The following is a 54,244-nucleotide window of genomic DNA, read 5'->3' as shown; positions in this document are numbered from 1 at the left end:
CATCAGGCAATCGTCCGGGCGGAAGGCGAAGTCCGTGTAGGGCACGGCGCCCGCCGTGGTGGCGAGGACGAGCCGGATCCCGGCCTCGGCCCGCCACGCCGCGAAGGCCGCGAAGGAGCGGTGCCGGGTGATCGCCACGTGGTCGAGGTAGTCCAGGCCCGAGCGGCGCAGGTGGCGGTCCGAGACATCGAAGCCCGCGGGCTCCACGATCTCCACCGCCAGCCCGAGGCAGGCGGCCATGCGCAGCATCGTGCCGGTGTTCTGCGGGATATCGGGCTGGTAGAGGGCGAGGCGGAGCATGGCGCCGGCCTTGTGCGGGGCGGAAGGCCCCGCCGTCAAAGGCCCCCGGCGCCGACGCGCAGCCGGCAAACCGCCGGGCCGGCCCCCGCCGGGGCCGAGACCGCGCGGAACTTAAGCCCCGCCAGAACCTTGAGGCGGCGCGACCCCCCTGTGCGGCCCCCGTCTGAAAGACCTGCTCCGATGCGCACCCCGCTCCTCGCCTCGGCCCTCCTGCTGGCCGGCCTCGCCACCGCTTCGGCGCAGACCGACGGCGCCAGATCGGACGGCGCCAAGCCGGACGGCGGCGCCGCCGCGACCCCGGTCCCCGGCCAGCCCGCCACCATGGCCGACAGCCTGCGCCCGACCTTCGTGGCCCAGGCCCCCGACGACATGGTCGCCAGCAAGCTGATCGGCTCCAGCGTCGTCAACGGCGCCAACGAGACGATCGGGCAGATCGCCGACTTCGTCCTCGACCAGAAGGGGGCCGTGAAGGCCTGGATCATCGGGGTCGGCGGCTTCCTGGGGATCGGCTCGAAATACGTCGCGGTCGACCCGTCCGTGCTCAAGCTCGACCGCACCGACGGCAAGACCCTCCAGGCGCGGATCGACACGACCAAGGACCAGCTCCGGGCGGCGCCGGAATACGTCTATCTCGGCAAGGAGCCGCCGAAGGGCGCCGCCCCGGCGAGCCCCGCGGGGGAGCCGGCCTCGAAGCCGTAGCGGTCGCGCCGGCGCGGCGCCGATCGGTCGGCCGGCGGCACCGCGCCGGCTTGCCTCCGCGCGCCGTTGTGTGCTGTGCCGGCCTCCCCGGAGGTCGGAACCCGTCCCATGCGCCGCGCCCTCGTCCCGCTCCTCGCCTTCTGCCTCGGCCTCATCGGCCTGACCGGGGCGGCGGTGTTCGCGTTCCTGCCCGACAAGGCACCGGTGGGCGTGCCGAGCGTCGGCGGCCCGTTCACGCTGGTGAACCAGGATGGACGCACCGTCACCGAGCGCGACTTCGCCGGCGCGACGCACCTCGTGTTCTTCGGCTTCACCCACTGCCCGGACGTCTGCCCGACCACCCTGCAGCAGATCTCCGACGTGCTCGCCGCCCTGGGGTCGAAGGGCAAGACGATGCGGGTCGCCTTCGTCACGGTGGATCCCGAGCGGGACGATCCGGCGAGCCTCAAGACCTACCTGTCGAGCTTCGACCCGCGCATCACCGGCCTCACCGGCACGCCCGAGCAGGTCACCGCCACCGAGAAGGCGTACCGGGCCTATGCCCGCAAGGTGCCCGCCAAGGACGGCGACTACACGATGGAGCACACCGCCCTGGTGTACATCATGGACGCGCAGAACCGCTTCCTCGGCGCCCTCGACCTGACCCGGCCGGCCGACGAGGTCGCCGCGCAGCTCGCCAAGAAGATCTGACCGCCGGCCGGTCCGGCCGCACGCCCGTCAGAGCGTCATCCCGGCGTGGAAGCGGTCGGGGGAGAGCGGCAGCAGGAACTGCACGCCGAAGCCGCCCTCGAAGTAGCGCACCAGCCGGCCCGGCGTGCTGCCCACCGTGACGGCGGCGCCGAGGGGCAGCGGCACCGGGCAGGAGATCGCCACGCCCGACATCGAGATGTCGATGAGGCGCGCCCGGATCTCGCGACCGCCCTCGACGCGCAGGACCACCGCCGTGTTGGTCGGCACGAGGCGCTCGTGCGAGCGTCCCTCCGGCAGCCCCAGCATCTCCCGGTTCGCCAGCCAGGTGAGCTGGGAGGCGAGCTTGTCCCGCTTGCGCGACGTGGCGTTGAGCTGGACCGCGAACCCGTCCGGGCAGGTGCGCGCGACGACGCCCTCGATGCGGCCGATATGCTCCAGGTAGAGCACCACGCGCTCGCCGACCGCGCCCTTGACCGCGCAGGTCAGCCGCACGCCGCCCGGCGACATGTCCACGGTCTGGCAGGGATATTCCCGGCGATCGGCCAGCATGTAGCGGCCGAGCACGGCGACCCGCACGCGCTGGTGGCGGCGCTGGTCGGCGGCACCGCGCGCCGGCTCGGCGGCGAGGCCGCGCAGATCAGTTCCAGCGGTGGCCTCGACCGCGATCATTCCGAGATTGGTCCTGCGCCGGAGAATGGCCGGTGCAGACTAGGCACGGACAGTTACGAAACCCTTTTTTCCTGCTCCGGGATCGATCGGCCTTGTAGAAACATCCATTGTCGAGCCCTGCCGCGTCGTGCGCGATCGACTTGTGCGCCGAAGCTTTCCTCGGGTGCGCGCGCCGATTCGATCGAACTGGCCGTCCCGGACCGGGCGTAACCTTGGACGAATACGGTTCTCAGGCACGCCCGCCGGCGTGGACGAGGAGGTGGCCGTGGCGCACCGGCCCGGGGTAGCCCGCGCTCGTGCGCACGGCGGTGCGGGCGGGCGGGACCGGCTCGGTCCGGCGGCTGGGCAGGATGCGCAGGGAGGTGGTCTCCGCCTCCACCAGCGGGCGCAGGCCGAGCCAGTGCGGCGCGCCGTCGAGGCTGAGGGTGCCGAGGGCGCGGACCTGCGTCCGGCCGCGGTGGCGCAGGGGCAGGAGCAGGAGTTCGAGATCCGCCGCCTCGCCGGCCGCGTTGGTGCCGCGCAGGCCCGCGACGACGCCCAGCGTGTCGCTGGCCACGATCTCGACGATCCGCCAGGGATCCGTCGCCCGGGAGCCCCACAGCTTGGCGAAGGGCTCGCCCTTCAGCTCGCGGCCGTACAGGGCGCAGACCCGGGTCCCCGCGAGCCGGATGCTCGCGGAGCGGCTCGGCATGTCGAGTTCCAGGATCAGGCTGTCGGCGAGGAGGTGCCGGATCTCGCCCGGCTCGATCTCGGCGCGTTCCGGCGCGGCCCGTTCTCCGCGCAGGCGCTCCCAGTAGGCGTGGAGCATGCGGCTGGTGGGATGCTTCATCGGTGTCCCGATTCTCAACGCCTGTGGTTCATCCCCGGATCATTCTGGCACATCCGCGGGGGTGTGACCGGCCGATCCGGGCGTTCACCGCGTCCGGGCGCACGGGCCGTGCCGGCTCCCGCACCCGCGCGCCGCCGGTCCCGCCGGCGCCGCGCGGGGCGGGGGGTAGCGCGTCGTGGCCGGCGACACAATCGTCGCACCCCGCCGGGCGCGCCGCGGCCGTCCGGGACGGATCCGGGGTGGAGACGGGGCGGTGCGCGATACGGACCGCGATCCGACCGGTATTTGCGAGCTTCAATACGTCGCCGGGGCTTGCCCGATCGCGCCGCGCCCCGACATGGTGCGGCGATGGACGCCTCCCCCGATTTCCCGCGGCAGAGCCGCGTGCCCGTGTTCAACATGCCGGGCATCGTCACCGCGTCGATCGGGCTGCTCCTGGCGATCCAGGCGGTGCGCGAGTTCCTTCTGCCGGACACCTGGGACATCCGCCTCGTCCTCGACCTCGCGCTGGTCCCGGCGCGCTGGACCCTCTGGTTCGATCCCGGCCGGGCCTCCGAGGTGATCCGCGCCGCCGCCGATCCGGGCGATCCCGGCCTGGAGGCGGCCCGCGAGGCCTTCGCCCGCTACATCGTGGGCGAGCACGCCCTCCAGCCCTGGACGCTCGTCACCTACGGGCTGCTGCACGGCTCGTGGATGCACGTGATCTTCAACAGCGTCTGGCTCGCGGCCTTCGGCGCGCCGGTGGCGCGCCGCTGCGGCGCCCTGCGCTGGTGCGGGCTCGCGCTGGCCGGCACGGCGGCCGGCGGACTTCTCCACATCCTGATCGATCCGCTGAGCGCGGGGCCGCTGGTCGGCGCCTCGGCGGGGATCTCGGCCCTGATGGCCGCCGCCGCGCGCTTCGTGTTCCAGCCGCCGGTCTCGGGCTACGGCGCGCCGGCCTGGCAGGTGCCGCCGCCCCGTCCCGCCGAGACGATCCCGGAGCTGCTGCGTAACCGGACCGCGGTGTCGTTCCTGGTGATCTGGCTGCTGACCAACCTGCTCTTCGGCCTCGTCAGCGTGCCGCTCGTCGGCGAGAACGCCGCCATCGCCTGGGACGCCCATCTCGGCGGCTTCATCGCGGGCTTCTTCCTGTTCCCCCTGGTGGATCCCCGAGAGCCGCGCCGGCACTGAGTCCCTGCCATCGACGCCCGGCACCTTGCCATCCGGCCGGATCGATCACACACTCGCCACAATGTGAACGAGCCGGGCCAACCCGGCCGAGAACGCCATCAGGGCGCCGCGGGCTGACGGCGCACCGGCCGCGTCACACAGGGAGAGAGCCATGACCGTCGCACGCATCCTCGCCGAGAAGGGCAGCTCCGTCGTCACCGTGAGCCCCGACAAGACCCTCGATGAGGTGATCCAGATCCTCGCCGACAAGCGGATCGGCGCCCTCGTGGTCGCCCAGGCCGACGGGACGGTGGCGGGCATCATCTCCGAGCGGGACATCATGCGGGCGCTCGCCCGGCACGGGGGCTCGGCCTTCGACGCGCCGGTCTCGGCCCACATGACCACCGCGGTCACCACCTGCGGCCGGACCACCACGATCGAGGAGGTCATGACCCTCATGACCGACGGGCGCTTCCGCCACGTGCCGGTCTGCGAGGACGGGCGGCTGATCGGCCTAGTCTCGATCGGCGACGTGGTGGCGCGCAAGATCGCCACCGTCGAGGCCGAGCACCAGGCCCTGCGCGACTACATCACGATGGCGTAGGGGCGCCGGCACCGCGCGTTTCTCTCGCCCTCCGCCCCCGGGCCGCGCCGATTCAGGGCAGGCCGCTGCGGCGCGACGCGCTCCCTCTCCTGTGCGGGAGAGGGGACCCGAGCCCCTTCGTCGACGGGCGAGCAGGCCGACATCGCGAGCCCGTATCGCCCGCGGTCCGCCTCACGCCTTCACGGGATCGAGCGTGACGTGCCAGAGGTCGGTGTCGGCCGCGTCCTTGAGGGTCACCGTCATCTGCTCGGTGGCGCCGTCCACCGCCACGTGGCCGAAGAACTGGTAGCCGGCGGCCGGCGACAGGTTCACCTGCCCCTTGTCGGGCGCCTTCACGTAGCGCAGTTGCGGCCCGAAGGTGTTGTCCAGCGCGTTCGGCCCGAAGGTGCCGGCGTGCAGCGGCCCGGAGACGAACTCCCAGAACGGCTCGAAATCCTGGAACTGCGCCTTGTCGGGGTCGTAGTAGTGGGCGGCCGTGTAGTGCACGTCGGCCGTGAGCCAGACCGTGTTGCGGATCCCCGCGCTCTTGATGAAGCGTAGCAGGTCGGCGATCTCCAGCTCGCGCCCCAGCGGCGGTCCGTCGCCCTGCGCCACCGCCTCCGAGCCGAAATTGCGGTCGGTGTCGTAGGTCACCACGAGGCCGAGCGGCATATCGGCGGCGATCACCTTCCAGGTCGCGCGGGACTCGAGCAGCGCCCGCTTCAGCCACGCGATCTGCTGCGGCCCGAGGAAGTAGGACTCTGGCCCGTATTCCGTCTGCCGGTTCTCGCCGTTCGGGCCCCGGTAGGAGCGCATGTCGAGCATGAACACGTCGACCAGCGGGCCGTAGCCGATCTTGCGGTAGACCCGGCCGGGCTCCGACGGCTCGAAGCGCATCGGCATGTACTCGTGGAAGGCCTTGGCCGCGCGCAGCTGCAGCGCCAGCACGTTCGGGTCGGCGTACTTCTTCTTCAGGTGCTCGGCCCGGGTCAGCGGCTCCCCCGGCCACCAGTTGTTGGTGACCTCGTGGTCGTCCCACTGGGCCAGGATCGGCACGGCGGCGTTCATCGCCAGCACGTTCCGGTCGGTGAGGTTGTACTTGTGCCGGCCCCGGAACTCCGCGAGCGTCTCGGCCGGCTTGGCCACCTCCTCGGTCACCCGGTTGCGCCACAGGCTGCCGTCGGGGAGCTTCACCTCGGACTGGATCGGCCCGTCGGCGTAGATCGTGTCGCCGGAATGGATGAAGAAGTCCGGCCGGTTCTTCAGGATGGCGGAATAGATCGTCATGCCGCCGCGGGCCTCGTCGATGCCCCAGCCCTGGCCCGCCGTGTCGCCCGACCAGCAGAACGACACCGAGCGCCGGTCCGCCGGCGCGGTCCGGAACCGCCCGACCTGGGCCGGCCCGACGATGGTCGGCGCGGCGACGTCCTCCAGGCGGACCCGGTAGAACACGTCCTGGCCAGCCGGTAGCCCGGTCAGCGCCACCTTCACGGTGCCGTCGGTCTCCGGCAGGGCGTCGGCGAAGACGCCGCCGCGGATGTCGGCGAAGCTCTCGGTGGTCGCCCACTCGACGATCGCCCGGGCCGGCCGGTCGGACCGGGCCCAGACCACCGCCGAGTCGGTGCCGACGTCGCCGGACTGGAGGCCGTGGGTCAGGAGCGGCCGGTCGGCGGCGCGGCTCAGGCCGGGCCGTCCGAGGCCCGTGGCCAGCCCGACGAGGCCGGCGCCTCCGGACAGCAGGATCTGACGGCGACTCGTATACATTGGAGGTCCTCCAGCATGCAGGGCGCCCATCGCAGGCGGCCACGACAGCCGGATGACGGCCTCCTCCGGAGGGAGCGCGCCCGGAACCCCTCAGGCCCGCGCGGCCGCGCCCTCCAGCACGGCCCGGATCCGGGGCAGGGCGGCGCGAGCGGCGCGGTGCCCGAGGGCGATGCCCTCCGCGGCCCGGTGGAAGTCGAACAGCCCGAAGGCCGCCAGATCCGGGCCGATGGCCACGTCCGGCGGGTCGCGCTCCAGCCGGGCCCGCGAGATCCGGTCCTGGGTGGTGTTGAACGCGTCGAGCACCACCCGCGCGATGCCCGGCACGGAGATTTCGGGCTCGGGTCGGTCGAAGCCCGGCAGGCGCCCGCGCACGACCTGCAGGAAGCCCCGGCGCGGCGGGGCCGGGTGCGGCGCCTCGCGCAAAACCGGTCCGCCGGTGTCGCCGTTGAGGTTCACGCAGATGACGAGGTCGGCCCCGAGCGCCCGGGCGAGCGCCACCGGCACCGGGTTGACCAGGGTCCCGTCCATCAGCACGCGGCCGTCATGGGCCACCGGCGGGAACAGGCCGGGGATCGCGTAGGAGGCGCGCACCGCGTCCACCGCCGGGCCCTCGGTCAGGCTGACCTCGTGGCCGGTCCCGTACTCGGTGGCGACGCAGCCGAAGCGGATCGGCAGCGTCTCGATGCGGCGCTCGCCGAGATCCGCGGCGAGGCGCTGGCGCAGGCGGTTGCCGGCGATCAGGCCTGAGCCCGGCAGGCGGGGGTCGATGAGCCCCACCACCCGACGCCGGGTCAGCGCCCGGGCGAAGGCCTCGAGCCGGTCGAGGCGCCCGGCCGCGTAGCAGGCGCCGACCACGGCGCCGATGGAGCAGCCGGCCACCACGGTCGGCGTGATGCCGCCTTCCTCCAGGGCGCGGATCACCCCGATATGCGCCCAGCCCCGTGCCGAGCCGCCCCCGAGGGCGAGCCCGACCTGCGGGCCGGGGCTCGGCGGCGCGCGGACCGGCTCGACGGTTCCGGGCGGGAAATGCGGGTCGGCGGACTCGTCTTGCCACCGCGTGGCAAGAGGGCGGTTCATCGCCCGGCGGCTTTCAGGACGACCCGGCCGTCCGCCTCCCGGACGACGCTGCGGTAGAAGCAGTCGCGCCGGCCGGTGTGGCAGCAGCCGCCGTCGCCGCCGACCTCGACGCGGATCAGCAGGGCGTCCTGGTCGCAGTCGACCCGCATCTCGACGACGCGCTGGATCTGGCCGCTGGTCGCGCCCTTGTGCCAGAGCTCCCGGCGCGAGCGCGACCAGTACCACGCCTCGCCGGTCTCGAGGGTGCGGGCCAGCGACTCGGCGTTCATGTGGGCGAGCATCAGCACCTGCCCGTCCCGCGCGTCCACCGCGATGCAGGCGACGAGGCCGTCGCGGTCGAACCGGGGCGTGAGGGCCGTGCCCTCCTCGATCTCGGCCCGGGTGCCGGGGGGAGCGAAGGCGGTGTCGCGCGCGGTCATGGTCGAGGCGTCGCCCGGGGCTACTTGGCGCCGCCGCGCACCAGGGTCAGGAAGCGGACCTGCTCGTTGGCGTTGTCCTTGAAGACGCCGCGGAACTGGCTGGTGATGGTCGAGACGCCGGCCTTCTGGACGCCGCGCATCGCCATGCAGAGATGCTCGGCCTCGACCATCACGGCGACGCCGCGGGGCTTGAGGATGCTCTCGATCACGTCGGCGATCTGGGCGGTCATGGTCTCCTGCGTCTGCAGGCGGCGGGCGAAGGTGTCGACCACGCGGGCGAGCTTCGACAGGCCGACCACGCCCCGGGTCGGGTAATAGGCGATGTGGGCAAGGCCCATGAACGGCACCATGTGGTGCTCGCAGTGGGAGTGGAACGGGATGTCGCGCACCAGCACGATGTCCGAGTAGCCCTCCACCTCCTCGAACACGCGCTCCAGCAGCTTCTCGGCGTCGACCGCGTAGCCGCCGAACAGCTGCTCGTAGGCCTTGGTGACCCGGGCCGGGGTGTCGAGCAGGCCCTCGCGGGTCGGGTCGTCGCCGGCCCAGCGCAGGAGGGTGCGCACGGCGGCCTCGGCTTCGGCGCGGCTCGGGCGGCCGGTCTCGATCCCGTCCGGGACGCGGGTCGCCGAGGCCGGCTCGGGCGCCACCTCGACGGGACGGCCCTCATCCACCGGCCGATTGTCATTGCGCATGCCGTTCAGCCCTTGCCCGTCGCCCCCGTTCCGGTCGAAACCCTGGCCGTCACCCTGGTAGGACAAGGATTTGAGCGCGGCATCCATGGCATCTCCGGCCCGCGCGATGCGGGATTTCATCGGGGTGCTGTCGGGCTTGGCGTACATCGTCGGATCGCGTCGGGCGTTCGAGGGAAGATCCCGGGCTCGAAAAGGTTTCAAGCCGGCGCCCCGGGATGGACGAAAGGCCGTGGGAACCACCGTGGCCGTTGGCGCGACCCTGGTCGACGGCCCGCCTCCTCGCGAAGCGGCCGTATGGCGCCTATATCATCGTTCGCGGGGTAACGCGCAATGCGCGATGCACGCGGCAGAGTCCCGATGGGAAGTGTGCCTCCGGCCGAGGACCCGATGCTCGACGACATCTACAACCGCCGTATCCTGGAACTCGCCGCCGACATCCCCCGGCTCGGCCGGCTCGAGAACCCGGACGCGAGTGCCACGGCCCATTCGCGCCTGTGCGGCTCGACCGTGACGGTCGACCTCGTCCTGGGCGAGGACGGCCGGGTCGCGGATTTCGCCCAGGAGGTCCGGGCCTGCGCCCTGGGACAGGCCTCCTCGTCGCTGATGGGCCGGCACGTGGTCGGCGCCAGCGCGGACGAGCTGCGCGGCGTCCGCGCGGCCATGCGGTCGATGCTCAAGGAGAACGGCCCGGCGCCCGGCGGCGCGTGGTCGGACCTCGCGGTGCTCGAGCCGGTGCGGGACTTCAAGGCGCGCCACGCCTCGACGCTCCTGACCTTCAACGCGGTGGTGGACGCCCTCGACCAGATCGCCGCCAAGCGGCAGGCCGCCTGACGGGATGGTCCGGCGCGCCGCCCACTGGGCGATCCGCGGCTACCAGCTCACGCTGTCGGGCCTGATCGGCCGCCAGTGCCGCCACTGGCCGAGCTGCTCCGAGTACACCGACACGGCCATCGCCCGGCACGGGCTCTGGCCCGGCGGCTGGATGGGCTTCGCCCGGATCTGCCGCTGCGGGCCGTTCGGCACCCACGGCATCGACCTCGTCCCCGAGCGCGTGCCGGCGCGGGCGGCGTGGTACCGCCCCTGGGCCTACGGCCGCTGGCGCGGCGTCGAGGCGCCGCCGTCGCCCTTCGCCTGCGAGGCCGTGGGGCAGGAGGCCGACGCGCGGTAGGTTTCGTTCCTGCTTTGTTTCACGTGAAACACGGGTGCAGGGCAGTCGGGCTGGCGGATCGGAGATCGCTTTTCGGAGATCCCGTGCGCCTGCCCCGCGCTCAACCGGCCTGACGGTTCGCCGCCAGCTTCTCGGCGAACTCGATCGCCTCGATGAGGCTGCGCTCGTTGGCGACGCCGGTGCCGGCGATGTCGAAGGCGGTGCCGTGATCGACCGAGGTGCGGATGATCGGCAGCCCCAGGGTGATGTTCACCCCCGACAGGTCCATCCACTTGCCCGTGGCCGGGTCGATCTCGAAGCCCAGGAGCTTGACCGGGATGTGTCCCTGGTCGTGGTACATCGCCACCACCGCGTCGTACTGGCCCGCGCGCAGCTTCACGAACACCGTGTCGCCCGGCACCGGGCCGTGCACGTCGAGCCCGTCGGCGTTGGCCGTCTCGATCACCGGTGCGCTGACATCGATGTCCTGGCGCCCGAACAGGCCGCCCTCGCCGGCATGGGGGTTGAGCGCGGCGACCGCGATCTTCGGCCGGGCGAGACCCAGCCCCTTCAGCGCCCTGTCGGTGAGGTCGATGACGAGGCGCAGGCGCTCCGGGGTCAGGCGCTTGGGCACGTCCTCCAGGGCGACGTGGGTCGTGACGTGGGAGACCCGCATGTTGCCGTGGGCCAGCATCATCACCGAGCCGCGCACGCCGGTCAGCTCCGCCAGCATCTCGGTGTGGCCGGCATAGTGGTAGCCGGCCTTGTTGAGCGCCTCCTTGTTGAGGGGCGCGGTGACGATGCCGCCGATCCGGCCGGCCAGGGCGAGGCGAACGCCGGCCTCGATCGCCTTGTAGGCGAAGCGGCCGCCGTCGGCCGAGAGCCGGCCCGGCTCGATCGGCGCGCCTTCCGCGTCGGCCTGGAGGCAGCACAGCGCCGGCCAGTCGCCGTCCTCGGCGACCTCGGGAACGGGATCGGGCAGGAGGCCGAGCGCCCGCTCCGCGCGGCGCAGGGATGGGGCGCTGCCGATGACGACGAGCTTGAGGTCGCCCGCGTCGATCCGGTCCTTCAGCCGGGCGGCGGCCTTGACGATGATCTCCGGGCCGATGCCGGCCGGATCGCCCATGGTGATGGCGAGATGTGAGGTCACGCGTCGCTCCTGCTGCGCGGAAAGCCGTTGCCGTGAAGTAGATCGCGCCAGACGCCCTCTGTTCCGAAAGCGCCGGATTTGGACACGACCGCGAGCCCGTCCCAGCGTCCGCCCCGCAGGGTCGAGCGGGGCAGGCCCGGGGTGATCTGCCCGGTGACGTCGAGGCGCGCGACGGAGAGCGCGAGGCACAGCGCCTTCAGGGTCTCGCCGCCGGCCACCAGCAGCGTGCCGGGCCGCGGGATGCGGTCGATCACCCCCGCGAAGGTCTGGGCGATCCGCGCCGCGGCGTCCTCCCGGGCGGTGCCCTCGGGCAGCGCGAGGCTCGCCAGGACGACGCCGTCCCGGTCGAGGCGCTCAGCCACCGCGCCGGCATGGTCCGGATGGCGCGCCGACAGGACGAGGTGGTGGGCGCCGCAGGCCGCGAGCTGCGCCGCGGTCTCGGGCCGGTCCGAGCCGAACAGCCCGAGGACGGGGCCGGCGAGCCGGTCGTCGCCCGGCGCCGCCACCCCGCGCGCCAGGGCCGCCGCGAGGCCGCCGCTGCCGCACCAGAGCACCGGTCCGTCGCCGCCGAGATCCGCGACCCGGGCGAGGTCGGCGTCGCTCGCCGCGTCGTAGACGGCGACGCCCGCCACCGGCCCGTCGGACACGTCGGCCCGGTGCGCCGGCAGCCCGACCGCCCGCAGGCCCTCGGCGATGTCGCCCGAGACCGGCTCGAAGCCCGCGCCGCGCCGGGCGAGCTGCTGCCCGCCCTCCGTGCAGCGTCCCTGATACGGGAAGGCCGGCGCCACCACGCAGCGCCCCCAGGTCCCGGTGCGCAGCACGGCCGCGAGTTCGGCCGCCCAGGGGCCACGCAGCAGGCTGTCGACCTTCTTGAAGGCGATGTCGGCCCCGTCCAGCCGGCGCGCGAGGGCGCCGACGATCCGGTCGGCCTCCGCGGCCGAGACTTCCCGGGTGCCGGAGTCGATCGCGAGGCAGCCGGATCCATCCCCCGCCAGGATCTCCGGCCACGCCACCGGGATCGACCCGCACAGGCCGGTGAAGCCCGCGGCCGTGTCGAGGGTGCCGGTGAGATCGTCGGCGATGAGGCGCAGGCGGGTCATGTCGGGCGGATCATGGCGGGAGCCTCGCCGGCCGCGCCCCCCGGCCGAGCGCGGCTCGCGTGCTCGTTGTCAGGTTGTCGCGCGGCATACCGACCGGCCGGCGCGGCGGTCAAGCGGGCAGCCTCGCGCCGCGGATCGACCGCCGCCCGGGCGAGGCCGCTGGGTCCAGGGAGCCGGAGAGGGACGGGGACGTCGCTGACGACATCCGGGCCGCCGCAGATCGTGCCGGGCCGCGCCCAGGCAGGGATGGGCCCGCGCAGTTGTCACCATGTGCACCGGTCCGGCCGCGCGTTGCGCGGCCTCGTCGAAAGGTTGTAGCAGGCCGCCGGGGGGAAGGCGGGTGCCAGGATCCGGAACGGGCCGGCATCGGAAGGGCGACCCATGCAGATTCCCATCAAGCGCTCCCTGGAGCGCGTGCCCGGCGGCCTGATGGTGGTGCCGCTGTTCCTCGGCGCGATCCTCCACACGCTCTTCCCGGACACCGCGACCTTCTTCGGCTCGTTCACCGGCGCGCTGTTCAACGGCGCGCTGCCGATCCTGGCGGTCTTCTTCGTCTGCATGGGCGCGGGCATCGACTTCCGCGCCGCCCCGGCGATCGCCCGCAAGGGCGGCGTCCTGCTGGCCGCCAAGGTCGGCGTCGCGGCGATCATGGGCGTGGTGTTCGGGCAGATCCTCGGCGAGGCGCCGGTGGTCGGGGGCGCCTTCGCGGGGCTGTCGACGCTGGCGATCGTCGCTGCCATGAACGACACCAACGGCGGGCTCTACCTCGCCCTGATGGGCCAGTTCGGCCGCCCGAAGGATGCGGGCGCCTACGCGATCATGAGCCTCGAATCCGGGCCGTTCCTCACCATGGTGACGCTCGGGCTGGCGGGCCTGTCGGCCTTCCCGTGGCCGACCCTGGTGGGCAGCATCCTGCCGCTGCTGATCGGGATGATCCTCGGCAACCTCGACCGCGACATGCGCGCCTTCCTGTCGGGGGCGGCGCCGGTGATGATCCCGTTCTTCGCCTTCGCCCTCGGCTTCGGGCTCGACCTCGCCAAGATCTGGCAGGCGGGCCTCCTCGGCATCGGCCTCGGCGTGGCGGTGGTGGCGATCACCGGGGCCGCCCTGTTCGTCGCCGACCGCCTCACCGGCGGCAACGGCGTGGCGGGCGTCGCCGCCGCCTCGACGGCCGGCAACGCCGCCGCCGTGCCGGCGATCATCGCCGCCGCCAACCCGGCCTACAAGGAGGCCGCCGGCCCCGCCACCGTGCTGGTGGCGGCGAGCGTGGTGGTCACGGCGCTGCTCGTGCCGCTGCTGACCGCCTTCGTGGCGGGGCGGGTCCGCCCGGACGCGGCCGAGGAGGATCCGGCGCCAGTCCCCAGCCCCGCTCCGACCGCACCCTGACGTCTCGCGCGGTCTAGCTGCGCGTCCCGCGCGACCGGCGGCAACCGAAGTCTCCGAGTCCGGTTGTCCCTCCAGGAAGCGCGGCACGGCCGCGTCTCACGGCGAACCGGAGCGGGCACTGCATGTCGACCGAATCCAGAGGCAAGACGCATATCGACATCTACGACCGCGCCACCCGCGAGGAGTGGGCGCAGCGTTTCGGCGTCAGCGAGGAGAGGCTGCGCAAGGCGGTGACCATGGTCGGCAGCCGGATCACCAGCGTCGCCGCCTATCTCGACAAGCCGGCCGCCTGAGACCGGCGCCATGGAAGTGCCCCCCGATTTCCGTCCGCCTCCGGATCATCCGATGGGGGGGACACTGGCGCACGGATCCGCACTCGGGTCCGAGTCTGGGTCCGAGCCCGCGCCGGGACCCGCGTCCGGGACCGACGCGGCGGCACCGCAGCCTTCGGCGCGGTCGTCCGACACGATCACGTTCGAGCAGATCCGCGAGCGGGCCTACGAGCTCTGGGAGCGCAACCACAGGCCCGAGGGCTTCGAGATCGAGTTCTGGCTGCTGGCCGAGCGGGAACTGCGCAAGGAGCGGGATCGCCGGAAGGCCGACGCGGCGCCGGCAGCGCCGCGCTCCGATCCGCCGCCGGCCTGACGGTCTCCGACCTTCATCCGAGACGGTCCCGGGTCACGGCGGACCCGGGGTCGGATGACCTTCAGGCCTCGATCGCCGCCCGGGCTTCCTTCACCGCCGCCTCGAAGGCGACGAACGCCGTGGTGGCCGAGTCCCAGGTCTGGCTGCGCACGTGGCGGACCAGGGCGGCCGCCTGCTCGCGGGCCTGCGCCAGGGGCTTCTCGATGGCGGCCGGCCGCGTCGCGTCGGCGGGGATGCCCTCCGGCGGCGTGTCGGTCGAGCGCATGCCGACCAGGGTCGCCGCGATGGCGCGCCGCCACGCGGCGCAGTCCGCCGACAGGCGGATCACCCGCTGATCCGCCGCGGTGCCGGTCTGCCGGTCGAGCAGGGTGCGGCCGAGATCCTCGATCCGTCCGAGCTGAGCGAGGGCGTCGCCGATCTCGCGGCGGGCCTTGTCGGTCCCTTCCGCGATGCGGCCGACGTTCTGGGCGATGTCGCCGGTGGCCTGCATCTGCTGGCCGAGGATCTCGGAGGCCTCACGCATCTGCGCCGCGACGTTCGCGACGGCGCCGCTCTCGGCCTCGACGCGGGCATTGGCCCGAACCATCGCGGACGCGCCGGCCTCGACGGCGTTGCGGCTGCGCGTCACGGCGGCCTGCATCGCCGCCATCTCCTCGCGCAGGCCGCTGACCCGCGCCCGGATCTCGTCCGTCGCCTTCGCGGTCTGCGCCGAGAGCGTCTTCACTTCGGCGGCGACCACCGCGAAGCCGCGGCCGGCCTCGCCGGCCCGCGCCGCCTCGATCGTGGCGTTGAGCGCCAGCAGGTTGGTCTGGGCCGAGATCGCCGCGATCGTGCCGGCCATCTCCTCGATCCGCAGCGCCGCGGTGGAGAAGCTGTCGAGCCGGCTGCCGATCTCCTCGGTGCCTTCCTCGATCCCGCGCATGCCGTCGGTGGCGCGATGCAGGTCGCCCACGCAGGTGGCGATGCCGGCCCGGGCCGTCTCGGCCATCTCGGCCGCCGACGAGGAGCGGGCGGCGATCTCACCCGTGGTCGCGGCGAGCTCCTCGCTGGCGGCCGCGATGAGCCGGGCCTGCTCGGCGGTGCCGGAGGCGTCGTGGGTCATCCAGCCGATCGAGGTGCCGGCGTCGGACGCGGAGGCGGACAGGCGCGCCAGGAGAGTCAGCCATTCCCGATCGACGGCCGGCTCCGCGACGGGCGTCGGGGCCGTCTCGACTGGCAAGACCGCCGCCGTCTCGACCGGGGCGGTCGTCGTCACCGGGGTTGCTAGCGCGTCAGGGATCTGACGCTGCCGGCGCAAACTGAACATGCGGGCCTCTCCGACACTCTAATCGGGGCGCATGGTCACACAGAACCTTCAACCAATGGTGAAGGATAGATCAGTCTCTCGACAAGCGTTGCGGGGCATCGGTGCAGCGCAACACGTCTACTTCGAGGAGTTGCGCCCCCTGATAGCGCTCTATCAGGGGGCGCAATGCTTCATTCGCCGGTCAGGGCCGCCTTGGTGCGCGACCACCAGCCGGCGCGCTTCGGCCGGTCCGGATCGGACGGCGGCGTCAGCACGATCGCCACGGGCTCGGGCGCCGGCTCGGCGGGAGCGGCCTCGGGCGAGCCGGCCTCGGCCTGCGCACCGACGGTCGCCCGATCGGCCGCCGGCGCCGCGGACTCGACCGGGGCCACCGGCAGGTCCACCGCGGTTTCGGTCCGGTCCTCGGCGGCCGCGGCCGGCGCCGCCTCGATCGCCTCGGCCACAGCCTGGGCGCTCACCGGCTCCTCCGCCGACAGGGCGACGACATCGCCCGCGGCTTCCGGCGCGTCGTCCGTCTCGGACGCCTCGCGGGTGCGGCCCTCGCTGCGACCGCGGCCGCCCCGGCGCCCGCGGCGGCGGCGACGGCCGCCCTCGTCCTCGGACCGCGCCGCCTCGTCCGAACCTGCGACGGCCTCGTCGGCCTCGCCGGCCTCCGCGGCGACGGCCGCAGCGGGAGCCTCGGTCCCGGCCGGCTGCGCGCCGTCCCAGTCCCCATCGCTCCGTTCCGCGTCCGAACGGGCGTCGTCGCGGCCGTCGTCCTGCTGGTCGTCCTGATCGTCGTCGCCGCGATCGTCCTCGGCGCGCCCGTCCTCGCCGCGGCCCTCCTGGCGACCGCCGCGCCGGCGGCGGCGACGGCGCCGGCGGCGGCCCTCGCCCTCCTCGCGCGACCCGTCCTCGCGGGCCTCGGCGCGGCCCTCGTCGGCCTCGCCCTCGGCGTCGGTCTCGGTCTCAATCTCGGTCTCGGCCTCGTCGGCCTCCTCGTCCTCGTCGTCGAACTCCATCGCGGGCGAGATCGCCTGGGCGCGCACGCCCGTGACCGGGCCCTCCGCCCGCTGGGCCGGCTCACCGCGGTCGAGCTGGAACGGTGTGGTCGCCGCCAGCCGCTCGTCGGCCGCGATCGTGATCGTCACGCCGAAGCGCACCTCGAGCTCGCGCAGGTGTCCGCGCTTCTGGTTGAGGATGTAGAGCGCGATCTCGGTGCGGGTGCGCAGGACGAGGTTGTGGGAGGCCGACTTGAGCAGCACCTCCTCGATCGAGCGCAGGATGTGCAGCGCCACCGACGCGGTGGCGCGCACGAAGCCCGAGCCGCCGCAATGGGCGCAGGGGATCGAGGAGGATTCGAGCACGCCGGTGCGGATCCGCTGGCGGCTCATCTCCAGGAGGCCGAAGGGCGAGATCCGGCCGACCTGGATGCGGGCGCGGTCGTTCTTCAGGCACTCGTTGAGCTTCTTCTCGACGGCGCGGTTGTTCCGCTTCTCCTCCATGTCGATGAAGTCGATGACGATCAGGCCCGCGAGGTCGCGCAGCCGGAGCTGGCGGGCGACCTCCTCGGCGGCCTCCAGGTTCGTCTTGAGGGCGGTGTCCTCGATGTCGTGCTCGCGGGTGGCGCGGCCGGAGTTCACGTCGATCGAGACCAGGGCCTCGGTCGGGTTGATCACGAGGTAGCCGCCGGACTTCAGCGAGACGTGCGTGGAGAACATCGCGTCGAGCTGCTGCTCGACGCCGAAGCGGGCGAAGATCGGCGTCGAGTCGCGGTAGGGCTTCACGACCTTGGACTGGCCGGGCATCAGCATCCGCATGAAGTCCTTGGCCTCGCGGTAGGCGTCCTCGCCGGCGACCAGAACCTCGTCCAGATCCTTGTTGTAGAGGTCGCGGATGGCGCGCTTGATCAGCGAGCCCTCCTCGTAGACGAGGGCCGGCGCCATCGACGTCAGGGTCAGCTCGCGGACCGACTCCCACAGGCGCATCAGGTACTCGAAGTCGCGGGCGATCTCGGGCTTGGACCGCGAGGCGCCGGCGGTGCGCAGGATGACGCCCATCCCCTCGGGCACCTCCAGGTCCTGCACGACCTCCTTCAGGCGCTTGCGGTCGGCCGCCGAGGTGATCTTGCGGGAGATGCCGCCGCCCCGGCCGGTGTTGGGCATCAGCACCGAGTAGCGGCCGGCGAGCGACAGGTAGGTGGTGAGCGCCGCGCCCTTCGTGCCGCGCTCCTCCTTGACCACCTGCACCAGGATGATCTGGCGGCGCTTGATCACCTCCTGGATCTTGTACTGGCGGCGGTAGTGGCGCGGACGCTCCGGGATCTCGGCCAGCGCGTCGCCGTTGCCGCCGACCTGGGCGATCTTGGGCTCGGCGTCGGGATCGTCGGACTCCTCATCGGACTCCTCGTCCGAGTCGTCATCCTCGTCGGACTCGTCCTCGTCGTCCTCCGACTCGTCCTCATCCTCGTCGTCGTCGGATTCCTCGTCGTCCTCCTCGGAGGCCTCGTCCGACGCTTCGTCCGACGGGTCGGCGGCGGTCGGCGCGGTCTCCTCGGCCTCGCTCGCCCTAGCCTCGCTCTCCTCCGTCACGATCGCGTGCGCGGCGGTCTCGTCCGGCGCGTCGGACACGGTCAGTGCCTCCGCCACGGCGATGCGGTCCTCCGGCTCGGAGGGGGCGTCCTCGGACGGGGCGGAGTCGGCGGCGACCGACTCCGACGCGGCGGGGGCCGCCTGCGCCTCGACCGGCGCGGTCTCGGTCGCGGGCTCGGCGGCCTGCGCCGGCTCACCCTCCGGGAGGTCGCCGGCGGCGGCCTCGGAGGCGAGGGCCTCCTGCACGGCCTCGGGGTTCTCGGACAGCGTGTCGGGCTGGACGGCCGGGTCGATCCCCGACTCGTTCCGGATCTCGGCCTGGTCCTCGCTCTCGGGCGCCGCGTGCGTGTCCTCGGCGCTCACGGTCTCGTCGGCGCCGCGGGCGCGGGCCTCGGCACGGCGGCCGCGGGACCGGCGCGACGACGACCGGCGGCGGCGCTCCTCGCGCTCGCGGTGCTCCTCGGCGTCGCGGGCCTCCTCCTCCAGGAGCGCCTGCCGGTCGGCCAGCGGGATCTGGTAGTAGTCGGGATGGATCTCGTTGAAGGCCAGGAAGCCGTGGCGGTTGCCGCCGTACTCGACGAACGCCGCCTGGAGCGACGGCTCCACCCGGGTGACCTTGGCGAGGTAGATGTTGCCGCGCAGCTGGCGCCGGTTGGCGGCTTCGAAGTCGAACTCCTCGACCCTAGACCCGTGGACCGTGACGACCCGGGTCTCCTCCGGGTGCATCGCGTCGATCAGCATTTTGTTGGCCATGTCGGACTCTCGGCATGGCGGCCGACGTCGTTCTCCGTGCCCGTGGTCCCGGCGGCGCCTCGCCCGACGTCAATGCTGTCGGGCGGGATGCCGGCCTCGTCGCCGAGGCGGATGGGTTCGAGGGGAAATTGCCGTCAACCGCCGTTCGGCGCCCTGGGCGCCTGGGGTTGAAACAGGCCGGGCGGACGGACGGACCGGCGTGACGCACCGTTTGCGCCTCCGGGGCACGCGCAGCCTTATGCTGGGCCGTGCGTCCGTCCATCGTGGTCCCGACCTCGCGAAACAATCTCGGCCGGCGGGGGACCGGCCGTGAATTCCTGGGTGCGGCGGAGGATCTCCGCCGCGTCGTGCGACACCTGCCCGATCGCGGGCGGCACATGCCGCCGCCAAGCGGACCGACAGGGCCCGCCGCGACACCGCGACCGCTTTCGCGAGGAATTCGGTCACGTCCGCGGGCCGTTGCGGCGACCGGCGGGACCGGAGAGGGGTCGACATCATTACAGACCGCTGCGCGGATTTGGCAAGGGTCAACGTGAATAGATGTCACGGGCCTGTCACGGTGAACGCGGCGCCACGCGACAGGCGTGTGCCTACTCCGCCGCTTCGAGCCGCGGTGTCACCCCGGCGAGCGCCGCGGGCTTCGGGCCGCCGGTCGCCCAGTCGAGCAGCTCGACCGTGTGGACGATCGGGATGCCGGTGCCCTTCCCGATCTGCGTGGCGCAGCCGATGTTGCCGGTGGCGATCACGTCGGGGCGCACGCGCTCGATGTTGGCGACCTTCCGGGCGCGCAGCTTCGCGGCGAGCTCCGGCTGCAGGATGTTGTAGGTCCCCGCCGAGCCGCAGCAGATGTGGCCCTCGGGCACGTCCTTCACGGTGAAGCCCGCGCGCTTCAGCAGCGTCTTGGGCTCCAGGCGGATGCCCTGGCCATGCTGCATCGAGCAGGCGGAGTGGTAGGCGACCACGAGATCGCTCTCGGCCACCGGCGCGAGGTCGAGGAGCGCCACGTACTCGGTCACGTCCTTGGCCAGGGCGGAGACCCGCCGCGCCTTCTCGGCGTAGGCCGGGTCGTCGCGGAACATGAAGCCGTAATCCTTGATGGTCGTGCCGCAGCCCGAGGCCGTGACCAGGATCGCGTCGAGGCCCTGGGCGATCTCGGCGTCCCAGGCGTCGATCGCCTGCCTGGCGTGGGCGTGGGCCGAGTGCTCCTTGCCCATGTGGTGGGTCAGCGCCCCGCAGCAGCCCTCGTTCGCGTGCACCACCTCGATCCCGTGCCGGTTGAGCAGCCGGATCGCGGCGGCGTTGAAGTCCGGCCGCAGGACGCTCTGGGCGCAGCCGCGCAGGAGGGCGACGCGCCGGGCGGGCGTCCCGGCCGCCTGACCGCCCGCCGGCGGGAACCGGCCGGGCCGGTTCGTCGGCTCGCGGGGCGGCGCCCCGGCCGGCGCGAGGTCGAGCATGGCCGCGAGGCGGTTGCCGACCCGCGGCAGCCGGGCCACCAGCCCCCGGAACGGCGCGCCGAGCTTGGCGGCGGTGAGCGCGAGGCGGAAGCGGCCCGGATAGGGCAGGACCTGGGCGAGCAGCGCCCGCAGGAACCGGTCGCCGGCGGGGCGCGCGTAGGTCTCCTCGATATGGGCCCGGGCGTGGTCGACGAGGTGCATGTAGTGCACCCCCGATGGGCAGGTGGTCATGCAGGACAGGCACGAGAGGCAGCGGTCGACGTGCTTGACCACCTCCTGCGAGGCCGGCTTGCCGCCCTCCAGCATGTCCTTGATCAGGTAGATCCGCCCGCGTGGGGAATCGAGCTCGTCGCCGAGCAGCAGGTAGGTCGGGCAGGTCGCCGTGCAGAAGCCGCAATGCACGCAGGTCCGCAGGATCTTCTCCGACGCCGCCATGGCGGGATCGGCGAGCTGGGCGGGGGCGAAGTTGGTCTGCACGGGTCGCGTCCTCGGCGCCACGGCTCCCCACGCTCGGGGAGGGGCGGGATCTGAAGCTTCAGAGTCCGGCGTACATCCGGCCGGGGTTGAGCACCCCGGCGGGGTCGTGCGCCGCCTTGATGCCGGCGGTGAGCCGCATCAGCGGCTCGGCCAGCGGCTCGAACACCGGCACGGCGGCGCGCACGGCGTCGGGGGCCCGCACCAGCGTGGCGTGGCCGCCCTGAGCCCGCACCGCCCGGCGCACCGTCGCGGCGCCGGCATCGCCCGCCGCGCCGGTGGCGAGCCAGATCAGGCCGCCGCCCCAGTCGAAGAACCAGCGCGCGTCGCGCTCGGCCGCGACCGCCGCCGCCAGGGCCGGCCCGCGGGTCGGCGCGGTGGAGATCCGCCACAGGGCGGCCTCCCGCGGCTCGGCGAGCGGCGCCGCGTCGCGCACCGTCCGCCACAGGGCGGCGCCGGCCTCGCCGTCGATGATCTCGGGCTGGCCGTAGCGCTTCAGCAGGCGCCGCAGCTCGCCCGTGCGGTAGTCGATGGAGTCGGAGAAACCCTCGAGGCGCATCAGGGTCCGCGCCTCCGGGGCGCCGATCCCCGCCGGCAGGTGCGCGGCGCCCGTGAGCTCGAAGGGCGAGCCAAGCGCCTCCGACAGGGCGGTCACCGCCCGCGTGTCGTCCAGGCCGGAGAAGACCAGGGTCGCCACCCGCTCGCAGGCGGGCAGCACCTTGAAGGTGACCTCGGTGAGGAGGCCCAGCGTGCCGTGGGCGCCGGCCATCAGCTTCACGAGATCGAGGCCGGTGACGTTCTTCATCACCCGGCCGCCCGACTTGATCGCCTCGCCGCGCCCGTTGACGAAGCGCACGCCGATCAGGCTGTCCCGGGCGGCGCCGGCATTGATCCGCCGGGGGCCGGCATTGTTGATCGCCGCCACGGCCCCGAGGGTCGGCTCGCCGGCGGTGCCGTACAGGCCGCGCAGGTCCATCGGCTCGAAGGGCAGCATCTGGCCGCGGGAGGCGAGCAGCGCCTCGACCTCGGCGAGCGGCGTCCCGGCCCGGGCCGCCACCACCATCTCGGCGGGCTCGTAGAGCGTGACGCCGGTGAGCGCCTGCGCGGAGAGCGTCGCGCTGTCCTGCGCGGGCCGGCCGAGCCCCGCGGCAGTGCCGCCGCCGGCGAGGCGCAGGCCCTCGCCGCGCCCGGCGGCGGCCCGCACGATCTCCCCGGCCTCCGCCTCGGTGCCGGGCTCGTAGACGCCCATCGTTCCCGTCCCGGTCCTGTTTGTATCCATTCCAGGACGGGTGTCGCCGGATCCGGCGGCGGATTCAAGCGCAGGCGGAGTCGCGGGGTTTCAGCGGCGGGATTTCCACTGCGCCGCCTTCGCGTGAGCCTACTCCGCCGGCACGGTCCGCGCCGGGCGCAGGCGCGCCAGGACCTGACGGCGCAGGCCGGCGATGTCGAAGATCCAGACCAGGGCGCCGTAGAGAACCATCCCGGACGGGACCAGCACGGCCAGGGCGGTGGCGGGCGGCAGCTGCCGGAAGGGGGCGAGGGCGAGCCCCATCGCCGCGCAGGCGAGCGCGGCGACGCCGATCTCGCCCCAGGGCAGCGCGATGCGCCCCGGGCCGGTGAGGGCGCGCCAGCCGAGCCACGTTCCGGCGGCGGCGAGGCCCGCGGTCTGCGCCACCGCGACGCCGAGCCCGCCCATCCGGTCCGGGAGGACCAGCAGGCCGGCGCCGTTCACCGCGAGGCCGACCAGGGCGGCGGCGACCACCGGCAGGGTCTTGCGGCGGATCTGGAAGACCGGGTTGAGGGCGTAGAACATCATCGCGAGGCAGAACAGGCCCGGCATCAGCACGGTGCTGTAGGTCTCGAACGGTCCACGATAGGCGTCCGGCACCACCAGGCCCTGGAGGGCCGGCAGCACCGCCCAGAAGCCGACCGCGCAGGGCGCCAGCAGGGCGAACACGGTGCCGGCATTGGCGGCGACCTGCGCCTCGGCGGCGGCGCGGCCGCTCTGCTCCTCGGCCTGCACGGCGAACTGGAACAGCAGCAGGTCGAGGGCGGTGCCCAGCGTCATCAGCGAGCGCGAGGTGACGTCGGCCGCCAGGGCGAAGTAGCCGGCCTCGGCGAAGCCGGCATGGCCCGCGATGGCGCCGCGATTGACGAAGGCGAGGCACTGGTAGGCGGTGTTGGCGGCGATCAGCGGCAGGCCGTAGCGCGCGAAGACCCGCCAGGTCGTCGACAGGCGCGGCCGCTCGAGGGGCGTGCGCGGGTCGCGCAGGGGGTGGCGCAGCACCGCCACCGCGAGGAGCTGGCTGAGCCCCGCCGCCGCCAGCACCCAGGCCGGCTGGGGCAGCCACCACGCCGCCGCGGCCATCATGGCGAAGGACAGGACGTTCTTCACCGCCACGAGGCCGAGATAGAGCTTGCCGTCGAACCGCGCCCGGGCGAGGGCCGCGTGGTAGTCGAACACGCCGATGCCCAGGGCCGCGAGGCCGGTGCCGCACAGGACCGCCTCGCGCCCGTCGGCGCCGCCGGCGAAGCCGAAGGCCCCGCACAGGGCCGCGGCGGCCAGGAGCAGCGCGCCGATGCGCAGGTAGGCCCGGTCGAGCCCGTGGCGGATCCACGGCTCGTCGACGCGCACGCGCCCCGAGTAGAACCGCGTCGCCGACAGGCGCAGCCACTCGAACAGCACCGTGTTCAGCACGATGGCGCCGGTGGTCGCGAGGGCGAACCGGCCGAAATCCGCCGGCCCCAGCAGCTTGGCGATCAGCAGGCCGAGGACGAAGTTGAGCCCCGCATTGATGACGAAGGCGACGATCACGGCCATGGACGGCGACTCATGCGCGGCGGGATTGCCCCCGCCCGTTGCGTACGCTGTAGCGCGCGAGCCGTAAGACTCCCCTAAACGGGCGAGATCGGGGCGGAGACCCGCGCGGCTCCCGGCACCGTCCGGTCACGCGGCCCGGACGGTGTCGAGGAAGCGCGCGACCTCGGCCGCGAGCGTCTCGGACTGGCGCGACAGCGCGGACGCCGCCGCGAGCACCGCGTTGGCCGCCCGGCCGGTCTCCTCGGCGGCCCCGGCGACGCCGAGGATCGTGCGGGTCACCGCGCCGGTGCCGACGGCCGCCTCCCCGATGTTGCGGACGATCTCCCGGGTGGCCGATCCCTGCTCCTCCACCGCCGCCGCGATCGCGCTCGCCACGCCGCTGATCTCCTGGATCCGCCCCGTGATCGCGCCGATCGCCGCGACGGCCCCGCCGGTCACGCCCTGGATGCCGGCGATCTGGCCCGCGATCTCATCGGTCGCCCGGGCGGTCTGCGCGGCCAGGGCCTTCACCTCGCCGGCGACGACCGCGAAGCCATGACCCGCCTCGCCGGCCCGGGCGGCCTCGATCGTGGCGTTCAGCGCCAGCAAGTTGGTCTGCCCGGCGATCGCCGCGATCAGCCCGATCACGTCGCCGATCCGCGCGACCGCGTCGCTCAGGTCCCGGACCATCGCGCCGGTCTGCCCCGCTTCCGCGACGGCCCCCTGGGCGAGCCGGGTCGATCCCTCGACCTGCCGGCCGATCTCCTCCACGGAGACGCCGAGCTCCTCGGCCGCAGCCGCCACGGTGCCGACGTTGGTGGCGGCCTCCTCGGCGGCGGCCGCCACGGTGCTGGACTGGCTGGCGGTCTCGGTCGCGGTGGCCGTCATGGTCTGGGCCGTGCCCTGCAGCGCGGTGGCCGCGTCCGATACCTGGGCGATGACGCCGCCGACCGTCCGCTCGAAGCGCTCGGCCATCGCCCGCAGGTCGGACCGGCGCCGTGCCTCCGCCACCTGACGCGCCTCGGCGGCCTCGGATTCGAGCTGGCGGCCGCGGATGAGGTTGTCCTTGAACACCTGGACGGCCCGCGCCATGGCGCCGATCTCGTTGCGGTAGGTGCGCGCCGGGACCGTGACGGAGGCGTCCCCGTCGGCCAGCGCCCCCATCGTGGCGGTCAGCACCCGGAGCGGGCGCAGCACGCCGCCGAACAGGGTCCACAGGCCGAGGGCCACCAGCAGGATCACCGCCAGCAGCGCCGCCCCGCTGCGCGCGACGTCGCCCTGCGCCTCCTCGGCGAGGGCCTCGGCGCGCGCCACCATCGCGTCGAGGGCCGCGTCGCAGAGGGCCACGAGGGAGCGCTGGTTCGCGGTGTTGCGGTCGCGCAGCTCAGCGAAGGTGTGGCGCGGGGGCGCGTGCGTGCTGAGCGCGTCGAAGACCGCCCGCGCGATGGCCTCGGTGTCGCCCTCGAAATTGGCGGCCTTCGCCCGTTCGTACGCGGCCCGCACCGTTTCCGAGACGTCGACCGCGGCCTCGGTGGTGCGGCGCCACGCGGACAGAAGCTCGGTCCGCTCCGCCGCCGCCGCGACCGTCTCGGGCAGGGACCACGCCGCGCCGGCGACCAGCGAGGCCTGTACCCGGACCGCGACGTTGCCGCTGGCGACGCGCGTCTCCCAGGCCGCCTGCTTGAGGGCGAGATAGCGCTGCAGCACCGGATCGGACCGGGGAATGGCCGCGTCGACCGCCTTCAGCGTGGCCGTCAGCGCCTCGAGCAGGTCCTGGAAGGCGGCCATCGCGGCGTCCCGCAGCGCCGGGTCACGCCGGGCCAGCGGCAGCCCGAGGGCCGCGTCGATGCGGGGACGCAGGTCTGCCATCGCCGCCTGCGCGGTGCTCAGGCGCTCGAGCGTCGCGCTGACCGCCGGCTCTGCCAGATCGCCCAGGCTGCGCCGGGCCCGGCCGTAATGCTCGGTCAGCGCCTGCCGGCTCCCCGCGATGGTCGACAGGGTCTTCGCGTCCGCCGGCGCCTCACCCCCGAGGGCGAGCGTCGATCCGCGCTCGAGCCGCAGCGGCAGGATCGTCCGGAGGAGGCCCTGGCTCGCCTGCGTCAGGGTCAGGGCTCTGGCGGCGCCCGCCGCCCGCGCCCGCGCGTCGACGAGTGTCCGCACCGCGTTGCCCAGCGCCATGCAGGCCATGATGACGATCACCAGGCACAGCAAAGTCCGGATCGAGAAGCGTCCCAGCCAGCGAGTCATCGGTGAGATCTCATGTCCCGCGATGATCTGTCTTAGAACGTAAGGTTTTGTCAGGCAATCGACCGAAATTCTTCGACAGAAGTACGGATTTATAGGTCGATAATCGACCGAATTGTGAAGTAATATGAGACAAACACCAGAATTGGCGAGAATTTTCGGGAATTGGACCGCATTCTCGCGTGACGATATCGGCGCGGTCGCCGGCCGCGCGGCGGGTCTGTGCCGGTCCGTGGCGCGGCGCGAGGGACCAGGTATCCTGCGGGCGCACTCCCGAAGAGCCGCAGGTTCAGCGCTGTCGGCCTGCCGGTGCCCCCGCGATGACGGAGTGTGGCGCGAGGACGCGCCTGGCCGGATCTCGCTATCGCCGGGACGGTGTGCGGGCCAGCCGGCGGCTGGGCGGTGGTCCGCGCGGCAGTCCGCGCGGCGCCTACAGCGCGCGCTCGTAGCGCCACGCCTCCATCCCGTCCTCGTAATAGTCCGGCCGCACGGCGAAGCGGGTGTAGCCCCGGCGCTCGTAGAGGCGGATGCCGGCGCCGTTGTCGGCGCGCACCTCCAGCCGGAGCCGGTCGCAGCCCTCGGCGCGGGCGCGGGCCTCCGCGGCGTCGAGGAGACGGCCGCCGAGGCCGAGGCCGCCGCGATTCGGCGCCACCGCGATCGAGGCCAGCCGGGCGATCCGGCTGCCGCGCCGCCGCTCCAGCACCGCGGCGCCGACGAGCACCGGAACGGGATCCCGGTCCGGCGGGTCGATCAGGGCCGCCAGCACGTCCATGGAGGGCGAGCGGATCGCGTGGCGGATCGCCCGGCGCTCGGCCCGGTCGGTGGCGAAGGCGGCGTGCTCCAGGGCGACGAGGGCGTCGAGATCGGCGAGCGTGGCGGTGCGAATCGTCGGCTCGGGGAGCCCGTCGCCGACCGGGCTGCGCAAGGGGGCGCTCATGACCGGGCGCTCACAGGGAGGCGCTCACGCCCGCGCCGTCGCGGTGAATCTGGTCGGCCCGGCCATCGCTCGCTCGCCTGAGTACTCTGCCCCGTCCGGTCAGATGCCCGCTTCCGCCCCGCTTGGGAAGCCCGCACGGCCCCGTCGACGCGGTCGGGACGCGTCGTCGATGCGTCGTTTTTGCAACGGAGCGCGCGGGGTGTGGATTGCGGGCGGAAAAGCGGGCGTTCCGGGGCGGTTTCCCCTTGTCGCGCGGGTCCCGTCTCCGTATATGCGCCGTGCCCAATTTCGCACGTGCCTGTGGCCGCGTGTCGGTTGGTGGGCATCCGGTCAACTGCCGGACAGCCGCCAGGGGTCTTAAAGGATCGATGGTCGCAAGGGTGGATCCCTACGGCCGGCATCCAGGTGGCAACACCGGACCCCGACAACAACCGGCAGCCGGAGGCGAAACCGGCGAACCCCGCTCTCCACGGGGGACGCAGCTTAAAGCAACGACGAACGGGCTTTTTTGGTCTCGTCGGCCCTCCACAGGCCGGCACCGAAGAGGCTTGTTTCTCTTTGCCCGGCGTGCGGTGGGGGTCCTCCCTTCCAATCCACGGCAGCTTCCGGGTGCTCTGCGCCCGCTCCGACGCACGCGTCTCCAAAGCGCGTGGGTCCGCGCGACGCATCGCCCCCTGACGCCGGCGGCCAATCCTGGCCGTCATCTTCGACAGCGCGCCCCGCGTAGGGCGCTCGCGAACCCGTGCCGGGAGACGACCATGACCGACCGCATCCGTGACTTCCTGCGCGTGCGCCGCGACCTCGGTCAGGACGAGGGCCCCGTGATGGTCCTCGACCTCGACGTCGTGCGCGACAACTACACCGCCTTCGCGCGCTCCCTGCCGGACACCCGCGTGTTCTACGCCGTGAAGGCGAACCCGGCCCCCGAGGTGCTGCGCCTGCTCGCCGAGATGGGCTCCTGCTTCGACACCGCCTCGGTGGCCGAGATGGAGATGGTGCTGGCCGCCGGCGCCACCGCCGACCGGATCTCCTTCGGCAACACCATCAAGAAGGAGCGCTGCGTCGGCCGCGCCCTCAAGCTCGGCATCCGCCTGTTCGCGGTCGATTGCCAGGCCGAGGTCGAGAAGATCGCCCGGGCCGCCGACGCGCTGGGTGTGCCGGCGGGCGAGGTGCGGGTGTTCTGCCGCATCCTGTGCGACGGCGCGGGCGCCGACTGGCCGCTCTCCCGCAAGTTCGGCTGCGTGCCCGAGATGGCCGCGGACGTGCTGGAGCACGCCCACCGCCAGGGGCTCGAGGCCTACGGCATCTCGTTCCACGTCGGCTCGCAGCAGGGCAACACCGAGGCCTGGGACGGGGCGCTCGGCTCCGCGGCGGCGATCTTCCGCGAGTGCGCGGAGCGCGGCATCGGCCTCTCGATGGTCAATCTCGGCGGCGGCTTCCCGACCAAGTACCTCAAGGCGGTGCCGGGCGTGGAGAGCTACGGCGAGGCGATCTTCCGGGGCCTGACCAAGCATTTCGGCAACCAGATCCCCGAGACGATCATCGAGCCGGGCCGCGGCATGGTCGGCAATGCCGGCCTGATCGAGGCCGAGGTCGTGCTCGTGTCGAAGAAGTCCGCCGAGGCCGACGAGGTCCGATGGGTCTACCTCGACATCGGCAAGTTCGGGGGGCTCGCCGAGACCATGGACGAGGCGATCCGCTACCCGATCCGCACTGCGCGGGACGGGGAGGCGACCGAGCCCTGCGTCATCGCCGGCCCGACCTGCGACTCGGTGGACGTGCTCTACGAGCGGCAGCTCTACCCGCTGCCGGTCTCGCTCTCGATCGGCGACAAGGTGCTGATCGAGGGGGCGGGCGCCTACACCACGACCTACGCGGCGGTGGCCTTCAACGGCTTCCCGCCCCTTCAGCAGATCGTCATCTGATCCTTCCTAGGATCAGGACGGGTTCCGGCTGAGGGACGCAGGCTCCTCCGTCCTCGCGAGGGGAGCGAAGCGATCCAGGGACGCGCGACGCCTTCCGACGTTTCGCTGTCCTGGGTCACGTCGCTTCGCTCGTGATGACGGGGAAGGCGACCCGGCCGGACGCTGACGTCCACCACCGCGTCGACCGAGGGCGTCCGGCTCTCGGTCACAGACAATCGCTTCTCCCGCTCGCCGGCCCGGGGAGGGCACAGCCATGATCGAGATCCGCGCGGAGCATCTCCACGACGTCCCGGCGCGCGAGCGCCTGCTCGACGCGTGCTTTCCCGGCAATCGACGCGCCAAGACCTCGGAGCGCCTGCGCGAGGGCCGCCTGCCGGCCCGCGGCCTCGCCTTCGCGGCGACCCGGGCGGGACGGCTCGTCGGCACCCTGCGGCTGTGGCACGTCGAGGCCGGGCTCGCCCGCCCGGCGCTGCTGCTCGGCCCGCTCGCCGTCGATCCGGCGATCCAGGGCCAGGGGCTCGGCTCGGTGATGATGCAGGCGGCCCTCGGCCGGGCGGAATCCCTCGGACACGGCGCCGTGCTGCTGGTCGGCGACGCGCCCTACTACGCGCGCTTCGGCTTCGACCGGGCGCTCGCGGAGGGCCTGACCCTGCCGGGGCCGTTCGAGCGCGCGCGCTTCCTCGGTCTCGAGCTGCGCGCGGGCGCGCTGGCGGGCGCCGAGGGGATGGTCCGGGCGAGCGGCGTGCCGGCGCCGGTGGGCGCGGTGGCCAACGAGGCGGGGGTGGCGCGACGACGCGCCGCCTGAACGGGGCTTCGCCGCTCCGCCGATCTGAGGCGACGAACCGTCTTCGCGAGCGGAGCGAAGCAATCCAGGGTCGCGCCCCGCTCAATGACGTCGCGCTGCCCTGGGTCGCTTCGCTGCGCTCGCGATGACGGCGTGCAGAGCCGGTATGCTCCGTGGGGCGGCCGCATCGACCGCCTTGGCCAGCCCCATGCATTGCGCACGCCGCCCGCGATCCCGCATAGACGGTCCGCCGGCCTCCCGGAGAAGGTTGCTCGACCGATGCAGATCGCCACGCCCTACCTGATGTTCCTGGGCGACGTGCCCGACACGCTGGCGGCCAAGACCGCCTACGGGATCAAGGACTGGCGCCCGGAATGGTGCGTCGGCCAGATGCGCCTGCCGGGCTGCGCCGCCGATCTCGGCATCCCCGACATGACCCTGCCCGAGGCCCTGGCGAAGGGCTGCCGGACCCTGGTGATCGGCGTCGTCAACGCCGGCGGCGTCCTGCCGGACCACTGGGTCAAGGAGATCGTCGCGGCGATCGAGGCCGGTCTCGACGTGGCGAGCGGCCTGCACGTGAAGCTCGGCGCGGTCCCGGCCATCGCGGAGGCCGCCGCCCGCCGCGGCCGCCAGCTCCACGACGTCCGCCACACCGACGAGCGCTTCCCCACCGGCAAGGGCACCAAGCGGGCCGGGCGGCGCCTGCTCACCGTCGGCACCGACTGCTCGGTCGGCAAGAAGTACACCGTGCTGGCCCTGGAGCGCGGCATGCGCGAGCGCGGCCTCGACGCCGATTTCCGCGCCACGGGCCAGACCGGCGTGTTCATCTCCGGCCGGGGCGTCGCCATCGACGCCGTCGTGGCCGACTTCATCTCCGGCGCCGTCGAGACGATCTCGCCCGAGGCCGAGCCGAACCACTGGGACCTGATCGAGGGCCAGGGCTCGCTCTACCACCCGTCCTTCGCGGGCGTGAGCCTCGGCCTGCTGCACGGCGCCCAGGCCGACGCCTTCGTGGTCTGCCACGAGCCGACCCGCACCAACATGCGCGGCGTGAAGCACCCGCTTCCGACCATCCGGCAGGTGATCGACCTCACCGTGCAGCTCGGCAGCCTGACCAATCCGGGAATCAAGCCGGTCGGCATCGCGGTGAACACCCAGGCGCTCGCCGAGGGCGAGGCCCGGGCGCTCCTCGACGCGCTCGGCTCCGAGCACGGCCTGCCCGCCACCGACCCGGTGCGCTTCGGCGTCGACGGGCTGGTCGACCGGATCGTCGCCGACTTCCCGGCGATCTGATACCGCTTCCCTGTGCCGGCTCTCACTCCGTCCCCGTGAGCCGAGCGAAGCGATCCAGCAGCGCCATGCCAACCGGCCGCTCGCTGCCCTGGGTCACTTCGCTCCGCCCGTGATGACGGAGCGGGCTGCATCGACCGCAGGCCTGAACCGGAGACCCTACGACATGGCCCGCCGCCTGACCCTCGCCGTCGAGCGCTTCCTGATCGCCGGCGCCTTCACGATCTCCCGCGGCAGCCGCACCGAGATCGCCGTCGTAGTGGCGACGATCGCGGACGGCGACGCGGTCGGGCGCGGCGAGTGCGTGCCCTATCCGCGCTACGGGGAGAGCGTCGAGAGCGTCAGCGCCCTGATCGAGGGCCAGGCGGAGGCGATCGCGGCCGGGATCGGGCGGGACGCGCTCATGACCCGCATGAAGGCGGGCGCCGCGCGCAACGCCCTCGATTGCGCGCTGTTCGACCTCGAGGCGAAGCGGCAGGGCCGTCCCGCCTGGGAGATCGCGGGTCTCGCCGAGCCCCGGCCGGCCATCACCGCCTACACGCTGAGCCTCGGCACGCCGGAGAGCATGGCGGAGGCCGCCCGCAAGGCCGCCCACCGGCCGCTGCTCAAGGTCAAGCTCGGCGGGGACGGCGATCCGGAGCGCATCGCCGCGGTGCGGGCCGGCGCGCCGGAATCGCGGCTGATCGTCGACGCCAACGAGGCGTGGCGGCCCGAGAACGTGGAGGCCAACCTCGCGGCCTGCCTGCGAGCGGGCGTCGCGCTGATCGAGCAGCCGCTGCCGGCCGACGCCGACGCCCTGCTCGCCGAGATCCCCCACCCGGTGCCGGTCTGCGCCGACGAGAGCCTTCACGACCGCGCCGGCCTCGACGCGCTGGCCGGGCGCTACGACGCGATCAACATCAAGCTCGACAAGACCGGCGGCCTGACCGAGGCGGTGCTCCTCGCCCGCGAGGCGCGGGCCCGGGGGCTCTCGATCATGGTCGGCTGCATGCTCGGCACCTCGCTGGGCATGGCGCCGGCGGCCCTGCTCGCCAACGACGCGGAGTTCGTCGACCTCGACGGGCCGTTGCTGCTGGCCCGGGACCGTGACCCGCCGCTGCGCTACGAGGGCAGCCTGATGCACCCGCCGATGCCGGACCTCTGGGGCTAGGGCCCGCGGCGGGGCGGTTGTCGTCCGCGGTCCCGAGAGGGGCCCGCGCGATGTCCCGGAGGCGCCACCCTGTGGAGATCCCGGGTGCGGAGGATAGGGATCGCCCCGCCTGTCACCGGCAGGGCCTCACAAAGGGTTTGGGATTAGGTATACCAGAAGGCTTGCCTTCCGCTCGCCCGGCTGCCATCCATCGCACGTGCGCTTGGGGCCGTGGCGTGGACGCGCTGTTCCCAGCAGCCAGACAACACACAGCAAGTCTCAATGCTGGGGAGGACCGACGTGGCCAAGAACATCCTGATCCTGGGGGCCTCCTACGGCTCGCTCCTGGGCACCAAGCTCCTAATGGCCGGTCACAACGTGACCCTGGTGTGCCGGCGGAAGACCGCGGACCTGATCAACCGCGAGGGGACCGAGGTCCGCATCAAGCTGCGCGACGAGAAGGAGCACCGCGCGATTCACTCGCGCGATCTGCCCGGCAAGGTCGACGCGATGCCGCCGGAGGACGTCGACGTGTCGCGCTACGACCTCGTCGGCCTCGCCATGCAGGAGCCGCAGTACAACAACCACACGATCCGCGTCCTCATGATCAAGATCGCGGCGGCGAAGCTGCCGTGCCTGTCGATCATGAACATGCCGCCGCTGCCCTACCTCAAGCGGATCCCGGCGCTCGCCGCCATGGACCTCGAGGACGCCTACACCAATGCCGGCGTGTGGGACCGGTTCGAGCCGGGTCTGGTGTCGCTCTGCTCCCCCGATCCGCAGGCCTTCCGGCCGCCGGAGGAGGAGGCGAACGTCCTCCACGTCGGCCTGCCGACGAACTTCAAGGCCGCGACCTTCGCGGACGAGGCCCATAACCGGCTGCTCCGGGAGCTGGAGGCCGACATCGACGCCGTGCGCCTCGACGGGCACGACGTGCCGGTGAAGCTCAAGGTGTTCGACTCGCTGTTCGTGCCGCTGGCCAAGTGGTCGATGCTGCTCACCGGCAATTACCGCTGCATCACCCCGGGCGAGCCGCAATCCATCCACGACGCCGTCCACGGCGACCTGGCGCGCTCGCGGGCGATCTACGACCACGTCGACGGTATCGCCCGGAAGCTCGGCGCCGACGCGGCCGACCAGGTGCCGTTCGAGAAGTACGCCAAGGCCGCCGAGAGCCTGCTGAAGCCGTCCTCGGCCGCGCGGGCCGTGGCGAACGGCGCGCCCTACATCGAGCGGGTCGACCTGCTGGTGAAGCTCATCTCGCACCAGCTCGGCGAGCCGAACGCCGAGATCGACCGCACCGTCGAGACCGTCGACCGCAAGCTCGACGAGCGCATCATCGAGGGCTGACGGGCGCTGCCCTCGCTTCGCTCCGTCATCACGAGCGGAGCGAAGTGACCCAGGGCGGCGCGCCATCGGTCGGCGTGGCGCCGCTGGATTGCGTCGCTGCGCTCGCAAAGACGGTGGCGAGGTCTCCAACCGGAAACGGTATCACTCCGCCAGATCCAGAAAATGCCGCCCCTGGCGGTCATCGATCTCGACGATCCAGAGATCGGAATCGAACCGGATCTCCTTGGTCAGGCGCTCCTCCACGTCGAGCGGGCTGCCGCCGGTGACGATCGCGGCGAAGCGGCGGTCGCCGCTCTCCTCGGCCTCGAACAGCGCTTGCGGCGCCGGTCCGTAGAGGTCGGCGCTGCCGTCGAGCCGATCGACCTTCACGAAGATCGCGCCCGCCTCCGCGGATCCGCGCCGGCGCAGCACCGCCGGGATGCCCGCGACGTCCAGGCGCCGCAGATGGGCCGAGACCCAGAAATCGGAGCGCAGGCGCATGCGTCTGTAGCCCTGTGAATCGCGCGGCCCGCGCCGCGGGCGGGCGATCCGGCGCGGCGGTCGGCCCCTGAAACCCGGCCGGTTGTGAGCGGCGCAAGCCCCGCCATGCGCGAAAGCGCCGGCACGGGCAAGCGCGGATGCGCGACGCCGCACGTCCAGAGTAAACGGCTCAGCGCGGCGAATAATCCGTCAAAAAATCCAGTATTTTTCGGGATTAAAAAAGAATTGAACGATGTGCGTCAGCGCACATCTATAGTATTTTCTGCTGCCTAACTGAGCAAAGGGCGCCTGAATTCGCATGCCACGATGATTTGAGGAGCAATCCGATGCGGAGAATGACCTCGCTCGCGACGCTGATCGTCGCCTGCCTGTGCTTTGCTGTGCCGTCGGCCCACGCCCGTCCGGAGACGCTCATGGATTTACTGGGCCACCGCGACTCCGCGTCCTGCCCGCGCTACCAGCGGACGCCGAGCGATGCCTGCAACATCGTCGTGCACCGGCCTGGCGGTAATCCCACGCAGGACATGACCGGATCGATCGGCCACGCGAAGTCCTTCCAGGCCAATGGCGGCCCGCGCTGCAAGACGATCTGCCGGTTCACCGGCACGCAGTACTGAGGGTCGCGCTCTCACGACGACCGGCGCCCGCACCGCTTCCGCGGAGCGGGCGCCGCTTCCCTCCCGCTAGCCGTGGCCCGCCCGCGCCATCAGCTCACGCAGGGTCCGGCCCGTCGCCTCTCCGGTCACCGGCAGCTTGGCGCCGCGCTCGAACTTCTCGATCGCCGCGCGGGTGCCGGGGCCCATCGCGCCGTCGGGCTTCACCGCGTAGCCGAGCTTCGACAGCGCCTTCTGGGCGCGCAGCACCGGATCGCCGTCCTTCTCGGATTTGGCCGCCTTGGCGTCCGTCTCCTTCGCGGCCGGCTTGGCGGCCGGCCGAACCGGCGACGCCTTCGGGGTGACCGAGGCGGTGGTCTCCTCGGACCGGATCAGCTCGCCGATCGCGTCCCGGGCCGCCGGCTTGGCGGGGACCGGCGCGGCGGCGCGGTCGGCCTCGATGACCCGCACCGGATCCCGCGCGGGTTCCCGGAGGGCCTCCCTGGCGGCCGGCGCCGCCTCGCGGGGGGCGGGCGCCTTCTGGGCGAGCTTCGGCAGGATCGGCGCCGGGTGGCGCCCGGTCTGGTAGCCGAGGGCGTTGACGCAGACGAAGCCCGCCGCGCCGAGGGCGACGAGGCTGCCGAGAACGGCGCCCGGGCTGGTCCGGCAGGTGGCGCCCGTCGCCTTCAGCGCGCCGACGAGGACGGCGCGCCAGTCGCCTTGGACCGCGGGGTGGCGCGGCGCGGCGCGGCGCGCGCGGCCGGGTTCGCCCGGTACGGTGATCTCGCGGTAGCCTGACATCATGTCTCCTTCCGGGGATCTTCGGGTCAGCCGGTGCGGCGCAGGACCGGGTCGGCCGGGGCCGCGGCGAGGCCCGGCTCCGCGTCGAACAGGCCGAGCGGCAGGCGCACCACGCGGCGGGGCGCCGGGGCGCCGCGCACGGCCGTGCGGATCGGGGCCGGGCCGTGGGCGGCCGCGGGGGCTTGGCAGACGAGGGGCAAGGTGACGGTCACCACCGTCCCAGCCTGGGGCGCGCTCTCGATCAGCAGGGAGCCGCCGTGGAGGCCGACGAGGCCCTGGACCACCGACAGGCCGAGGCCGGTGCCCTCGTGCTGGCGCTTGTAGCCGCCGCTCCCGGCCTGGAAGAACGGGGTGCCGAGCTTGGGCAGGTCGTCCGCGCCGATGCCGACGCCCGTATCGGCCACGACGATGTCCAGGGTGCCGGCGCCGCGCCGCAGGGACAGGTCGATGCGGCCGCCCGCCGGGGTGAACTTCACGGCGTTCGAGATGAGGTTGATCAGCACCTGCCGGCAGGCGGCGGGATCGGCCGTGATCTCCACCGGTCCCGACGGGGCGGCGGTGACGACGACGCCGGCAGCGTCGGCCTTCAGGCGCATCATGTCGCAGCAGGCCCGGAGCAGGTCCGCGATGTCGAACGCCTCGGGGGCGCAGTCGAAGTTGCCGCTCTGGATCCGGCTCATGTCGAGCAGCGTGTTGACGACGCCGAGCAGGTGGTGGCCGGAGGCGCCGATGATGCCGGCATATTCCCGCGCCTGGACCGGTCCGAGGCTGACGGCGCCCTCGCCGGCGAGGACCTCGGAGAAGCCGATGATCGCGTTGAGCGGCGTGCGCAGCTCGTGGGTGACGTTGGCCAGGAACCGGCCCTTGATCGCGTCGGCCCGCTCGGCCTCGGCGCGGGCGCGCTCCAGCTCGACGGCGTGCCGGTGGTGCTCGGTCATGTCGCGGGTGACCGCCACGACCGCCGTGGCGGCGTCGTGCGCGCCGTGCTCGATCCGGTGGGCGCGCATCTCGGCGTAGATCAGGCTCGCGCCGTCGGCGCGGCCGGTCTCGGGCTCGACGTGCAGGCGCAGGGGCAGAGTCGCGGGCCGACCGGTCGCGGCGACGTCGCTCACCGCCTTGAGGAAGGCCGGACGGTCGGCGACGTGGACGCGCTCCAGCAGGCCGTGGCCGCGCAGGCGGGCCGGGGCGCTGCCCAGGAGCCGGACGGCCGAGACCGAGGCCTCCAGCACGCGGCCGTTGCGGTCGTGCCAGGTCACGAGGTCGTCGATCGCCGAGAGCAGCAGCCGGTCGCGGGCCTCGTTGTCGCGCAGCCGCTCGCGCCAGACGCCCTCGTTGCGCATGTGCTCCAGGGCCTGGGCGGCGACGTGGCCGATCGCCGTGATGGCGAAGGCCGGCAGGGCGATCGCGGCCGAGATATCCATGACCGGCAGGGAGCCGGCCCAGGCGCCGAGGGCCACCACGGTCAGGACGCCGAGGACCGCCATCGCGGCTGCCGCGATCGTCGCGCGGAGCGAGCCGGAGACCAGCGCCTCCAGGGGGATCGCCACGAGCCAGACCGCGGCGGGCGAGGTGACGCCGCCGGTGACGCCCGCCAGGGCGACAACGAGGCCGGTCAGGCCCGCCGACGAGACCGCGTGGGCGACCCAGAGGGATCCGGTGCGCGTGAGGAGGACGGCGGCGAAGACCGGCAGCAGCAGGCTCGCGATCGCCAGGACCTCGAAGCCCGACGGCACCCCGCGCCACAGCAGGTAGGGCGGCAGCCCGGCCATCATCACGGCGCCGGTCGCCAGCCGCGACACCAGGAAGCGCTGGTGGCGTGCGCGGGCGGCCGGGTTGTCGGCCACGGATTCGTGGACGAGGCCCGCGAGCCGGTCATCGATCAGCGACGTCAGGACGGTCTTGATGGTCAAGGTTGGCACGCGTCGCGCTGGCTGCGTTCCCGCATCCGTCGCGCCTCCGGTTCGACTTCGAACGACTACCGGACGGTCGCAGAGCCGGCTTAAACGAGTGTTGCGGGACTTGTCCGAATGGTCGGGATGCTTTCCGCGAGGTAACCAGCCGATCGCGAACAAGCTTCATTCACCATCGTGCGGGAAAGCTCGGGTCGGTAGAGGCCCGGTTCACGAAATCCGTCGAATGCTTCGCGCGATCTCGAGCGGAGAAACCGTTCCATGACCGTCCTGCTGCGCGCCGCGCTGGTGATCAGCGTGCTCTCCTACTTCGCCATGCTTCGCACCGGAGCGGACCCGGCCGCGGAGGCCCGCAGGCTCGCCGCGGCGGTCCCGAGCGCCCAGGCGGTCGTGCCGGCCGCCCTGGAGGCGGTTCCGCCCGAGACCCGGGAGCGGGCGGTCCGCGCCGTGCTGGCCCGCGGCCTGATGGCGGAGCTGAGCCGCCGCGCCGCGGAGACGCCCTCGAACGACACCCTGCAGGAGACGGACCGGCAGCCCGCTTGGCGGGGCGCCGATCCGGAGAGCGATCCGCAGTACGATCCGAAAAGCGATCCCCGGACCGGCCCGCGCTGACGGCCGGCCGGTCAGCCCGGCTCCCCGCCGCTCGCCGTCCGGGCCCGCGCCGGCAGGGGCGGCCGCTGCGCGGCGACGCGCTCGGCGCCCTGGCGCAGCTTGGCCTCCGGTCCGTGTGCCGGCTGATGGGCCTCGCTCCGACCGCGCTCGGCGAGCGGCCGGTCGAGGATCGCGGCGATCAGGTCCCGCGAGGCCGGGCGGCTCACGGTGCGGAACAGCCGGACGAGGTCGGCCACGCGCTCGGCCGATCGCGCCACCCCCTGGTTGAGGGTCAGGAAGATGTAGACCGCCTCCTCCTCGTGCAGGCCGGCGGCCCGCAGGCCGAGGGTCAGGAGGTCGTAGCGGGTGCCCGCATCGGCGACCACGGTCAGGAAATCGCGGGGCAGGCCGAGCCCGTCGGCCAGCGCCGCCATGAAGGCGGGAACGTCGCGAGCGGCGGACAGGCCGGTCAGGGTCTCGCCGAGGCCGCGGGGCGGCGGCGGGCAGGGGCGCAGGGCGGCGGTCGCCTCGACGGCCCGGCCGATCACCGTGCGGCGCATCGGGTCGGCGTGCAGGTACAGGGGCACGAGGTCGGCGGCCGAAACGTCGGGCCGGACCAGCAGCAGCCGGGCGAGGTCGGGGGCGGTGCGGCCGCGGTCCACGAGCCGCGACAGGGCCGCGCCCCGCAGGGTGTGGCCGAGATTGGCCGCCAGCGCGCGGTCGATCTCGGGGCGGCCCTCGCGGGAGAGTTCGTCCACCGCCTCCCGGCTCAGCCCGGCCCGGGCGGCGATGCGGGCGGCGATGTCCGACCCCTCGGCCAGGGCCGCCTCGATCAGGCGGTGGCTCAGGGTCGGGGCCAGCTCCACCACCGCGTCGCGGGCGCCGCCGCCGCGCAGGGCGAGCGCCTCCAGCACCGCGGGCGGCGTCTCGGGGCAGGGGGCCAGCTTGCGGGCCACGACCCGGGCCGTCTCCTCGTCCACCGTCGGGATCAGGCCGCAGGCCAGGGACTCGAAGATCTCGATCTCGGTCCGGTCCCGGGCCGCGGCCCGGACGAACAGGTCCGTCTGAACCCGGAGGATCACCGGCTTGAGATCGAGATTCTCGATGCGTGACAGTTCGAGGAGCCCGGACAGGTCCGGCGGAGCATCGACGGAAGGGGGCATGGAGGATCGGTTACGCAAGACTGCAGTAAGGTCACGCTAACCGCATCGACGTGAATCGACCTTTAAACCGCCTTCGCGGCGACCGTGCCGTCCTGCGCCAGGATGGCACCGGCGCGGTCCCACCCCGGCCGGACCGTCAGCGCATCCGTCAGTGCGGCAGTCAGCGCGTCAGCCAGAGCACGAGGCCGAGCCCCACGGCGGCCGCGACGATGATGCCGGCGTAGAGCGGCAGGACCCAGGGCTGCCGCTGGTGCGGGTAACCCTTGGCCGCCCGCTCCGAGGGCGCCCGCTCGTTCTGCCGGGCGATCCGGACCTCCCGGGACGTCGGCGGCGTCCCGCCGGCCTCCTCGCAGGTCCCGAGCGGGGCCGCGCCGATATCCATGTGCGGGGTCTTGTCGGCGGTGCGGCCGCTGTCGATGTCGCCCTTGAGCTGCGCGGCGGTCGGCGCCTCGGAATCCGGCGGCGGATCGCAGGGCAGGTTCGCGGGCGGCGGCGGGGTCTCGGATCGCAGCGTCATCGGGGGGCTCCACTCTCCGGGGGTAACGCCCGGTGAGCCCCGCCGGCTTCGGCCAGGATGTCGCGGATCTCAGCCGTCTCCGGTGCCCCGCTTCAGCAGCGGCCGCGCGAGCACGGTCCCTTCGTCGGCGAAGCCGGCGGCGGCGCAGAAGGCGCGCAGGGCGGCCTGGTCCGGCCCCGCGGCCAGGAGCAGCCGGTCGCAGCCCGCCTGCCGCGCCGCCCGGCCGGCCGCCTTCAGCAGGACCCGACCGATGCCCCGGCGGCGCGACTCGGCGGCGACCGCGAGGCCGGTGATCAGGCCGAAGGGCCGCGGCGCGTCCAGCGTCCGCACGGGGGCGACGGCGATGAGGCCGCTCGGCGGCCCCCATTCCACGGCGACGAGGGCGATGCCGCCGTCCCGCTGCAGGGCCTCGAGCCGGGCCGCGAGGTCCGCGGCGCCGACCGCGACCCCCGCCTCGCTGAGCAGCGCCGCGAGACCCGCGGCGTCCGGCCCCGCGGCGGCGCGGATCTCCAGCCCGTAGCGATTGCCCAAATCCCGCTCCCGATCGGCATGTCCGGCGCATGCATGTCCGGCGGTTCAACGCGTGGCGAGGCCTCTCGACACGGCGCGTCGCGCTCCTGAGGCTCAAACGCGGCGCCATCCCGCAGCTCGCGATCACCGCGGGATCGGCTCCGGCGCGCGCGGCGCCGTCGTGATGCGGCGCGCGCGGAACGCGCCGGGCCGTCCGCGCTTTGCTCTCCCGTCGGCGGATCGGGGAGCGCGCAGCATGGCGGGGCGGGTGACGGATCGAGCCTCCGAAGGGGAGGCCGGCCAGGCGCAGCCGGAGACAGCGCCGGCGCCCGAGGGGCCGGGCCCGCGGTCCGGCATGACCGAGGCAGAGGTCGGGCCGGAGATCGGGGCGGAGGCCGAGGCGGTCGAGCGGCACAAGGCCGAGACGGAGATCGCCGCGGGCGACGTGGCCGACGACCTCGCCGATTTCGCGTAACGGACCGGCGCGCGGGTCGCGCGCCGGCCGGTAACCACGAGCCCGGGCGTTGCCGGGCTCAGGCCGGGCTCAGGCCGTCTCCTTGGCCTTGCGGGTGCGGCTGGCGCGCTTCGGCTTCTCGGCCACTTCCGCGACGGGCTCGGGCTCGGGAGCCGGGGCGGCGGACTTGCGGCGCTGCTGGCCGAGGCCGAGGCTGCGGGCGAGTTCCGAGCGCTGAGCCGAGTAGCTCGCGGCCGTCGACGGATAGTCGCGCGGCAGCCCGAAGCGCTCGCGATACTGCTCGATCGTCAGGCCGTTGCGCGACAGGTGCCGCTTGAGCGTCTTGTACGGCTTGCCGTCGATGAACGAGATCAGGGCGTCCGGCGTCACCGACTTGCGGATCTGGGCCGGCGTCGGCTTGTCGGCCGCCTCGGTGACCGTCGCCGCGGGGGCGGACAGCTTCGTCAGCGCGGCGTGAACGCCGGCGAGCAGACCGGGCAATTCGCTGATCGGCACGGAATTGTTCGAGACATACGCCGAGACGATGTCGGACGCCTGCTCGATAAAGGTCTGCTGCTGCTCAGTGGCGTTGTCGTCCATCGATGATTCCCTCTATCCGACCGTCGTGAGACGGTTCTAACGTCTGTGCAGCAAAATCAAGTCGTCGTCGAGCATTTCCCTACACAATGCCCCCGCCATGAACACGCATATTATTCAAACCGTGGGTCGAGCTGAAATCGACCGTCGAGCAAACCGACACCCCGGAGCCGAAGTTGGACGAGACCGGGCGACGCGGACGAGCGCCGGTTATGCCTTCCGCCGCGATCTCGCCGCGGGCTTCCTCTGCGAAGATCCGTCTCCGGTCTGATGAGAGGCGCAGAACTTCACGCGGCGGCCCGCCGCGATGTCCCGTGAGCCTTCGGGACGGGACGAACGTTTCGGCCGGACTGTCACGTGATCTGCCGCGGACCGGTCATGGCCTCGGAGGCGGCCGGGCGATAAGGATCCGGGCGGGGCAGGATCCGGGGCGATCGGCGTGGACCAGCAAGTGGACCGGCAAGGGGATCACCAAGTGGATCAGCAAGTGGATCAGCGCTCGGAGACGGGCACCGTCTTCGGCGCCATCATCCCGTTCGTGGATCACTGCGGGATCGAGGCGCTCGACGTGCGCGCGGGCCGGACGCGGCTGCGCCTCGCCCTGCGGCCGGAGCACGCCAACAACCTCGGCATCGCCCATGGCGGCGCGCTCTGCACCCTGCTCGACGTCGCCCTGGGGACGGCGGCGCGGCTGCGGGCGGGGCGCCCGGTGGTGACCCTCGACATGCAGACCCGCTTCCTCGCCCCCGGCCGCGGCGTCCTGACCGCCGAGGGACGGGTCACCCGGGCGGGGCGGTCGGTGATCTTCTGCGAGGCCGAGATCCGCGACGAGGCCGGGGAGCTGGTGGCGACCGCCACGGGGCTGCTCAAGCCCGTCGGCGAGCGGCCGGCGCCCGCGTAGGGGCCGCGTAGGGGCGTTGTCGCCGGTCGGGAGACCTGCGCGGGAGCCCTGCGCGCCCGTGCGGGGCCGCGACCGCATTGACGTGCGCCCGGCAGGGTGGAAAAGCCTGTGTCATGACGATGCCGGACGACGCGCGCGCAGCCCTGGCTGCGCCTCCCTCCGAGGCCGACGTGACGGCCATGAAGTCCGAGGCCGCGGCGTGGTTCGAGACGCTGCGCGACCGGATCGTCGCCGCTCTGGAGACCCTCGAGGCTGAGGCGGCGGGCCCGTTCCACCCCGACGCGCCCGAGGGCCCCGGGACGTTCGAGAAGACCCCGTGGAACCGGACCGACCATACCGGGCGGCCGGGCGGCGGCGGCGTCATGGCGATGCTGCGGGGCCGCGTCTTCGAGAAGGCCGGCGTGCACATCTCGACGGTGCACGGCGAGTTCGCGCCGGAATTCCGCGCCCAGATGCCCGGCGCCGCCGAGGATCCGCGCTTCTTCGCCACCGGCATCTCGCTGATCGCCCATCCGTGGAACCCGAACGTGCCGACGGTGCACATGAACACCCGGTTCGTCGCGACGACGCGGGCGTGGTTCGGGGGCGGGGCCGACCTGACGCCGGTGCTCGACCGGCGCCGCACGCAGGACGATCCGGACAGCCGCCACTTCCACGCCTGCCTGGCGCGGGCCTGCGCGGCGCACGGCATCGACCACGCCCGCTATAAGGCGTGGTGCGACGAGTATTTTCACCTCAAGCACCGGAACGAGCCGCGCGGCATCGGCGGGATCTTCTACGATTACCTCTGGAGCGGGACGCCGCAGGCCGACCTCGCCTACACCCGCGACGTGGGCCGGGCCTTCCTGGAGGCCTACCCGAAGATCGTGCGCGACAATCTCGGCACGCCCTGGACCGAGGTGGACCGCCACGAGCAGCAGGTGCGGCGGGGCCGCTACGTGGAGTTCAACCTGCTCTACGACCGGGGCACGATCTTCGGCCTGAAGACGGGCGGCAACGTCGCCTCCATCCTCTCCTCGATGCCGCCGACCGTGCGCTGGCCGTGAGTGCGGGTCTGCCGGCCGCCTACGCGCCGCAGCAGGACGCGGCGCTGAAGGCGATCGCCGCGTGGCGGCGGGACGGGGGATCGCAGGTGTTCCGGCTGTTCGGCTATGCCGGCACCGGCAAGACGACGCTCGCCCGCCGGATCGCCGAGGATGTCGACGGCACGGTGGTCTACGGGGCCTTCACCGGCAAGGCGGCCTCGGTGATGCGCCAGAAGGGCTGCTACGACGCCGCCACGATCCACTCGCTGATCTACCGCACCAAGGAGGCGGAAGAGGGCGGGCCGACCTTCACGCTGAACCGCTCGGGCCCGGCCGCCAAGGCGGACCTGATCATCATCGACGAGTGCTCGATGGTCGATTCCGACCTCGGCAACGATCTCCTGTCCTTCGAGCGGCCGGTCCTCGTCCTGGGCGACCCGGCGCAGCTGCCGCCGGTGCGCGGCGGCGGCTTCTTCACCGAGGCCGAGCCCGACGTGATGCTCACCGAGGTGCACCGGCAGGCCAAGGACGACCCGATCGTCCGCATGGCCATGACCGTGCGCGAGGGCGGCCGGCTGGAGCTCGGCAGCTACGGGCAGAGCCGGATCGTGTCGCGCCGCGCCCTGGATCCGGCCGAGGTGCTCGAGTGCGATCAGGTGCTGGTCGGCTTGAACAAGACCCGCCGCCTCTACAATGCACGGCTGCGGGAGCTCGCCGGCCACACGGACCCGATGCCGGCGATCGGCGAGAAGCTGGTCTGCCTGCGCAACGACCGGGTGAAGGGCCTGCTCAACGGCTCGACCTGGACCGTGCAGGCCCTGCGCGCGCCGCCGCGTCCGGACCTGATCCGCCTCGACGTGGTGCCGGAGGACGACCCGGCGCTCCGCCGGAAGCCCACCGACATCAAGGTGCTGCGCGCGATGATCTCCGGCACGGACGAGGAGATCCCGCTGTTCCTGCGGCGCGAGACGGACGAGTTCACCTACGGCTACGCGCTGACGGTGCACAAGGCTCAAGGGTCGCAGTGGGATCGGGTCACGCTGTTCGACGAATCCTACGCGTTCCGCGAGCACCGGGCGCGCTGGCTCTACACCGGCCTGACCCGCGCGGCGCAGGCGATCACCGTGGTGGTCTGATCCGGCGCCGCCGCGCGACGTCTCGCTTGTGAAGCGGGACCACGCGTGCTACGCACCGCCCGTCTCATCGAGGCACCTTGCGGAGAGGTGGCAGAGCGGTTGAATGCACCGCACTCGAAATGCGGCATGCCTGCAAGGGCATCGGGGGTTCGAATCCCCCCCTCTCCGCCACTATGCTTCCCTAAGTCGATGATAACATTGATCAAATTCGGTCAATGCGCCCTGTCGGTTTTCCCGACCCATCATCCAGCCCATCAAAACCGAAACACGTTGCGCAGGTCACGCAGCGTCACCCGATGTCCCGAATTGCCGGCTGCAGGTGAGCAAGACAGCCGGCACCTCTGCGGGCCCGGCCTAGAACCGGCCGTGCTGCAGGCGCTGGCTTTCCTCGCCCACCATGGCCGGCGGCAGAGGGAAGAAATCGAAGAGTTCGTACAGCGGTCTGAGCAGAGGCGTCAGAACCTCCGCGAGGTTGTCCCGAACCTGCTCGGGGGTCGCAGCGCCTCGCAGCACGATTTCATTAGTGTGGCTGACGCGGCCGTCGCGCACGTGCCGCGTATCGCCGATGCTGACCAGCTCCCGGCCCTGGAGCCCGGTAAAGCGACAGAAGATCGAGATCCGATCCACGCCGGCGAATGCCTCCGCGAGCCTGGCTGCGAAGAGCAGACCTTCGCCAACGCGCCAGATGGGCATGGTGAGGTCGAACGCTGTGCCTGGCGGAAAGCGGTCGTGGCCATCCTCCTTGTAGCCGCGGATCGTGTAGAGCTGGCCGTACCGCGAAGCCCGCCAGAAATCGCAGTGAAGAGGCGACTCCTGGCCGGCGTCGTGCCTGACCGGGCGCCCAACCCATGCCTCGACGGCATCATCATGAGCGTATGGAGCCAGCCCTCGCTGGTGCATCTCCAGGAAGGTGCTCCAACCGGTCAGCTTCACGCGGCGCGCAACGGCAAGGCGCTCCTGTAGGTCAGCAAGCCCTGCGGCCGGCTCGGCGCCTTCCAGCGCAAAAGCCATCTCGTAATAGCCGTGAGGGAAGCGGGCCGGCATGCCCGGCCGCAGGTCGGCGACAAGCTCCGCCCACCGTTTCTGTGCGCCAGCCACGAAAGCAGCGAACCGCTCTTCAGCGCTCGGCACGGCAGGACCGGCGTCAACCCGGCCGGTCACGATGGCCCGGATCGCGTCGAGCATGTCCTCGCGCTGCGCCATGACACAGTTGTGCAGCAGGGCGCGCCATTCTTCGCGCGTCTTGGGTTCCTCGCTCCGAGGCCCCGGCTTGCGGATGTAGCAGCGATGCTGCCCGATCACGCCCTCGCAGTCCCGCTTGCTCATGACCGGCTCGCGGTGACCGCCCGGCACGAACAGGACGGGGTGCTGCACGCCGGTGACGGGATGCACCAAAGTGTAGAGCTGGACGTGGAATTCCGGATCTGCGTAGCGCTGCACGGCCGCGTTCGCCTGATCTTGATCGATCGGCTTCAAGGAATCAGGCCTCGGGTGCGAACGGAGCGAGGGGCCGTCGTCAACAAAGCCCAGGACGATGTAGCCGCCGCCATGGTTCGCGAGAGCTATCGCTGCTCTTGCGATCGTTGCCTTGCCGTGGCTTGAGGTTGGATCGAGCCAGTCTTTGTACTCGATGTCCACATCCTCACGGGGAGCCGTGATCAGTGGCAGCAGCTCCGCTTCCGTCGGCAGTGTCGCCTCCCCCGCTCAATTACTCAGAGCTTCATCAACCCCAGGGCCTCATCCACTCCGATGATGGAACCCCACTCCATCGGCTTCTCGCGGTTGCCTGTGTAGGGCTCGAATGCCTGTCGCCTGCAGCTCCATACCTCCATCGGCAGGCCGCGCGCAGGCCCACGGAACAGGGCGCCCTCGTTCTCGATCAATACCCACCCGACGGGCAGCCCTTCCGTGGCTTGGATCCGCAGAGCGTCCTCGGCCGGCAGGGTGCCGAAGTCGAGCCCAGCGCGCTCCACGGCAGCCTGTGCCACGCGCTCGGCGAGCAGCTGCTCGATTCGCTCGGACGTGCCGACCGGGTTTTTCCAGCCTGCTGGCCGCTCGGCTCCGTCGAACCCGTCGTAAAGATCCGGCCGCTCGGCCGGGCCCGGAAGCCCCCCGGGTGGGCATATTTGATTGCATACCAGGATCGTGAGGCCTGGCAGCAGGGCGGTCAAGCTGACGAGGCCGCTGGGGGAAACGTGCGTGCGCGGTGGCCAGCGCGCACGCCCGCACCGGCCTCACCCTGCCTGCGCCTGCCTCACCCGGGTCTGAATCGACTGCGGGGGCGCGATCGGCTCGCCGCGCTCGTTCACCACTCGCACGGTGATGTCGTCGGAGGAGACGTTGAAGCCCGGCATGCGCAGGCCCGTGCCGCTGCTGGCTGATCCTTCGGGCATCCGCATGCCGTCGCTCTGCCGGCCCACACGTGCCATGACCTCCCGGCTGTACCGCGCGCCCTCTCCATAACCCGCCAACCCACCTTCGATACCACCAGCAGCGCGCGACCGCGCCGCCAGGTAGTCGCTGGCGAAGCGGATCTGCTCATCCAGGCTCTTGTCCTTCAACGGCGCCACGCCAAAGCCCGGTCGAGCTGCCGTGGACTCCAGGATGCCGAAGGGGCCGAACGCCGTAGAGACTCTGCCGGTGTGCCCAGCGATCCGGCGGCCCTCAGAGTTCAGGCCGTAGTGGTACCGCGTTGGATCATCCAGGTAGGCCTGGGTGTTCCTGCCAGTTTCCTGCTTCATCAGCGCGCTCATCACGCCGGGCGGCAACCCTCGTGCTTGTTCAGCGGCGGCCAGTTTGTCAGAGAGCGGTCCGCCGCTACTGGTCCCCGTCATCGGATCGAAGGCGCGCCCTCCCGCCGCGGCCGTGCCCGAGGGCGGCTGGCCGGCCGGGACGCCCGGTACCGGAGTGGCCGGCGGCGCGCCGAGCGGTTGCGCGCCGATCTCGCGCAGGCGCTTCTTCAGGTTCTCGTCCTCGGCGCCGAGGTCGGCGCGCTCCTTCTTGCTGACCTTGGCCAGCAGCCGCGCGCGCTCCTCCTGCAACTCGCGTTTCTTTTTTCCCACCTCGGGGTCGTTGATGCCCTTCAGCCGGGCCGCTTGATACTCGCCGACGCGCTTCTCGAACGCCGCCTTCTCCTCGGACGTGGCCGTGCCGTCCTTCAGCTTCCTGGCGTACTCCTGGTGCCAGTCCTGCTTGAAGATGTCGCCGGGCGAGATGCCGGGCGCGACATCGCCCATCCGCTTCTCGATGTCGGCGTTGATGCGGTCGCGGTCGGCCTTGGCGATGTTGGAGATCCGCCCCTTGCGGTCCTTGGTCTCCATGCCGGCGATGTCGCGCAGGACCTCGTCGCCGGTCTTCTCACCCTTGCCGGCCAGATGCAGAAAGCCCATGCGGATGTCCTTCGTGTAGGGCACCAGCTCGTCTGCGATCTTCGTCTTCAGGTTCTCCAGCAGGCTCTTGCTGTCGCGAATGTCGCTGCCGAGGGTCCTCTCCTGGTCGTACTTGCTGGCGACGCTGGCGAGCACGCGCTTCAGCTCGTCGTCGTTGCCGCCGGACTGCGCGGCGCGGATCGCCTTGGCGTCGTCAGCCCCGATCGCGTCGCTGCCCGTGCGGCCCAGGAACTCGCTGGCCAGGGCCGAGCGATCGCCGGCGGATCCATAGAGCGCCTTGGACATGTTCAGGATGCCGCCGCCGGACAGCTTCGTCAGGTCCTTGGCGTAGGCCTGCATCTCGCCCATCTGGTTCGGCTTCACCGACAGCAGCGCCATGGCCTGGTTCACGCCGATGCCGAGGTGGTTCGCCGCGGCGTCCGCCAGCTCGTCGGAGCCGTCGACGTACTGCCCGCGCAGCTTCTCCAGGGTGGCCGACAGCAGCGTGGTGTTGCCGCCGGGGCCCGCGCGGCCCTTGTACCGCGCGTAGACGCTGCCCTCGCCGAAAGACTGGCCCAGCGTCCCGAACGCGCCCTGCTCGCGCCACATGCGCGTCTGGTAGGGGTTCAGGCCCAGGCTCGCGCCGATGCCGCCGGTGAAGAACTGGCTGGCCTCGCCCTTGGCCCCGCCCGCGGACAGGCTCGCGTTCACGCGCACCAGCAGGGATGCCGAGCCGCCGATGTCGAGCCCGGGAATGCCCGGCGAATGCACATCGTTGTCGGCGGCCAGGATGATGCGCGCCTCGGGGAGCTTGTCACGCAGCGCGGAGGCCACGGCGCTCAGGTTCCCCGCGTCGAAGCACACCATGACCGGCAGGCCGGTGGCCTCGTGGATGCTGGCGCCCGTGGCGAAGCCCTCGCAGAGCACCACCACGGGCTCGCCGGCCTTGACGCGGCCGATGATGAAGTAGCAGCCGCGCTTGCGGCCACCGGCCAGATAATCCTTGTCGCGGCGGGCGTCCTTCGGCCCGATGCACTTCGTCGGGAAGATGGCTTGCAGGCTGGCGACCTGTTTCGGGCCGGACATGATCGGCACCAGCAGGGCATCACGGTACTTCGCTTGGCGGACCTGCCCGTCGCGGTCGGTCCACTCCTTCACCCACTCGGCGGCGAAGCGGGCGCCATGCGCACGCACGCCCTTGCGGGCGAGATAGGGGTGCTGGGCGACCGGCAGGGCAGCGTTCCAGATTGCCTGCGCGCGTTCGGCGGCCCGGGCTTCCTCGGCCTCCTGCTCGGCGAGATCGGCCGCAGCACGCTCGGCACGGCGGTTCTCGGCGGCCTCGATCTCGGCTTGCGTCAGCTTCGGACGCCGTGCGGCGTCGTCCCGCCAGCCCGCCTCCCGAGCGGCATGGAACAGCGTGCCAGCACCGACAGCGCCCTCGGTGCGGAAGCTCCGCCAAGCCACCCTAACGTCTGCGGCCACGTACTGGTGGCCCAGCGCGCTCCAGGTGTCGAAGTCATCGAGGTCGAGGCCGGCAGACTTCGCGGCCATGCCGACGCGGATCCACTCGGGGCGTGGCAGGTCCGGGCTGATGGCAAATAGCGCATTGCGTGCCCGTGCCAGGTCGTTGAAGCTGGTGGCGGCGCTCATGATGAGGCCGCGCCTGGAGATGTGCCACGGCTGGGAAAGGCCGCGACCGGAGAGGAAAGGTCAGAATGCACAACGAGATCCTTGGTGAACAAGGCTCGTCCGTGGCAGGTTGATCAAAAAAGAGTAACAAATTTGGTTGGCGGTGAGCACTGACCGAACAGATGCTGTAAAATCCAACCTGCACAGCGTTTCTTTGTTACTCGGTTCTACCTGCACGGACGAACCATCTTGAAGCCCCCTTGCTTGCCGGCTTGGGGGTTTCGCCTTTTTCAGTGGCTCCGATTGTAGGCGGCATTGCTGGGAGGCTGGCCGAACATCTCTCGGCATTCGGCAGCCACGTCGGCGAGCTGCCCGAAGTCGCGGATGGCATAAGCCGCGCGGGCCGTGCGCCAGATGCACCATGCCTCCCGCACCTGGTTCCTGCTCACCCGTTCCCCCTGGCCGACCAATCTCGGCAGGTGCTGGCGGAGTGCGGCGGGCACGTCTGGCAGGTGCGTGGTGACATCGACCGGGCAACCGGCATGCTCTGGAAACGCCATCACCCAGGGACGCTGCCGGGGCGCGCCGAAGGCATCGATCACCTGGCGGACAAATTCATGCTGCGAGACCTCGAACGGCGGGTGCTCGATGCGCTCGGCCGCGCGCACGCTGCTCTCGATCGCGTCAGCTGCAACCTGTAGGCAGTCCTGCGCAGAGGATAGATGCTCGGCTGCGCGGCGAAGATTTTTCGCAACAGAAGCGCGAAGCGCTTGCGTTTCCGTATGATTGCGGTGAGAATTCATGCTGTATCGTTTTTGAGTAAGTGTTGATCCCGCAGCGCCCTGGCCGGCGCGGCGGGATTTTTCTTTTTCGGCTTGGGTCATGCGGCCGCGCCTTCCGTCAGCCGGCGGCGGATCCACTCGTCGACAGCCCCGGAGCGCCAGCGGGATGCTCGCGGGCCTACCCTGACGGGCGCCGGAAACTCCCCTCGCGCCACCATGGCGTAGACGCCAGACTTGGAGATCCCGGTCTTGGCGGTCACGGCTTCGATCCGCAGCATCACGTCCGCGCTACGCTCAGCCGCTGCAAGCGCTGTGGTGATCCTCGCATCTCGGTCAATCCTTGAGTTGTTCATTTGAACTCCTGATCAAAATTGAGTAATATCGGTCCATCTTGGACAATTATGCTTTAGAATGGTTACTCGCGCAAATATTCGCGTGCGCGTGCTCGCCTGTCGCGCCGCACGCCGGGCACCGGACCATCCACCCGCTACCTGAAACGGGCCGCTGTGCTTCCAGGGGCGCGGTCTTGCAGGCGCCGCAGATGTGCGCCGTCGTCGTCCAGCGTTCGGCGGTCTCATCGCAGGCCATCACGTCGAGCAGGGCTTCCAAGTCGGCGAGCGCCATGCTGGTTGCGAGCAGCCGCGGCACCGCCCGGCGCCAGCCAGCCCCTACGGGCGCGGCCTCTCCATCTTGAGCGCAGGCATGTTCGAGCAGGCCGCCGCGGACACGCTCGAACAGCATCAGCCCGGTAGCTGCATCACGGTACTCGAAGCGTTGATCCTGGCCGCTCCAGGCGATCACGCCGGGCCTCTGGTCGCTGAAAGTTGCGCCGGCCGGCAGGTATCGCCTCGCCATCAGCGCAAGCGCTTCGGCGGCATGTCGCACCTAGAGAAGACGGAAGGAGACGGTCCCTGCAGCATCTTGGACGGCGACGACGCGCTCCTGCAGCGGGGCGAAGGTCGCGGGCGGCTTGCCCTTGCGGTTGCAGCCCTTCTCGAATTCGTACTGCCTGTTCGCGCAGCTCAGGCACAGACCGTTGCAGGCCAGGACACGCAGGTCCGAGCGCCCGCATCGCACGCAATTCCGTGTCCGCGAGCCGCGGCGCTCCACCGGCTGAGTCGGTGCTACAGCGCCGTGCTGATGCTGGCGTGTGTGGAGGCGGCCAACCTTGCAGTCTAAACAGGCGCTCCCCTCCGGTGCAGCCTCCCACCTGCGGGCGCAGGCCTCGGAGCTCAACGTCGCTACCAGGCGGCCGCAGTCGAAATATCGGCCCGGAGCGATGTCCAGTGCCCTGTAATGGACGAGGGCCGCGCTCATGACCGGGCCTTCTCGGACAAGGCATGGAGCGCGAGCTCGACGACGCGGCCGGCGGGCTGGCCATGGCGCCGCACCAGGGTGCGCAGCCGCTCATGGACCTTCGCAGGCACGGCAACCTTGATAGTGGTGAAGCCGGCATCGGCGAGGCGGCGACGGCGAGCAGCCTGTCGTTGGGCGGGTGTTTGCGGCGGTCGTTTCTCTTGCATGGAGACGGAGGATTCCGTCACGACCTGTTGCAGCGTGAGGCCGTCACCAAGATGCTTTGGGGCGGTGAGATCGAACTCTGGGGAAGGCACGCTTTCACCTTGAGTTGTGCGCAACCCTGCGGGCATTCTAGTCGCCGCAGAGGCAATTGGTTTGTCCGAGACTACCATTGCCGTCCGACGCAGCGGCACTCGCTCAGCGTGAGGTAAATTCGATGAGCGAGGATCATGGCGAAGGCAAAACCCGCGGTTAAGGCGAGCCAGGCGCCCGTAGAGGCAAAGAATTTCGATGCAGCTGCCTACGCGCGATCGCATGATGATCCGAACGTGTCGGCCGCTGACATCGTTCGTGATCTTCCATCAGGCGCGAGCGAGGAAATTGCCGCTGTTGAAGCGCGCCTGAGTTCTCTGGTAGAGACTTCCGACACGTTCATGCAGCGCGGCGCATACACAGCAAATCGTCAGCGGCTGCACGAACGGATCATCAACGACATCCTGTCGGACGAGAAGATCGCCGCGGCCACGCCGCCGGAGGGCCAAGCCCCGACGTTCACCATCCTCGGCGGCCGCGGCGGCTCGGGGAAGTCCTGGTTCGAGGGCAACGTGTACGACCCCGAGAAGTCGGTGGTGCTGGACGCCGACCACATCAAGGGCATGCTGCCGGAGTACGAGGGCTGGAACGCCGCGCAGGTTCATACCGAGAGCGGTCAGATTTTCGAAAAGATTGTTGAGATCGCGCGCGCGCTGGGCCTGAACGTGGTGCTGGACAAGACCATGAAGACAGCCAAGAGCGCTATCGCCGAGGTGCAGGCCTTCAAGGCCGCCGGCTACCGCACAGAGGCGCACTACATGCACCTCCCGCGGAAGGAAGCTGCGCAGCGCGCCGCGGAGCGTTTCCTAGGTGAGTCAAAACGCTACGTGCCGGTAGAGATCGTTTTGGCAAACACCAGCAATGAGAGCACCTTCGATCAAGTGCGCCTGATCGTGGATCGCTGGAGTTTTCGCGACAACAACGTGACGCGCGGGGCACCCCCCATTTTGATCTCGGAGGGCGGCGCGTAGGCGTAGGCTTGCGAGAATGTCAAGGCTCTCCCGTTGACCAAATTGGGTTGAAGGCCCACAATCATTCCATGGAAAAGTCAGTGAGCACAGCCGTGAAGAAAGGCCTTCCCTCTCCCGCAGAGCGGCCCGATCTCTACGACGCTTTCGACGGTCTACAGCATGCTCCGGAGTTCAAAAATCCGGTAAGCATTCCAGGCAGGTTGCAGGCGTTGATGGCGGAACGCCAAGCGAAGGCAGAGCCTCAGAAGCCGGTCAGAAAATCCAGATTAAGACTCATCGCCAAACCGCTGAAAGCTAAAGCCGGCAAAAAGACAAACCGGAAGGGAGTCATCAAGACGACCACCAAGCGCGAAAATCGTCAAAAGGTCGCTGCGGCGATTTAAAAATCCTGCGAATTTCGAGCTAATGCGAAGGCGCGCCGGCAGGTTGCTGAAGCGCGCTTTCGCATTTTCAGCCGATAGTGGTCATCCGTAGAGCGGATTCGGCTCCCAGGATCTAGAACGGTCTGAGATCAAGCGACCCCGGCCAACGGCACCACCGCGCCGCCCTTCGCTGGATGCGCGCAGAACGCCGCCCATGCTTCCATCATCGGCCGGCGCTTCTCCAGCGCGTCGCCGCGCCGATAGGCTGCCTCGACCTTGCTCTCCAAGGTGTGGGCGAGCGCCGCCTCGGCCAGGTCGCGCGGGAAGTTGGTGCGCTCGGAGCACCAGTCGCGGAACGTCGAGCGCATGCCGTGGGGCACCACGTCGACCTCCATGCGGCGCATGACGGCCGTGAGGCTCATGTCGGAGAGCGGGCCCCCGCGCGGAGCGGCGAACACGAGGTCCGACCCTGGCACGCTCGGCAGCCCGTCAAGGACCGCCAACGCCGCATCGGTGAGCGGCACGCAGTGCTCCCTGCCGGCCTTCATGCGGTCCGCCGGCACCGTCCATACCTTCGCCTTGCGGTCGATCTCAGCCCAGGTGGCGCCTCGCACCTCGCCGCTGCGCGCGGCCGTGAGGGTCACGAACTCCAGCGCGCGGGCCGCCACGCCCTCGCGCTGGCGCAGCTCGGCCATGAACGCCGCGATGCCGTCCGCCGGGATCGCGCGGTGGTGCTTCACCTTCTGGATCTTGGTTGGCGCCGGCAGCAGCTTGTCCAGGTGGCCGCGCCAGCGCGCCGGGTTCTCGCCGTCACGGTAGCCGCGGACCCGCGCCCAATCGAGCACGGCCTCGATGCGGCCGCGCAGCCGGGTGGCGGTCTCGGTCTTGGTCTTCCAGATCGGCTCCAGCGCCTGCAGCACGTGCTCCTGGCCGATGTCGCGCACCAGCAGCCGGCTCATGCTGGGATAGGCGTAGGTCTCCAGCGTGCTCGCCCACTGGTCGCGGTGCTTGGCGTTCTTCCAGCTTTCGCCGTGGGCCTTGATGTACGCCTCGGCGGCATCCTGGAAGGTCTTCTGGCTGGCCTGCTGCGCGCGTGCGCTGCTGAGCGCTTGGCGCCTGACCGCGATGGGGTCCTGGCCCTGCTCGATGTCGGCGCGTCGCTCGCGAGCCTTCTGGCGCGCCATCGCCAGAGTAACGTCCGGAAAGCCCCCCAGGCCATGGTCGCGGCGCTTGCCGGCCATCATGGCGCGCAGGATCCAGGCCCGGGCACCGGTCGGCTTCACGTTAAGGTAGAGGCCGTCCACCCCGCCGACGGCCCACATCCCGGGCGTCTTCAGGCGGCCGACTTCGAGCGCTGAGAGCTTTTTCGCCTTGCGTCCCATGGCGCCTACTCCCGAACCAGACCCATCATGCGGCCCATCATGGATGATGGTTGACGTCCCCCCATCGCTTTGGTCCGGCCTGAGTGCGAGTTTTCCGGTTTTGTGAGACCCTGATGGGAGGAGCAGAGCCGTGAAGAAGAGCAGGT

54 protein-coding genes and 1 tRNA gene (1 of these 55 cut by a window edge) are annotated in these 54,244 nt (G+C 71.7%); 23 read left to right on the top strand and 32 right to left on the bottom strand.

Going from position 1 to position 54,244, the window contains the following annotated elements; genetic code table 11:
- Nucleotides 1-300: the 5' portion of a tRNA (cytidine(34)-2'-O)-methyltransferase gene (locus ACQKQD_RS12465; RefSeq protein ID WP_020091172.1), read on the bottom strand. It extends 171 nt beyond the left edge of the window; 300 of the gene's 471 nt are visible here — the first part of the coding sequence; it begins with the start codon at nucleotides 298-300; its stop codon lies beyond the left edge, outside the window.
- A 180-nt stretch (nucleotides 301-480) separates the two neighbouring features.
- Here ACQKQD_RS12465 and ACQKQD_RS12460 point away from each other — a divergent pair, with 180 nt between their 5' ends.
- Together ACQKQD_RS12460 and ACQKQD_RS12455 are read left to right on the top strand one after the other, a co-directional pair.
- Nucleotides 481-999: a PRC-barrel domain-containing protein gene (locus ACQKQD_RS12460; RefSeq protein ID WP_020091171.1), complete on the top strand. Its 519-nt coding sequence runs from the start codon at nucleotides 481-483 to the stop codon at nucleotides 997-999.
- Between the two features lie 108 nt (nucleotides 1,000-1,107).
- Nucleotides 1,108-1,689 (top strand): SCO family protein, encoded by a 582-nt coding sequence (locus ACQKQD_RS12455; protein WP_020091170.1) that lies wholly within the window; start codon nucleotides 1,108-1,110, stop codon nucleotides 1,687-1,689.
- Nucleotides 1,690-1,716: 27 nt separating this feature from the next.
- Here the strand turns inward: ACQKQD_RS12455 and ACQKQD_RS12450 are convergent, their stop codons facing one another.
- Nucleotides 1,717-2,358, bottom strand: a complete 642-nt coding sequence (locus ACQKQD_RS12450; protein ID WP_020091169.1) for a PilZ domain-containing protein — start codon at nucleotides 2,356-2,358, stop codon at nucleotides 1,717-1,719.
- A 229-nt stretch (nucleotides 2,359-2,587) separates the two neighbouring features.
- Nucleotides 2,588-3,187, bottom strand: coding sequence for a PAS domain-containing protein (locus ACQKQD_RS12445; RefSeq protein WP_020091168.1), 600 nt, complete (start codon nucleotides 3,185-3,187; stop codon nucleotides 2,588-2,590).
- Between the two features lie 348 nt (nucleotides 3,188-3,535).
- On the opposite strand from ACQKQD_RS12445, the gene ACQKQD_RS12440 reads away from it, so the two are divergent.
- A complete protein-coding gene (locus ACQKQD_RS12440) occupies nucleotides 3,536-4,357 on the top strand; it encodes a rhomboid family intramembrane serine protease (protein WP_427508499.1) in 822 nt (273 codons plus the stop codon).
- 151 nt (nucleotides 4,358-4,508) lie between these two features.
- A complete protein-coding gene (locus ACQKQD_RS12435) occupies nucleotides 4,509-4,940 on the top strand; it encodes a CBS domain-containing protein (protein WP_091675751.1) in 432 nt (143 codons plus the stop codon).
- Nucleotides 4,941-5,111: 171 nt separating this feature from the next.
- Here ACQKQD_RS12435 and ACQKQD_RS12430 read toward each other — a convergent pair whose 3' ends face one another.
- The 4 genes from ACQKQD_RS12430 to folE form a co-directional block, all read right to left on the bottom strand.
- Complete coding sequence (locus tag ACQKQD_RS12430; protein ID WP_427508498.1) at nucleotides 5,112-6,683, bottom strand: alkaline phosphatase D family protein; 1,572 nt, start codon at nucleotides 6,681-6,683, stop codon at nucleotides 5,112-5,114.
- Between the two features lie 90 nt (nucleotides 6,684-6,773).
- The gene (locus ACQKQD_RS12425; protein WP_427508497.1) at nucleotides 6,774-7,760 is read right to left on the bottom strand and encodes a patatin-like phospholipase family protein; all 987 of its coding nucleotides are present in this window, start codon (nucleotides 7,758-7,760) and stop codon (nucleotides 6,774-6,776) included.
- Complete coding sequence (gene hisI, locus ACQKQD_RS12420) at nucleotides 7,757-8,179, bottom strand: phosphoribosyl-AMP cyclohydrolase (protein ID WP_020091162.1); 423 nt, start codon at nucleotides 8,177-8,179, stop codon at nucleotides 7,757-7,759. Before hisI ends, ACQKQD_RS12425 begins: the two co-directional genes overlap by 4 nt.
- 20 nt (nucleotides 8,180-8,199) lie before the next feature.
- Nucleotides 8,200-9,018: a GTP cyclohydrolase I FolE gene (gene folE, locus ACQKQD_RS12415; protein WP_020091161.1), complete on the bottom strand. Its 819-nt coding sequence runs from the start codon at nucleotides 9,016-9,018 to the stop codon at nucleotides 8,200-8,202.
- Nucleotides 9,019-9,258: 240 nt separating this feature from the next.
- On the opposite strand from folE, the gene ACQKQD_RS12410 reads away from it, so the two are divergent.
- On the top strand, nucleotides 9,259-9,702 hold the full coding sequence (locus tag ACQKQD_RS12410; protein ID WP_427508607.1) for an iron-sulfur cluster assembly scaffold protein: 444 nt from the start codon (nucleotides 9,259-9,261) through the stop codon (nucleotides 9,700-9,702).
- Between the two features lie 4 nt (nucleotides 9,703-9,706).
- Nucleotides 9,707-10,039: a membrane protein insertion efficiency factor YidD gene (gene yidD, locus ACQKQD_RS12405; protein ID WP_091928072.1), complete on the top strand. Its 333-nt coding sequence runs from the start codon at nucleotides 9,707-9,709 to the stop codon at nucleotides 10,037-10,039.
- 100 nt (nucleotides 10,040-10,139) lie between these two features.
- Here yidD and pdxA read toward each other — a convergent pair whose 3' ends face one another.
- Complete coding sequence (pdxA, locus tag ACQKQD_RS12400; protein WP_331298072.1) at nucleotides 10,140-11,168, bottom strand: 4-hydroxythreonine-4-phosphate dehydrogenase PdxA; 1,029 nt, start codon at nucleotides 11,166-11,168, stop codon at nucleotides 10,140-10,142.
- A complete protein-coding gene (locus ACQKQD_RS12395; RefSeq protein ID WP_427508496.1) occupies nucleotides 11,165-12,268 on the bottom strand; it encodes a four-carbon acid sugar kinase family protein in 1,104 nt (367 codons plus the stop codon). The genes pdxA and ACQKQD_RS12395 overlap by 4 nt, the downstream gene beginning before the upstream one ends.
- Nucleotides 12,269-12,649: 381 nt before the next feature.
- On the opposite strand from ACQKQD_RS12395, the gene ACQKQD_RS12390 reads away from it, so the two are divergent.
- The 3 genes from ACQKQD_RS12390 (at nucleotide 12,650) to ACQKQD_RS12380 (ending at nucleotide 14,299) form a co-directional block, all read left to right on the top strand.
- A complete protein-coding gene (locus ACQKQD_RS12390) occupies nucleotides 12,650-13,654 on the top strand; it encodes a 2-keto-3-deoxygluconate permease (RefSeq protein WP_326491894.1) in 1,005 nt (334 codons plus the stop codon).
- Between the two features lie 122 nt (nucleotides 13,655-13,776).
- Nucleotides 13,777-13,947 (top strand): DUF3606 domain-containing protein, encoded by a 171-nt coding sequence (locus ACQKQD_RS12385; protein ID WP_020091155.1) that lies wholly within the window; start codon nucleotides 13,777-13,779, stop codon nucleotides 13,945-13,947.
- Nucleotides 13,948-13,999: 52 nt separating this feature from the next.
- Nucleotides 14,000-14,299 carry a DUF2934 domain-containing protein gene (locus tag ACQKQD_RS12380; RefSeq protein ID WP_427508495.1) on the top strand — a complete coding sequence of 100 codons (300 nt, stop codon included), beginning with the start codon at nucleotides 14,000-14,002 and terminating at the stop codon, nucleotides 14,297-14,299.
- A gap of 61 nt (nucleotides 14,300-14,360) precedes the next feature.
- On the opposite strand, the gene ACQKQD_RS12375 is transcribed toward ACQKQD_RS12380, so the two are convergent.
- From ACQKQD_RS12375 to ACQKQD_RS12345, 7 genes are all read right to left on the bottom strand, one after another.
- Nucleotides 14,361-15,605: a methyl-accepting chemotaxis protein gene (locus tag ACQKQD_RS12375; protein WP_091928076.1), complete on the bottom strand. Its 1,245-nt coding sequence runs from the start codon at nucleotides 15,603-15,605 to the stop codon at nucleotides 14,361-14,363.
- A 170-nt stretch (nucleotides 15,606-15,775) separates the two neighbouring features.
- Entirely contained in the window at nucleotides 15,776-18,928 is a 3,153-nt protein-coding gene (locus ACQKQD_RS12370) for an Rne/Rng family ribonuclease (protein ID WP_427508494.1), read from the bottom strand.
- Between the two features lie 590 nt (nucleotides 18,929-19,518).
- Nucleotides 19,519-20,859, bottom strand: coding sequence for a glycolate oxidase subunit GlcF (gene glcF, locus ACQKQD_RS12365; protein ID WP_427508493.1), 1,341 nt, complete (start codon nucleotides 20,857-20,859; stop codon nucleotides 19,519-19,521).
- A gap of 58 nt (nucleotides 20,860-20,917) precedes the next feature.
- Nucleotides 20,918-22,105 carry an FAD-binding protein gene (locus tag ACQKQD_RS12360; RefSeq protein ID WP_427508492.1) on the bottom strand — a complete coding sequence of 396 codons (1,188 nt, stop codon included), beginning with the start codon at nucleotides 22,103-22,105 and terminating at the stop codon, nucleotides 20,918-20,920.
- Between the two features lie 129 nt (nucleotides 22,106-22,234).
- Nucleotides 22,235-23,677: a polysaccharide biosynthesis C-terminal domain-containing protein gene (locus tag ACQKQD_RS12355; RefSeq protein ID WP_020091149.1), complete on the bottom strand. Its 1,443-nt coding sequence runs from the start codon at nucleotides 23,675-23,677 to the stop codon at nucleotides 22,235-22,237.
- Nucleotides 23,678-23,803: 126 nt separating this feature from the next.
- Nucleotides 23,804-25,903, bottom strand: a complete 2,100-nt coding sequence (locus ACQKQD_RS12350) for a methyl-accepting chemotaxis protein (RefSeq protein WP_427508491.1) — start codon at nucleotides 25,901-25,903, stop codon at nucleotides 23,804-23,806.
- Between the two features lie 427 nt (nucleotides 25,904-26,330).
- Nucleotides 26,331-26,837: a GNAT family N-acetyltransferase gene (locus tag ACQKQD_RS12345; RefSeq protein WP_091928081.1), complete on the bottom strand. Its 507-nt coding sequence runs from the start codon at nucleotides 26,835-26,837 to the stop codon at nucleotides 26,331-26,333.
- A gap of 758 nt (nucleotides 26,838-27,595) precedes the next feature.
- Between ACQKQD_RS12345 and ACQKQD_RS12340 the strand changes: the two genes are divergently transcribed.
- From ACQKQD_RS12340 to ACQKQD_RS12320, 5 genes are all read left to right on the top strand, one after another.
- The gene (locus ACQKQD_RS12340; RefSeq protein ID WP_427508490.1) at nucleotides 27,596-28,762 is read left to right on the top strand and encodes a type III PLP-dependent enzyme; all 1,167 of its coding nucleotides are present in this window, start codon (nucleotides 27,596-27,598) and stop codon (nucleotides 28,760-28,762) included.
- A gap of 253 nt (nucleotides 28,763-29,015) precedes the next feature.
- The gene (locus ACQKQD_RS12335; RefSeq protein ID WP_091675794.1) at nucleotides 29,016-29,567 is read left to right on the top strand and encodes a GNAT family N-acetyltransferase; all 552 of its coding nucleotides are present in this window, start codon (nucleotides 29,016-29,018) and stop codon (nucleotides 29,565-29,567) included.
- 258 nt (nucleotides 29,568-29,825) lie between these two features.
- Nucleotides 29,826-30,839: an N-acetyltransferase DgcN gene (gene dgcN / locus ACQKQD_RS12330; RefSeq protein ID WP_020091144.1), complete on the top strand. Its 1,014-nt coding sequence runs from the start codon at nucleotides 29,826-29,828 to the stop codon at nucleotides 30,837-30,839.
- A gap of 163 nt (nucleotides 30,840-31,002) precedes the next feature.
- Nucleotides 31,003-31,986, top strand: coding sequence for an N-acetyl-D-Glu racemase DgcA (gene dgcA, locus ACQKQD_RS12325; RefSeq protein ID WP_427508489.1), 984 nt, complete (start codon nucleotides 31,003-31,005; stop codon nucleotides 31,984-31,986).
- A 279-nt stretch (nucleotides 31,987-32,265) separates the two neighbouring features.
- A complete protein-coding gene (locus ACQKQD_RS12320; protein ID WP_091675797.1) occupies nucleotides 32,266-33,315 on the top strand; it encodes a ketopantoate reductase family protein in 1,050 nt (349 codons plus the stop codon).
- Between the two features lie 141 nt (nucleotides 33,316-33,456).
- On the opposite strand, the gene ACQKQD_RS12315 is transcribed toward ACQKQD_RS12320, so the two are convergent.
- Nucleotides 33,457-33,795 carry a DUF1491 family protein gene (locus ACQKQD_RS12315; protein WP_020091141.1) on the bottom strand — a complete coding sequence of 113 codons (339 nt, stop codon included), beginning with the start codon at nucleotides 33,793-33,795 and terminating at the stop codon, nucleotides 33,457-33,459.
- Nucleotides 33,796-34,121: 326 nt separating this feature from the next.
- On the opposite strand from ACQKQD_RS12315, the gene ACQKQD_RS12310 reads away from it, so the two are divergent.
- Nucleotides 34,122-34,412 carry a hypothetical protein gene (locus ACQKQD_RS12310; RefSeq protein ID WP_091675802.1) on the top strand — a complete coding sequence of 97 codons (291 nt, stop codon included), beginning with the start codon at nucleotides 34,122-34,124 and terminating at the stop codon, nucleotides 34,410-34,412.
- A gap of 66 nt (nucleotides 34,413-34,478) precedes the next feature.
- Here ACQKQD_RS12310 and ACQKQD_RS12305 read toward each other — a convergent pair whose 3' ends face one another.
- Complete coding sequence (locus ACQKQD_RS12305; protein WP_026604619.1) at nucleotides 34,479-35,189, bottom strand: peptidoglycan-binding domain-containing protein; 711 nt, start codon at nucleotides 35,187-35,189, stop codon at nucleotides 34,479-34,481.
- 26 nt (nucleotides 35,190-35,215) lie between these two features.
- Nucleotides 35,216-37,108, bottom strand: coding sequence for a sensor histidine kinase (locus ACQKQD_RS12300; protein WP_427508488.1), 1,893 nt, complete (start codon nucleotides 37,106-37,108; stop codon nucleotides 35,216-35,218).
- 252 nt (nucleotides 37,109-37,360) lie between these two features.
- Between ACQKQD_RS12300 and ACQKQD_RS12295 the strand changes: the two genes are divergently transcribed.
- Complete coding sequence (locus tag ACQKQD_RS12295) at nucleotides 37,361-37,711, top strand: hypothetical protein (RefSeq protein WP_427508487.1); 351 nt, start codon at nucleotides 37,361-37,363, stop codon at nucleotides 37,709-37,711.
- An 11-nt stretch (nucleotides 37,712-37,722) separates the two neighbouring features.
- Here the strand turns inward: ACQKQD_RS12295 and ACQKQD_RS12290 are convergent, their stop codons facing one another.
- The 3 genes from ACQKQD_RS12290 to ACQKQD_RS12280 form a co-directional block, all read right to left on the bottom strand.
- The gene (locus tag ACQKQD_RS12290; protein ID WP_020091136.1) at nucleotides 37,723-38,853 is read right to left on the bottom strand and encodes a DUF2336 domain-containing protein; all 1,131 of its coding nucleotides are present in this window, start codon (nucleotides 38,851-38,853) and stop codon (nucleotides 37,723-37,725) included.
- A 160-nt stretch (nucleotides 38,854-39,013) separates the two neighbouring features.
- Nucleotides 39,014-39,370, bottom strand: coding sequence for a hypothetical protein (locus tag ACQKQD_RS12285; protein ID WP_427508486.1), 357 nt, complete (start codon nucleotides 39,368-39,370; stop codon nucleotides 39,014-39,016).
- 69 nt (nucleotides 39,371-39,439) lie between these two features.
- Nucleotides 39,440-39,901 carry a GNAT family N-acetyltransferase gene (locus ACQKQD_RS12280; protein WP_056526425.1) on the bottom strand — a complete coding sequence of 154 codons (462 nt, stop codon included), beginning with the start codon at nucleotides 39,899-39,901 and terminating at the stop codon, nucleotides 39,440-39,442.
- A gap of 235 nt (nucleotides 39,902-40,136) precedes the next feature.
- Between ACQKQD_RS12280 and ACQKQD_RS12275 the strand changes: the two genes are divergently transcribed.
- Nucleotides 40,137-40,355 carry a hypothetical protein gene (locus ACQKQD_RS12275; RefSeq protein ID WP_427508485.1) on the top strand — a complete coding sequence of 73 codons (219 nt, stop codon included), beginning with the start codon at nucleotides 40,137-40,139 and terminating at the stop codon, nucleotides 40,353-40,355.
- A 69-nt stretch (nucleotides 40,356-40,424) separates the two neighbouring features.
- Here ACQKQD_RS12275 and ACQKQD_RS12270 read toward each other — a convergent pair whose 3' ends face one another.
- On the bottom strand, nucleotides 40,425-40,934 hold the full coding sequence (locus tag ACQKQD_RS12270; protein WP_091928091.1) for a MucR family transcriptional regulator: 510 nt from the start codon (nucleotides 40,932-40,934) through the stop codon (nucleotides 40,425-40,427).
- Between the two features lie 484 nt (nucleotides 40,935-41,418).
- Between ACQKQD_RS12270 and ACQKQD_RS12265 the strand changes: the two genes are divergently transcribed.
- The 4 genes from ACQKQD_RS12265 to ACQKQD_RS12250 all read left to right on the top strand — a co-directional run bounded on the left by ACQKQD_RS12265 (nucleotide 41,419) and on the right by ACQKQD_RS12250 (nucleotide 44,164).
- Nucleotides 41,419-41,832 (top strand): PaaI family thioesterase, encoded by a 414-nt coding sequence (locus ACQKQD_RS12265; protein ID WP_056526422.1) that lies wholly within the window; start codon nucleotides 41,419-41,421, stop codon nucleotides 41,830-41,832.
- A 113-nt stretch (nucleotides 41,833-41,945) separates the two neighbouring features.
- Entirely contained in the window at nucleotides 41,946-42,878 is a 933-nt protein-coding gene (gene hemF / locus ACQKQD_RS12260; RefSeq protein ID WP_427508484.1) for an oxygen-dependent coproporphyrinogen oxidase, read from the top strand.
- Entirely contained in the window at nucleotides 42,875-43,993 is a 1,119-nt protein-coding gene (locus ACQKQD_RS12255) for an ATP-dependent DNA helicase (protein ID WP_012321591.1), read from the top strand. The genes hemF and ACQKQD_RS12255 overlap by 4 nt, the downstream gene beginning before the upstream one ends.
- Nucleotides 43,994-44,074: 81 nt before the next feature.
- Nucleotides 44,075-44,164, top strand: a tRNA-Ser gene (locus ACQKQD_RS12250).
- Nucleotides 44,165-44,347: 183 nt separating this feature from the next.
- Here the strand turns inward: ACQKQD_RS12250 and ACQKQD_RS12245 are convergent.
- The 8 genes from ACQKQD_RS12245 to ACQKQD_RS12210 all read right to left on the bottom strand — a co-directional run bounded on the left by ACQKQD_RS12245 (nucleotide 44,348) and on the right by ACQKQD_RS12210 (nucleotide 51,421).
- Complete coding sequence (locus ACQKQD_RS12245; protein WP_427508483.1) at nucleotides 44,348-45,631, bottom strand: AlbA family DNA-binding domain-containing protein; 1,284 nt, start codon at nucleotides 45,629-45,631, stop codon at nucleotides 44,348-44,350.
- Nucleotides 45,632-45,705: 74 nt separating this feature from the next.
- Complete coding sequence (locus ACQKQD_RS12240; RefSeq protein WP_427508482.1) at nucleotides 45,706-46,164, bottom strand: hypothetical protein; 459 nt, start codon at nucleotides 46,162-46,164, stop codon at nucleotides 45,706-45,708.
- A 63-nt stretch (nucleotides 46,165-46,227) separates the two neighbouring features.
- Nucleotides 46,228-49,011: a PriCT-2 domain-containing protein gene (locus tag ACQKQD_RS12235; protein WP_427508481.1), complete on the bottom strand. Its 2,784-nt coding sequence runs from the start codon at nucleotides 49,009-49,011 to the stop codon at nucleotides 46,228-46,230.
- A gap of 269 nt (nucleotides 49,012-49,280) precedes the next feature.
- Nucleotides 49,281-49,874: a hypothetical protein gene (locus ACQKQD_RS12230; protein ID WP_427508480.1), complete on the bottom strand. Its 594-nt coding sequence runs from the start codon at nucleotides 49,872-49,874 to the stop codon at nucleotides 49,281-49,283.
- A complete protein-coding gene (locus ACQKQD_RS12225; protein WP_427508606.1) occupies nucleotides 49,871-50,050 on the bottom strand; it encodes a helix-turn-helix transcriptional regulator in 180 nt (59 codons plus the stop codon). Before ACQKQD_RS12225 ends, ACQKQD_RS12230 begins: the two co-directional genes overlap by 4 nt.
- A 121-nt stretch (nucleotides 50,051-50,171) precedes the next feature.
- On the bottom strand, nucleotides 50,172-50,573 hold the full coding sequence (locus ACQKQD_RS12220; protein WP_427508479.1) for a hypothetical protein: 402 nt from the start codon (nucleotides 50,571-50,573) through the stop codon (nucleotides 50,172-50,174).
- A gap of 84 nt (nucleotides 50,574-50,657) precedes the next feature.
- The gene (locus ACQKQD_RS12215) at nucleotides 50,658-50,849 is read right to left on the bottom strand and encodes a hypothetical protein (RefSeq protein WP_427508478.1); all 192 of its coding nucleotides are present in this window, start codon (nucleotides 50,847-50,849) and stop codon (nucleotides 50,658-50,660) included.
- Nucleotides 50,850-51,085: 236 nt separating this feature from the next.
- Entirely contained in the window at nucleotides 51,086-51,421 is a 336-nt protein-coding gene (locus ACQKQD_RS12210; protein ID WP_427508477.1) for a hypothetical protein, read from the bottom strand.
- A gap of 99 nt (nucleotides 51,422-51,520) precedes the next feature.
- Between ACQKQD_RS12210 and ACQKQD_RS12205 the strand changes: the two genes are divergently transcribed.
- The gene (locus ACQKQD_RS12205; protein WP_427508476.1) at nucleotides 51,521-52,354 is read left to right on the top strand and encodes a zeta toxin family protein; all 834 of its coding nucleotides are present in this window, start codon (nucleotides 51,521-51,523) and stop codon (nucleotides 52,352-52,354) included.
- A gap of 68 nt (nucleotides 52,355-52,422) precedes the next feature.
- The gene (locus tag ACQKQD_RS12200) at nucleotides 52,423-52,737 is read left to right on the top strand and encodes a hypothetical protein (RefSeq protein WP_427508475.1); all 315 of its coding nucleotides are present in this window, start codon (nucleotides 52,423-52,425) and stop codon (nucleotides 52,735-52,737) included.
- A 128-nt stretch (nucleotides 52,738-52,865) separates the two neighbouring features.
- Here ACQKQD_RS12200 and ACQKQD_RS12195 read toward each other — a convergent pair whose 3' ends face one another.
- Nucleotides 52,866-54,098: a tyrosine-type recombinase/integrase gene (locus ACQKQD_RS12195; protein ID WP_427508474.1), complete on the bottom strand. Its 1,233-nt coding sequence runs from the start codon at nucleotides 54,096-54,098 to the stop codon at nucleotides 52,866-52,868.
- Nucleotides 54,099-54,244 lie beyond the last annotated feature (146 nt).

Source organism: Methylobacterium sp. NPDC080182 (genome assembly GCF_050281105.1).
Classification (GTDB): Bacteria; Pseudomonadota; Alphaproteobacteria; order Rhizobiales; family Beijerinckiaceae; genus Methylobacterium.
Note: the sequence above shows the minus strand (reverse complement) of the source record. Positions and strands in the feature narration are given on the sequence as shown.

What these genes read in the sequence shown, in the direction of transcription:
- ACQKQD_RS12460 (WP_020091171.1), top strand. Translation starts at nt 481, where the DNA reads ATGCGCACCCCGCTCCTCGCCTCGGCCCTCCTGCTGGCCGGCCTCGCC.
- ACQKQD_RS12455 (WP_020091170.1), top strand. Translation starts at nt 1,108, where the DNA reads ATGCGCCGCGCCCTCGTCCCGCTCCTCGCCTTCTGCCTCGGCCTCATC.
- ACQKQD_RS12450 (WP_020091169.1), bottom strand. Translation starts at nt 2,358, where the DNA reads ATGATCGCGGTCGAGGCCACCGCTGGAACTGATCTGCGCGGCCTCGCC.
- ACQKQD_RS12445 (WP_020091168.1), bottom strand. Translation starts at nt 3,187, where the DNA reads ATGAAGCATCCCACCAGCCGCATGCTCCACGCCTACTGGGAGCGCCTG.
- ACQKQD_RS12440 (WP_427508499.1), top strand. Translation starts at nt 3,536, where the DNA reads ATGGACGCCTCCCCCGATTTCCCGCGGCAGAGCCGCGTGCCCGTGTTC.
- ACQKQD_RS12435 (WP_091675751.1), top strand. Translation starts at nt 4,509, where the DNA reads ATGACCGTCGCACGCATCCTCGCCGAGAAGGGCAGCTCCGTCGTCACC.
- ACQKQD_RS12430 (WP_427508498.1), bottom strand. Translation starts at nt 6,683, where the DNA reads ATGTATACGAGTCGCCGTCAGATCCTGCTGTCCGGAGGCGCCGGCCTC.
- ACQKQD_RS12425 (WP_427508497.1), bottom strand. Translation starts at nt 7,760, where the DNA reads ATGAACCGCCCTCTTGCCACGCGGTGGCAAGACGAGTCCGCCGACCCG.
- hisI (WP_020091162.1), bottom strand. Translation starts at nt 8,179, where the DNA reads ATGACCGCGCGCGACACCGCCTTCGCTCCCCCCGGCACCCGGGCCGAG.
- folE (WP_020091161.1), bottom strand. Translation starts at nt 9,018, where the DNA reads ATGTACGCCAAGCCCGACAGCACCCCGATGAAATCCCGCATCGCGCGG.
- ACQKQD_RS12410 (WP_427508607.1), top strand. Translation starts at nt 9,259, where the DNA reads ATGCTCGACGACATCTACAACCGCCGTATCCTGGAACTCGCCGCCGAC.
- yidD (WP_091928072.1), top strand. Translation starts at nt 9,707, where the DNA reads ATGGTCCGGCGCGCCGCCCACTGGGCGATCCGCGGCTACCAGCTCACG.
- ACQKQD_RS12395 (WP_427508496.1), bottom strand. Translation starts at nt 12,268, where the DNA reads ATGACCCGCCTGCGCCTCATCGCCGACGATCTCACCGGCACCCTCGAC.
- ACQKQD_RS12390 (WP_326491894.1), top strand. Translation starts at nt 12,650, where the DNA reads ATGCAGATTCCCATCAAGCGCTCCCTGGAGCGCGTGCCCGGCGGCCTG.
- ACQKQD_RS12385 (WP_020091155.1), top strand. Translation starts at nt 13,777, where the DNA reads ATGTCGACCGAATCCAGAGGCAAGACGCATATCGACATCTACGACCGC.
- ACQKQD_RS12380 (WP_427508495.1), top strand. Translation starts at nt 14,000, where the DNA reads ATGGGGGGGACACTGGCGCACGGATCCGCACTCGGGTCCGAGTCTGGG.
- ACQKQD_RS12375 (WP_091928076.1), bottom strand. Translation starts at nt 15,605, where the DNA reads ATGTTCAGTTTGCGCCGGCAGCGTCAGATCCCTGACGCGCTAGCAACC.
- ACQKQD_RS12370 (WP_427508494.1), bottom strand. Translation starts at nt 18,928, where the DNA reads ATGGCCAACAAAATGCTGATCGACGCGATGCACCCGGAGGAGACCCGG.
- ACQKQD_RS12360 (WP_427508492.1), bottom strand. Translation starts at nt 22,105, where the DNA reads ATGGGCGTCTACGAGCCCGGCACCGAGGCGGAGGCCGGGGAGATCGTG.
- ACQKQD_RS12355 (WP_020091149.1), bottom strand. Translation starts at nt 23,677, where the DNA reads ATGGCCGTGATCGTCGCCTTCGTCATCAATGCGGGGCTCAACTTCGTC.
- ACQKQD_RS12350 (WP_427508491.1), bottom strand. Translation starts at nt 25,903, where the DNA reads ATGACTCGCTGGCTGGGACGCTTCTCGATCCGGACTTTGCTGTGCCTG.
- ACQKQD_RS12345 (WP_091928081.1), bottom strand. Translation starts at nt 26,837, where the DNA reads ATGAGCGCCCCCTTGCGCAGCCCGGTCGGCGACGGGCTCCCCGAGCCG.
- ACQKQD_RS12340 (WP_427508490.1), top strand. Translation starts at nt 27,596, where the DNA reads ATGACCGACCGCATCCGTGACTTCCTGCGCGTGCGCCGCGACCTCGGT.
- ACQKQD_RS12335 (WP_091675794.1), top strand. Translation starts at nt 29,016, where the DNA reads ATGATCGAGATCCGCGCGGAGCATCTCCACGACGTCCCGGCGCGCGAG.
- dgcN (WP_020091144.1), top strand. Translation starts at nt 29,826, where the DNA reads ATGCAGATCGCCACGCCCTACCTGATGTTCCTGGGCGACGTGCCCGAC.
- dgcA (WP_427508489.1), top strand. Translation starts at nt 31,003, where the DNA reads ATGGCCCGCCGCCTGACCCTCGCCGTCGAGCGCTTCCTGATCGCCGGC.
- ACQKQD_RS12315 (WP_020091141.1), bottom strand. Translation starts at nt 33,795, where the DNA reads ATGCGCCTGCGCTCCGATTTCTGGGTCTCGGCCCATCTGCGGCGCCTG.
- ACQKQD_RS12310 (WP_091675802.1), top strand. Translation starts at nt 34,122, where the DNA reads ATGCGGAGAATGACCTCGCTCGCGACGCTGATCGTCGCCTGCCTGTGC.
- ACQKQD_RS12305 (WP_026604619.1), bottom strand. Translation starts at nt 35,189, where the DNA reads ATGTCAGGCTACCGCGAGATCACCGTACCGGGCGAACCCGGCCGCGCG.
- ACQKQD_RS12295 (WP_427508487.1), top strand. Translation starts at nt 37,361, where the DNA reads ATGACCGTCCTGCTGCGCGCCGCGCTGGTGATCAGCGTGCTCTCCTAC.
- ACQKQD_RS12290 (WP_020091136.1), bottom strand. Translation starts at nt 38,853, where the DNA reads ATGCCCCCTTCCGTCGATGCTCCGCCGGACCTGTCCGGGCTCCTCGAA.
- ACQKQD_RS12285 (WP_427508486.1), bottom strand. Translation starts at nt 39,370, where the DNA reads ATGACGCTGCGATCCGAGACCCCGCCGCCGCCCGCGAACCTGCCCTGC.
- ACQKQD_RS12275 (WP_427508485.1), top strand. Translation starts at nt 40,137, where the DNA reads ATGGCGGGGCGGGTGACGGATCGAGCCTCCGAAGGGGAGGCCGGCCAG.
- ACQKQD_RS12270 (WP_091928091.1), bottom strand. Translation starts at nt 40,934, where the DNA reads ATGGACGACAACGCCACTGAGCAGCAGCAGACCTTTATCGAGCAGGCG.
- hemF (WP_427508484.1), top strand. Translation starts at nt 41,946, where the DNA reads ATGACGATGCCGGACGACGCGCGCGCAGCCCTGGCTGCGCCTCCCTCC.
- ACQKQD_RS12235 (WP_427508481.1), bottom strand. Translation starts at nt 49,011, where the DNA reads ATGAGCGCCGCCACCAGCTTCAACGACCTGGCACGGGCACGCAATGCG.
- ACQKQD_RS12230 (WP_427508480.1), bottom strand. Translation starts at nt 49,874, where the DNA reads ATGACCCAAGCCGAAAAAGAAAAATCCCGCCGCGCCGGCCAGGGCGCT.
- ACQKQD_RS12225 (WP_427508606.1), bottom strand. Translation starts at nt 50,050, where the DNA reads ATGCTGCGGATCGAAGCCGTGACCGCCAAGACCGGGATCTCCAAGTCT.
- ACQKQD_RS12210 (WP_427508477.1), bottom strand. Translation starts at nt 51,421, where the DNA reads ATGCCCGCAGGGTTGCGCACAACTCAAGGTGAAAGCGTGCCTTCCCCA.
- ACQKQD_RS12205 (WP_427508476.1), top strand. Translation starts at nt 51,521, where the DNA reads ATGGCGAAGGCAAAACCCGCGGTTAAGGCGAGCCAGGCGCCCGTAGAG.
- ACQKQD_RS12200 (WP_427508475.1), top strand. Translation starts at nt 52,423, where the DNA reads ATGGAAAAGTCAGTGAGCACAGCCGTGAAGAAAGGCCTTCCCTCTCCC.
- ACQKQD_RS12195 (WP_427508474.1), bottom strand. Translation starts at nt 54,098, where the DNA reads ATGGGACGCAAGGCGAAAAAGCTCTCAGCGCTCGAAGTCGGCCGCCTG.